The 57,522-nt window shown below is 69.2% G+C and carries 54 protein-coding genes (1 of these 54 only partly in view); 29 read left to right on the top strand and 25 right to left on the bottom strand.

What is annotated here, in order from left to right; genetic code table 11:
• Both ACFWNN_RS35675 and cpt read left to right on the top strand, forming a co-directional pair.
• Positions 1-1,029 carry the 3' portion of a flavin-containing monooxygenase gene (locus tag ACFWNN_RS35675; RefSeq protein WP_382444359.1) on the top strand. Its footprint begins 291 nt before the window's first position, so 1,029 of the gene's 1,320 nt are visible here — the last part of the coding sequence; the start codon falls outside the window, past its left edge; its stop codon occupies positions 1,027-1,029.
• Between the two features lie 39 nt (positions 1,030-1,068).
• Complete coding sequence (cpt, locus tag ACFWNN_RS35670; RefSeq protein ID WP_382444358.1) at positions 1,069-1,608, top strand: chloramphenicol phosphotransferase CPT; 540 nt, start codon at positions 1,069-1,071, stop codon at positions 1,606-1,608.
• Between the two features lie 22 nt (positions 1,609-1,630).
• Here the strand turns inward: cpt and ACFWNN_RS35665 are convergent, their stop codons facing one another.
• From ACFWNN_RS35665 to ACFWNN_RS35650, 4 genes are all read right to left on the bottom strand, one after another.
• Positions 1,631-2,419, bottom strand: a complete 789-nt coding sequence (locus tag ACFWNN_RS35665; RefSeq protein WP_382444357.1) for a radical SAM protein — start codon at positions 2,417-2,419, stop codon at positions 1,631-1,633.
• Positions 2,420-2,729: 310 nt separating this feature from the next.
• Positions 2,730-4,232 carry an aldehyde dehydrogenase (NADP(+)) gene (locus ACFWNN_RS35660; protein ID WP_382444356.1) on the bottom strand — a complete coding sequence of 501 codons (1,503 nt, stop codon included), beginning with the start codon at positions 4,230-4,232 and terminating at the stop codon, positions 2,730-2,732.
• Complete coding sequence (locus ACFWNN_RS35655; protein WP_382444355.1) at positions 4,229-5,056, bottom strand: NAD-dependent epimerase/dehydratase family protein; 828 nt, start codon at positions 5,054-5,056, stop codon at positions 4,229-4,231. The genes ACFWNN_RS35660 and ACFWNN_RS35655 overlap by 4 nt, the downstream gene beginning before the upstream one ends.
• 42 nt (positions 5,057-5,098) lie before the next feature.
• Positions 5,099-5,887, bottom strand: coding sequence for an IclR family transcriptional regulator (locus ACFWNN_RS35650; RefSeq protein ID WP_382444354.1), 789 nt, complete (start codon positions 5,885-5,887; stop codon positions 5,099-5,101).
• A 126-nt stretch (positions 5,888-6,013) separates the two neighbouring features.
• Here ACFWNN_RS35650 and ACFWNN_RS35645 point away from each other — a divergent pair, with 126 nt between their 5' ends.
• The 8 genes from ACFWNN_RS35645 to ACFWNN_RS35610 all read left to right on the top strand — a co-directional run bounded on the left by ACFWNN_RS35645 (position 6,014) and on the right by ACFWNN_RS35610 (position 13,712).
• Positions 6,014-7,333 (top strand): extracellular solute-binding protein, encoded by a 1,320-nt coding sequence (locus ACFWNN_RS35645; RefSeq protein WP_382444353.1) that lies wholly within the window; start codon positions 6,014-6,016, stop codon positions 7,331-7,333.
• Positions 7,334-7,410: 77 nt separating this feature from the next.
• Positions 7,411-8,301: a carbohydrate ABC transporter permease gene (locus ACFWNN_RS35640; protein WP_382444352.1), complete on the top strand. Its 891-nt coding sequence runs from the start codon at positions 7,411-7,413 to the stop codon at positions 8,299-8,301.
• On the top strand, positions 8,298-9,179 hold the full coding sequence (locus ACFWNN_RS35635; RefSeq protein ID WP_382444351.1) for a carbohydrate ABC transporter permease: 882 nt from the start codon (positions 8,298-8,300) through the stop codon (positions 9,177-9,179). Before ACFWNN_RS35640 ends, ACFWNN_RS35635 begins: the two co-directional genes overlap by 4 nt.
• 8 nt (positions 9,180-9,187) lie before the next feature.
• Positions 9,188-10,090, top strand: coding sequence for a 5-dehydro-4-deoxyglucarate dehydratase (locus ACFWNN_RS35630; RefSeq protein ID WP_382444350.1), 903 nt, complete (start codon positions 9,188-9,190; stop codon positions 10,088-10,090).
• A 13-nt stretch (positions 10,091-10,103) separates the two neighbouring features.
• Positions 10,104-11,363, top strand: coding sequence for a glucarate dehydratase family protein (locus ACFWNN_RS35625; RefSeq protein ID WP_382444349.1), 1,260 nt, complete (start codon positions 10,104-10,106; stop codon positions 11,361-11,363).
• Positions 11,360-12,487 carry a hypothetical protein gene (locus ACFWNN_RS35620; RefSeq protein WP_382444348.1) on the top strand — a complete coding sequence of 376 codons (1,128 nt, stop codon included), beginning with the start codon at positions 11,360-11,362 and terminating at the stop codon, positions 12,485-12,487. The genes ACFWNN_RS35625 and ACFWNN_RS35620 overlap by 4 nt, the downstream gene beginning before the upstream one ends.
• Positions 12,488-12,561: 74 nt before the next feature.
• Positions 12,562-13,032, top strand: coding sequence for a hypothetical protein (locus ACFWNN_RS35615; RefSeq protein ID WP_382444347.1), 471 nt, complete (start codon positions 12,562-12,564; stop codon positions 13,030-13,032).
• A 143-nt stretch (positions 13,033-13,175) separates the two neighbouring features.
• A complete protein-coding gene (locus ACFWNN_RS35610; RefSeq protein ID WP_382444346.1) occupies positions 13,176-13,712 on the top strand; it encodes a hypothetical protein in 537 nt (178 codons plus the stop codon).
• 146 nt (positions 13,713-13,858) lie between these two features.
• Here ACFWNN_RS35610 and ACFWNN_RS35605 read toward each other — a convergent pair whose 3' ends face one another.
• The 6 genes from ACFWNN_RS35605 to ACFWNN_RS35580 all read right to left on the bottom strand — a co-directional run bounded on the left by ACFWNN_RS35605 (position 13,859) and on the right by ACFWNN_RS35580 (position 20,913).
• On the bottom strand, positions 13,859-14,215 hold the full coding sequence (locus ACFWNN_RS35605; RefSeq protein ID WP_382444345.1) for a glyoxalase: 357 nt from the start codon (positions 14,213-14,215) through the stop codon (positions 13,859-13,861).
• Positions 14,216-14,302: 87 nt separating this feature from the next.
• On the bottom strand, positions 14,303-15,967 hold the full coding sequence (locus tag ACFWNN_RS35600) for a fumarate hydratase (protein WP_382444344.1): 1,665 nt from the start codon (positions 15,965-15,967) through the stop codon (positions 14,303-14,305).
• 240 nt (positions 15,968-16,207) lie between these two features.
• Positions 16,208-17,197 carry a sigma-70 family RNA polymerase sigma factor gene (locus ACFWNN_RS35595; RefSeq protein WP_285647443.1) on the bottom strand — a complete coding sequence of 330 codons (990 nt, stop codon included), beginning with the start codon at positions 17,195-17,197 and terminating at the stop codon, positions 16,208-16,210.
• 250 nt (positions 17,198-17,447) lie between these two features.
• Complete coding sequence (gene dtd / locus ACFWNN_RS35590) at positions 17,448-17,873, bottom strand: D-aminoacyl-tRNA deacylase (protein ID WP_382444343.1); 426 nt, start codon at positions 17,871-17,873, stop codon at positions 17,448-17,450.
• Positions 17,870-19,342: a methyltransferase gene (locus ACFWNN_RS35585; RefSeq protein WP_382444342.1), complete on the bottom strand. Its 1,473-nt coding sequence runs from the start codon at positions 19,340-19,342 to the stop codon at positions 17,870-17,872. Before ACFWNN_RS35585 ends, dtd begins: the two co-directional genes overlap by 4 nt.
• 86 nt (positions 19,343-19,428) lie before the next feature.
• The gene (locus ACFWNN_RS35580) at positions 19,429-20,913 is read right to left on the bottom strand and encodes a PucR family transcriptional regulator (protein WP_382444341.1); all 1,485 of its coding nucleotides are present in this window, start codon (positions 20,911-20,913) and stop codon (positions 19,429-19,431) included.
• A gap of 76 nt (positions 20,914-20,989) precedes the next feature.
• Here ACFWNN_RS35580 and ACFWNN_RS35575 point away from each other — a divergent pair, with 76 nt between their 5' ends.
• Positions 20,990-21,304, top strand: coding sequence for a DUF3099 domain-containing protein (locus ACFWNN_RS35575; protein WP_382444340.1), 315 nt, complete (start codon positions 20,990-20,992; stop codon positions 21,302-21,304).
• A 48-nt stretch (positions 21,305-21,352) separates the two neighbouring features.
• Here ACFWNN_RS35575 and ACFWNN_RS35570 read toward each other — a convergent pair whose 3' ends face one another.
• Both ACFWNN_RS35570 and ACFWNN_RS35565 read right to left on the bottom strand, forming a co-directional pair.
• Positions 21,353-22,231: a carbohydrate kinase family protein gene (locus ACFWNN_RS35570; RefSeq protein ID WP_382444339.1), complete on the bottom strand. Its 879-nt coding sequence runs from the start codon at positions 22,229-22,231 to the stop codon at positions 21,353-21,355.
• The gene (locus ACFWNN_RS35565) at positions 22,228-23,118 is read right to left on the bottom strand and encodes a pseudouridine-5'-phosphate glycosidase (protein WP_382444338.1); all 891 of its coding nucleotides are present in this window, start codon (positions 23,116-23,118) and stop codon (positions 22,228-22,230) included. The genes ACFWNN_RS35570 and ACFWNN_RS35565 overlap by 4 nt, the downstream gene beginning before the upstream one ends.
• A gap of 31 nt (positions 23,119-23,149) precedes the next feature.
• On the opposite strand from ACFWNN_RS35565, the gene ACFWNN_RS35560 reads away from it, so the two are divergent.
• Positions 23,150-23,401, top strand: coding sequence for a DUF3039 domain-containing protein (locus ACFWNN_RS35560; RefSeq protein ID WP_090006425.1), 252 nt, complete (start codon positions 23,150-23,152; stop codon positions 23,399-23,401).
• Positions 23,402-23,461: 60 nt separating this feature from the next.
• Here ACFWNN_RS35560 and ACFWNN_RS35555 read toward each other — a convergent pair whose 3' ends face one another.
• On the bottom strand, positions 23,462-24,559 hold the full coding sequence (locus tag ACFWNN_RS35555) for a YihY/virulence factor BrkB family protein (protein ID WP_382444337.1): 1,098 nt from the start codon (positions 24,557-24,559) through the stop codon (positions 23,462-23,464).
• A gap of 168 nt (positions 24,560-24,727) precedes the next feature.
• On the opposite strand from ACFWNN_RS35555, the gene ACFWNN_RS35550 reads away from it, so the two are divergent.
• Entirely contained in the window at positions 24,728-26,413 is a 1,686-nt protein-coding gene (locus ACFWNN_RS35550; protein ID WP_382444336.1) for a DEAD/DEAH box helicase, read from the top strand.
• A gap of 322 nt (positions 26,414-26,735) precedes the next feature.
• On the opposite strand, the gene ACFWNN_RS35545 is transcribed toward ACFWNN_RS35550, so the two are convergent.
• On the bottom strand, positions 26,736-27,524 hold the full coding sequence (locus ACFWNN_RS35545) for a class I SAM-dependent methyltransferase (protein WP_382444335.1): 789 nt from the start codon (positions 27,522-27,524) through the stop codon (positions 26,736-26,738).
• Between the two features lie 247 nt (positions 27,525-27,771).
• Between ACFWNN_RS35545 and ACFWNN_RS35540 the strand changes: the two genes are divergently transcribed.
• From ACFWNN_RS35540 to ACFWNN_RS35525, 4 genes are all read left to right on the top strand, one after another.
• Complete coding sequence (locus tag ACFWNN_RS35540) at positions 27,772-28,899, top strand: sugar ABC transporter substrate-binding protein (protein WP_382444334.1); 1,128 nt, start codon at positions 27,772-27,774, stop codon at positions 28,897-28,899.
• Positions 28,900-28,977: 78 nt separating this feature from the next.
• Complete coding sequence (locus ACFWNN_RS35535; RefSeq protein ID WP_285647425.1) at positions 28,978-29,751, top strand: ATP-binding cassette domain-containing protein; 774 nt, start codon at positions 28,978-28,980, stop codon at positions 29,749-29,751.
• A gap of 23 nt (positions 29,752-29,774) precedes the next feature.
• Entirely contained in the window at positions 29,775-31,205 is a 1,431-nt protein-coding gene (locus tag ACFWNN_RS35530) for a sugar ABC transporter permease (RefSeq protein ID WP_382444333.1), read from the top strand.
• Between the two features lie 4 nt (positions 31,206-31,209).
• A complete protein-coding gene (locus ACFWNN_RS35525) occupies positions 31,210-32,364 on the top strand; it encodes an ROK family protein (RefSeq protein ID WP_382444332.1) in 1,155 nt (384 codons plus the stop codon).
• Positions 32,365-32,444: 80 nt separating this feature from the next.
• Here the strand turns inward: ACFWNN_RS35525 and ACFWNN_RS35520 are convergent, their stop codons facing one another.
• From ACFWNN_RS35520 to ppgK, 4 genes are all read right to left on the bottom strand, one after another.
• On the bottom strand, positions 32,445-32,624 hold the full coding sequence (locus ACFWNN_RS35520) for a hypothetical protein (protein ID WP_231642793.1): 180 nt from the start codon (positions 32,622-32,624) through the stop codon (positions 32,445-32,447).
• Between the two features lie 428 nt (positions 32,625-33,052).
• Positions 33,053-33,595, bottom strand: a complete 543-nt coding sequence (locus tag ACFWNN_RS35515; RefSeq protein ID WP_382444331.1) for a helix-turn-helix domain-containing protein — start codon at positions 33,593-33,595, stop codon at positions 33,053-33,055.
• A gap of 149 nt (positions 33,596-33,744) precedes the next feature.
• Positions 33,745-35,055, bottom strand: a complete 1,311-nt coding sequence (locus ACFWNN_RS35510; RefSeq protein ID WP_382444330.1) for an RNA polymerase sigma factor — start codon at positions 35,053-35,055, stop codon at positions 33,745-33,747.
• A 218-nt stretch (positions 35,056-35,273) separates the two neighbouring features.
• The gene (gene ppgK, locus ACFWNN_RS35505) at positions 35,274-36,035 is read right to left on the bottom strand and encodes a polyphosphate--glucose phosphotransferase (protein WP_382444329.1); all 762 of its coding nucleotides are present in this window, start codon (positions 36,033-36,035) and stop codon (positions 35,274-35,276) included.
• Between the two features lie 116 nt (positions 36,036-36,151).
• Between ppgK and ACFWNN_RS35500 the strand changes: the two genes are divergently transcribed.
• Positions 36,152-36,946, top strand: a complete 795-nt coding sequence (locus ACFWNN_RS35500) for an inositol monophosphatase family protein (RefSeq protein WP_382444328.1) — start codon at positions 36,152-36,154, stop codon at positions 36,944-36,946.
• 272 nt (positions 36,947-37,218) lie between these two features.
• Here the strand turns inward: ACFWNN_RS35500 and cei are convergent, their stop codons facing one another.
• A complete protein-coding gene (gene cei, locus ACFWNN_RS35495; RefSeq protein WP_382444327.1) occupies positions 37,219-37,938 on the bottom strand; it encodes an envelope integrity protein Cei in 720 nt (239 codons plus the stop codon).
• Between the two features lie 422 nt (positions 37,939-38,360).
• Between cei and ACFWNN_RS35490 the strand changes: the two genes are divergently transcribed.
• On the top strand, positions 38,361-38,660 hold the full coding sequence (locus tag ACFWNN_RS35490; RefSeq protein ID WP_382444326.1) for a DUF4193 domain-containing protein: 300 nt from the start codon (positions 38,361-38,363) through the stop codon (positions 38,658-38,660).
• A 117-nt stretch (positions 38,661-38,777) separates the two neighbouring features.
• On the opposite strand, the gene ACFWNN_RS35485 is transcribed toward ACFWNN_RS35490, so the two are convergent.
• Positions 38,778-39,239, bottom strand: coding sequence for a DUF3093 domain-containing protein (locus ACFWNN_RS35485; protein ID WP_382444325.1), 462 nt, complete (start codon positions 39,237-39,239; stop codon positions 38,778-38,780).
• A gap of 24 nt (positions 39,240-39,263) precedes the next feature.
• Between ACFWNN_RS35485 and dut the strand changes: the two genes are divergently transcribed.
• Both dut and ACFWNN_RS35475 read left to right on the top strand, forming a co-directional pair.
• Positions 39,264-39,737 (top strand): dUTP diphosphatase, encoded by a 474-nt coding sequence (gene dut, locus ACFWNN_RS35480; RefSeq protein WP_382444324.1) that lies wholly within the window; start codon positions 39,264-39,266, stop codon positions 39,735-39,737.
• A gap of 4 nt (positions 39,738-39,741) precedes the next feature.
• Positions 39,742-40,356, top strand: coding sequence for a DUF3710 domain-containing protein (locus ACFWNN_RS35475; protein ID WP_382444323.1), 615 nt, complete (start codon positions 39,742-39,744; stop codon positions 40,354-40,356).
• Here ACFWNN_RS35475 and ACFWNN_RS35470 read toward each other — a convergent pair.
• Positions 40,353-41,015, bottom strand: a complete 663-nt coding sequence (locus tag ACFWNN_RS35470) for an alpha/beta fold hydrolase (protein WP_382444322.1) — start codon at positions 41,013-41,015, stop codon at positions 40,353-40,355. The two genes, ACFWNN_RS35475 and ACFWNN_RS35470, sit on opposite strands and share 4 nt — an antisense overlap.
• A gap of 69 nt (positions 41,016-41,084) precedes the next feature.
• Between ACFWNN_RS35470 and ACFWNN_RS35465 the strand changes: the two genes are divergently transcribed.
• The gene (locus ACFWNN_RS35465) at positions 41,085-41,465 is read left to right on the top strand and encodes an OB-fold nucleic acid binding domain-containing protein (RefSeq protein ID WP_030474780.1); all 381 of its coding nucleotides are present in this window, start codon (positions 41,085-41,087) and stop codon (positions 41,463-41,465) included.
• Positions 41,462-42,226, top strand: coding sequence for a DUF3159 domain-containing protein (locus ACFWNN_RS35460; protein ID WP_382444321.1), 765 nt, complete (start codon positions 41,462-41,464; stop codon positions 42,224-42,226). The genes ACFWNN_RS35465 and ACFWNN_RS35460 overlap by 4 nt, the downstream gene beginning before the upstream one ends.
• Before the next feature lie 458 nt (positions 42,227-42,684).
• Here ACFWNN_RS35460 and ACFWNN_RS35455 read toward each other — a convergent pair whose 3' ends face one another.
• The 4 genes from ACFWNN_RS35455 to ACFWNN_RS35440 all read right to left on the bottom strand — a co-directional run bounded on the left by ACFWNN_RS35455 (position 42,685) and on the right by ACFWNN_RS35440 (position 49,219).
• Positions 42,685-45,231, bottom strand: coding sequence for a LuxR C-terminal-related transcriptional regulator (locus ACFWNN_RS35455; protein WP_382444320.1), 2,547 nt, complete (start codon positions 45,229-45,231; stop codon positions 42,685-42,687).
• Positions 45,232-45,274: 43 nt separating this feature from the next.
• A complete protein-coding gene (locus ACFWNN_RS35450) occupies positions 45,275-47,818 on the bottom strand; it encodes an AAA family ATPase (protein ID WP_382444319.1) in 2,544 nt (847 codons plus the stop codon).
• Between the two features lie 82 nt (positions 47,819-47,900).
• Positions 47,901-48,557, bottom strand: a complete 657-nt coding sequence (locus tag ACFWNN_RS35445; protein ID WP_382444318.1) for a potassium channel family protein — start codon at positions 48,555-48,557, stop codon at positions 47,901-47,903.
• Complete coding sequence (locus tag ACFWNN_RS35440; protein ID WP_382444317.1) at positions 48,557-49,219, bottom strand: potassium channel family protein; 663 nt, start codon at positions 49,217-49,219, stop codon at positions 48,557-48,559. The genes ACFWNN_RS35445 and ACFWNN_RS35440 overlap by 1 nt, the downstream gene beginning before the upstream one ends.
• Before the next feature lie 82 nt (positions 49,220-49,301).
• Here ACFWNN_RS35440 and ACFWNN_RS35435 point away from each other — a divergent pair, with 82 nt between their 5' ends.
• The 6 genes from ACFWNN_RS35435 to ACFWNN_RS35410 all read left to right on the top strand — a co-directional run bounded on the left by ACFWNN_RS35435 (position 49,302) and on the right by ACFWNN_RS35410 (position 57,173).
• Positions 49,302-51,287, top strand: a complete 1,986-nt coding sequence (locus ACFWNN_RS35435; protein ID WP_382444316.1) for an APC family permease — start codon at positions 49,302-49,304, stop codon at positions 51,285-51,287.
• Positions 51,284-52,483, top strand: coding sequence for a class I SAM-dependent RNA methyltransferase (locus tag ACFWNN_RS35430; protein WP_382444315.1), 1,200 nt, complete (start codon positions 51,284-51,286; stop codon positions 52,481-52,483). The genes ACFWNN_RS35435 and ACFWNN_RS35430 overlap by 4 nt, the downstream gene beginning before the upstream one ends.
• 62 nt (positions 52,484-52,545) lie before the next feature.
• On the top strand, positions 52,546-54,450 hold the full coding sequence (dxs, locus tag ACFWNN_RS35425; protein WP_382444314.1) for a 1-deoxy-D-xylulose-5-phosphate synthase: 1,905 nt from the start codon (positions 52,546-52,548) through the stop codon (positions 54,448-54,450).
• A gap of 220 nt (positions 54,451-54,670) precedes the next feature.
• Positions 54,671-55,312, top strand: a complete 642-nt coding sequence (locus ACFWNN_RS35420; protein ID WP_382444313.1) for a slipin family protein — start codon at positions 54,671-54,673, stop codon at positions 55,310-55,312.
• 46 nt (positions 55,313-55,358) lie between these two features.
• The gene (locus tag ACFWNN_RS35415; protein ID WP_382444312.1) at positions 55,359-56,042 is read left to right on the top strand and encodes a response regulator transcription factor; all 684 of its coding nucleotides are present in this window, start codon (positions 55,359-55,361) and stop codon (positions 56,040-56,042) included.
• 3 nt (positions 56,043-56,045) lie between these two features.
• Complete coding sequence (locus ACFWNN_RS35410; protein WP_382444311.1) at positions 56,046-57,173, top strand: sensor histidine kinase; 1,128 nt, start codon at positions 56,046-56,048, stop codon at positions 57,171-57,173.
• Positions 57,174-57,522: the final 349 nt, after the last annotated feature.

Genomic DNA, 57,522 nt, shown 5'->3' with positions numbered 1-57,522 from the left:
CGCGACCGCATCCGGTTCCGCGCCGAGGTGACCTCCGTATCCGTCGCGCCCGGTGGCTATTCGGTGACGGCACGCGATCGCGACAGCGGCGAGGAGTTTTCGGGTGTCTATCGTTCAGTAATCGTCGCGAACGGGCACCACTGGTCGCCGCGGATGCCCGAACCCGCGTTTCCCGGTTCGTTCGACGGCGAGCAGACGCACGCGCACTTCTACAAGACGCCGGAACGTTTCGCCGGCAAGAAGGTGCTGGTTCTCGGCATCGGCAATTCGGCGTGCGACATCGCGGTCGAGACTTCCCGCGTGTCCGCCCGGACGTTTCTCGCCATGCGCCGCGGCGCGCACATCATGCCGAAGTACCTGTTCGGCATGCCGACCGATCACCTGACGACGTCGCCTCTCGCCCGGTTCGCGCCTGCCTGGCTGCAGGCGCTGTCGCTGCGGGCGATGCTGCGGCTGGCGCGTGGCCGGCTGTCGGACTACGGGCTGCAGGAACCGTCGCACGGGATCCTCGCGGCGCACCCGACGGTGTCCGACGACCTGCTGACCCGGCTCGGGCACGGCGACATCACCGTGAAGCCGAACCTGTCGCGGCTGGACGGGTCCGGGGTCGTGTTCGCGGACGGGTCGCGCGAGGACGTCGACGTGATCGTCTACTGCACCGGTTACAAGGTGGAGTTCCCGTTCCTGGACGTCACGTCGTTCCCCGCGGTGTCGGCTGCCGGCAACGACGTGTCGCTGTACCGGCGGGTCGTGGACCCGGAGCATCCCGGGCTGTACTTCCTCGGGTTGATCCAGCCGCTCGGGGCGATCATGCCGCTCGCCGAGGCGCAGGCCGAGTGGATCGCCGACCTGATCTCCGGGAGCGGGGCGCTGCCGCCGGTGCCGGAGATGAAGGCGGAGATCACCGCCTACCGGGAGAGGCTGCGGCGCCGGTACGTGAAGTCGTCGCGGCACACGCTGGAGGTCGACTTCCTCGGGTACCGGCGTGAGCTGGAGGCGGAACGGCGAGCGGGTGCGGCCCGCCGCTGACGTGGATTTCCGGTGGGCCGCGGTGGGTACGGTCTGGGCGTGTCGAGTGCTCAGGTGATCGTTCTCAACGGTGGGTCCAGCTCCGGCAAGTCGGGGATCGCGCGGTGTCTGCAGGCGGTGTTGCCCGAGGCGTGGCTGGCGGTCGGGGTCGACACGCTGATCGACGTGATGCCGGCGCGGTTGCGGCTCGGCTCCGAGGGGATCGGGTTCGGCGGGGACGGTGAGGTCAGCGTCGGGGCCGAGTTCCGGCTGCTGGAGGACGCGTGGATGGCGGGGGTCGCGGCGATGGTGCGCGCCGGGGCTCGGGTGATCGTCGACGACGTGTTCCTCGGCGGGGCCGAGTCGAGGAAGCGGTGGGCGGACGCGCTCGACGGGCTCGACGTGGTGTGGGTCGGGGTGCGGTGTGAGGCCGCTGTGGCGGTGGGGCGTGAGCTCGCGCGCGGCGATCGGGTGGCCGGGATGGCCGAGGCCCAGGCCGAGCTGGTGCACCGCGGGATGACCTACGACGTCGAGGTCGACAGCGCCCAGGCCGAGGCCGTCGAGTGTGCGCGGGTGATCGCCGCGGCGGTCGGCGCCTGACGAACGACCCCCGAGCAACGACTCAGCGGGGCGGGTCGTCGTTCGGGGCGCAGGAGCCGCCACCCTGGGGCCAGCACGACGCGCCCACGGGAACCGGCGCGCGGTACGTCGACGTCGACAGGATCGTCGCCAGATCAGTATCCAATATATTGCCCAGGCTCACGCGACGGGCGAAGACGCACGGCCAGACGTCGCCGGACGGGGCGATCGCGACGGCGCCGTCGCCGCAGCGGCCGCACAGCTGGTTCAGCGCGGAAGCGTTTGCGCCGCGGCCCACGGCGCGTTGCCGGTCCGTGCCGATCGAGACGACGCCGAGTGACTTCAGGTCGGCGACGGCGTCCTGGGTGGGGGAGCCGACGTCGATCACGCCGGCGCGCAGGGGGATGTCACGGCTCAGGGCCTCGGCGATGTTGGCGCGGGTGCGGGCGTGGCTGCCGCGGCGGCGCGTCACGGACTCGTGGTGGGCCGGGGTGGCGGCGTAGTAACTAGTGGCCAGGCGCACGCCGGGACGGGAGAAGGACTCCCACAGGCGCGGGCCGATGTGCACGAGATTGCTGAACACCTCCACCTCCAGGCCCGCGGTCAGTGCGCGGTCGATGAAGTGCGGTAAATCCGGGTGCAATGTCGGCTCTCCGCCGATGAACTGAACCGAGTGCGCGCCCAGTGCGGCGACGGCGTCGACGGCGCGCAACCAATCAGTGGCGCCCAGTCTCCCCGAGTCGCCGCGCGGTCCGGAGTCCGCGTAGCAGTGGGTGCAGCTCAGCTGGCATTTTCCGGTGATCTCAAGCCATGCGAAACGCAGGTCGGTCATGTCCCACTCCCCTGGACGTAGCCGTGCGATAACCCATCTTGCACCGGCTCGTCACAAAAAGAGCTGTCGAATTCATTCAAACATCGGTCTGCTGTTGAGCGGATGACATGTCGCCGACACGAATAGGCCGAAGACCTCGTCGTATTGGTTATAACCGACTAATCCAACCGTCGGTCGCGTCTCATTAGCGTCTCATTAGGGGGCGCCCGTGACACGGCTTCCGCGGGCGCGTGGAGGGACCGGAGTGGGAGCGCGCAAAGAGAAACGGGGCCGCCGGCGTGATGCCGGCGACCCCGCTTCCGAACGAGAATCAGTGCGTGCCGAGCACGCCGTCCACGCGACGCGGAATACCGAGCGGGTTCGCGTCCTGGAGCTCGGCCGGCAGCAACGCGTCCGGCCACGACTGGTAGGTCACCGGCGCGATCCAGCGCCGGATCGACGTGGCGCCCACCGACGTGTGCAGCGGGTTCGTGGTCGACGGCCACGGACCGCCGTGGTGCTGGCCCCACGCCACCGCGACACCGGTCGGCCAGGCGTTGAAGATCAGCCGGCCCGCCACGTGCCGCAGGATCTCGGCGACCTCGCCGGCCTCCACGTGGTCGGACTCGGCCGCGTGCACCGTGCCGGTCAGCGTGCCCGGCAGCTTCGCGAGCACCGAGTGCAGCTCCGCGGGCGACGAGTAGGTGACGACCAGGGCCGCCGGGCCGAAGTGCTCCTCGGTCAGCTTCTCCAGGTTCTCCTCGAACACCTCGACCGACGTCGTGAACAGCAGCGGAGCCACCGCCCACGCCTCGTCCGGCCGCGTGCCCGTCGACACCACGGACACCAGGTCCGACGCCGCCAGGGCGTCCGTGCCCGCCTTGTAGGAGTCGCACATCCGCTCGTTCAGCATCGCTCCACCCGACGACGCCGCGACGGCCTCGCCCAGCGCGGGCACGATCGACGACGGCGCGAACACCAGGCCGGGGTTCGTGCAGAACTGCCCGACGCCCATCACCAGCGACTGGGCGAACCCGGCCGCGATGTCCGGAGTCGCGGCGCCCGGCAGGATCACCGTCGGGTTCACGCTGCCCAGCTCGCCGTAGAACGGGATGGGATCCGGCCGGCCCTGCGCCAGGTCGAACAACGCGCGCCCGCCCCCGGTGGACCCGGTGAACCCGACCGCGCGCACCGCGGAGTGCTTCACCAGCGCGACACCGGACTCGGTGCCGTACACGATCCCGAACACGCCCTCCGGCGCACCGGCCTCGCGCAACGCGTCCACGACGACCCGCGCGGTCTCGCGCGAGGTCGACGGGTGCGCCGAATGTGCCTTCACCACGACGGAACAGCCCGACGCCAGCGCGGACGCGGTGTCACCGCCGGCCACCGAGAACGCGAACGGGAAGTTCGACGCGGAGAACACCGCGACCGTCCCCAGTGGACGGAGAACGCGCCGCAGCACCGGCCGCGGCGGGATGATGTCCGGGTTCGCCGTGTCCAAAGTGGCCTCGACGTAGCTGCCCTCGCGCAGCACCTCCGCGAACAACCGCAGCTGGTTCGTCGTGCGCTTCAGCTCGGTCGTCAGCCGCGGCACGCCCAGCGCCGTCTCGCCGTCGGCGGTCTCGATCAGCAACGACGACTCGGCGTCGACCGCGTCCGCGACCTTCTCCAGCACCACGGCGCGCTCCGCCGCCGGCACCGCCGACCACGCCGTGAACGCGACGGCCGCGGCCGAGGCGATCCGATCCACCTCGCTGTCGGGGGTCTTGGCGACCGGCTCGCCGAACGGCTCACCGGTGCGCGGGTTGTATCCCTGAACGACGTGGCTCAACGCCCTGCCTCCTTGACTGCCGTGTCGAAATCGGGGCCGCACCAGGCCCCGCCAACGAACCTCGCCGCGGGCGACGAGGGGTCGAGCTCACCGCCGTGCTGCTCCAGCACGGCCGCCGCGTACTCCTCGGAGTCGTCCTGCGGCTCGTACCCGATCGCGCGCGCCTCCTCCAGAGAGAACCAGCCGCGCTTGTTGTCCGAAACCCCCCAGACGATCCGGAAACCGGGCGACTCGACGGAAAGGCACGCCTCGAACAGGCGCGCGCCGTCGTCCGGCGACATCCACGTCGACAGCATCCGCACGTCGCGCGGCTTCTCGAAGCACGACCCGATGCGGACCGCGATCACGTCCATGCCGTAGCGGTCCGCGTACAGCGACCCCAGTGCCTCCAAGGCCACTTTGGACACTCCGTAGTACGTGTCCGGGCGCGGGAACGCGTAGTCGCCCGCCTCGCCGTCCGCGCGCTCGACGTAGCCGACCGCGTGGTTAGAGCTGGCCAGCACGACCCGCCGGACACCGGAGCGCCGCGCGGCCTCCAGCACCGTGTGCGTGCCGTCGATGTTGACGCGCAGGATCTTGTCCCACGACTCTTCCAGGCTGTGGCCGCCGAGGTGGATCACCGCGTCGACGTCCTTCATCGCCGCCTCCATCGCGGCCATGTCGGTCACCGACGCCTCGACGAGCTCGACGTTCTCGCCGTCGGCGGCCGCGGGCAGCTCCGCGATGTCCAGCAGCCGCAGGACACGGCCCTGCGCCGCGAGACGGGTGCGCATGAGCGTGCCCACCCCGCCGCCGGCGCCGGTGATCAGGATGCGTGCGGTCACGGGATGGAACCCTCCGTCTTGTTCAGGTGATTCGGCAAAACGTCAGCGACCGAACTGCCGCAGCAGCTCGGTGATCGTCCGCGCGGCGTCGAGCAGCGCTCCGACGACCTGCCGTTCGTGCTCGGGCGTGAGCCTGCCCAGCGGAACCGAGCAGCTCATGGCGTCCAGCACGGGATTGCGGTACGGCAACGCCACCGCGAAGCAGCCCAGCCCGGGCGTGTTCTCCTCGCGTTCGTGGGCGTAGCCGACGTTGCGGAACCCGGCGAGCTGCTCGTGCAACGCTGCCCGGTCGGTCACGGTGTTGGGGGTCAGCGGCGCCAGCTCGGCGGGCAGGATCGCGTCGACGTCCTCCGGCGTGCGCGTCGACAGCACGGCCTTGCCCAGCGACGTCGAGTGCGCGGGCAACCGGCGGCCGACGCGCGAGACGACGCGCAGGTGGTGCTCGGACTCGCGGCTCGCGAGGTACACGACGTCCGCACCGTCCAAACGGGCAAGGTGGACCGTCTCGTTGATGTCCTGGCGGACCTGCTCCATCACCCGGATCGCCGCGCGCACAACGGGGTCGTGGTCCAAATAGGACGTACCGACGAGCAGTGCGCGCACGCCGATGCCGTACGTGCCGCGGTCGGAGTCGACCTCCACCCACCCACGCGCCACAAGCGTTTGCAGCAACATGTAAAGGCTGGATTTCGGGTAACTGAGCTCCCGGTGCAGCTCCGTGAGCGTCAACCTGCGGTCTGACGCGGACAGCACCTCGAGAAGCTCCACCGTGCGGTCGGCGGACTTCACCGCGCCGGGTCGAGCCGTGCCCTTGCCGATCGGCGACGCCACCTGCAGCCTCCTCGAAACAGGGAAGAAACTTTCCCTTGACACGTTGCTGTGCTGATTCTTACAGTCCTGACCCAGGTTCACAAGTACGACCCACGTTCACATATCTGAACACGAAGGGCTCCGACGATGCGCCGTAGAACTGCCACAACACTTGCCACGCTGGGCGTGGCCGCGCTGCTCGCGGGATGCGGCAGCGGTGGCACGGCGGCGACGTCGAACAAGGACCCGAACAAGCCTCTGGAGGTGTGGACCCGCTCCACTGAGGCGACCGCGAAGGTCTACGAGAAGATCTTCAAGTCGTTCACCGAGAAGACCGGTGTGCAGGTCGACTACAAGCCGATCTTCAACGACTTCGACAAGCAGGTGCAGCAGCGCGCCGCCTCGAAGGACCTCCCCGACGTCGTCATCACCGACACGGGCTCGCTCGGCAACTTCGTCAAGCAGGGCTGGACGACCGAGGTCAACAAGGACGACGTGGCGGGCGCCGGCGACATCGTCGACCGCGCGTGGAACAACGGGAAGGGCGCGGACGGCAAGTTCTACGCCATTCCCTACTCCACCCAGGCGATGGTCACGCTGATCCGCAAGGACTGGCGCGAGAAGCTCGGCAAGCCCGTCCCCACCACGTGGGAGGAGCTGGACGACCTCGCGAAGGCGTTCACCTTCAACGACCCCGACGGCAACGGGCAGAACGACACCTACGGCATGCTCGTGCCGGGCACGACCGACCGCGGCTACCTCGCCTGGTGGGCCGCGAGCTACATCTGGCAGGGCGGCGGCGACATCCTCGAGGACGAGGGCGACGGCAAGTTCCGCGTCGGCATCGACTCGCCGGAGTCCACCAAGGCCGTCGAACGGCTGCGCAAGCTCTTCTGCGACGACAAGGTCATGCAGCCCGGCTCGCTGACCCTCGGCACGAACGACGCGCACCCGCTGTTCGAGTCCGGCAAGAGCGGCATCTACCTCACCGGCCCGTACATGATCGGCCGCTTCGACAAGTCGATGGGCAAGGACAAGTACGAGGTCGTCGCGTCCCCGAAGGGACCGGCCGGCGCCACCGTGCTCGGTGAGGGCGAGAACATCTACCAGATGGCCGGCTCCGCGAAGATCGCCGACCAGAAGAAGCTCGCCGAGTACCTGATCACGCCCGAGGCGCAGCAGGCCGGCATGAAGGGCGACCCGCAGCCGGTCGTGCGGCTCCCCGTGAACAAGACCGTCGACGTCAACGCGACGTACAAGGACCCGCGCTGGGCGACCGTGGCGGGCGTGTACCAGAGCGAGGCGCGGCCGTTCCCCAGCGTCCCGAACTTCGCGCCGTTCCGGCAGAAGACCTCGGAGACCCTCAACTCCATCTTCGCGAAGTGCCCCGCGGACCCCTCGGCTGAGCTGAAGACCCTCGCGGAAGCCCTCAAGAAGGAACTCGAAAACCAGAAGGCGTCGAAGTGACCTCTGTTCAGTCACTCGGCGAAACCCGAGACGTGGGCTCGACGGCTAGTGGCGGCGGTGCCGTCGAAACCCACCCCGTGAGGCGGCGCCGCCGGCGCCGCCTCACGGGAGCCACCTACATCCCGTGGCTCTTCCTGCTTCCCGCCGCGCTGATCTTCCTGGTCTTCAAGTTCATCCCGATGGCCGAGGGCATCCGGCTCTCGCTGTTCGAGGTCCGGCCGTTCCTCGGGGACATCTTCGTCGGCTTCAAGAACTACGCGACGATCCTGCAGGACGAGAAGTTCCTGACCGCCAGCTGGCACACGCTCGTGCTGGCCGGCGGTCAGACGATCGGCGCGATGGTGATCGGCTTCTTCCTGGCGTTGCTGCTGGAAGGCCACACCAAGTCGTTGTGGTTCGTCCGGTCCGCGGTGTTCCTGCCCGTCGTGGCGGCCACCGCGGTCATCGGCGAGATCTGGCGGCTGTTCTTCTACCCGGCGCCGGAGGGCTTCCTCAACGAGCTGATCTCGTGGGTGGGCCTCGGGCCGTGGGAGTACATCCACAACACGGACACCTCACTGGTGTCGGTCATGTTCGTCGGCATCTGGAAGCACGCGCCGTACGACATGGTGCTGATCCTCGCCGGGCTCGCCGGCATCGACCGCCAGCAGTACGAGGCGGCCGCGATCGACGGGGCCTCGACGCCGCAGCGGATCTGGAACGTCACGCTCCCCGCGTTGCGGCCGGTCATCACGATCCTGCTGACGCTGGCGGCGATCCGCGGCCTGCGCGTCTTCACCGAGGTGTACGTCCTCACCGGCGGTGGTCCCGCGGGATCGACCGACGTCTGGATGACCCGCGTGTACACCACGGCGTTCGAACAGTCCGAAGCCGGACTCGCGTCGGCTGGTTCGGTGTTGTTGTTCCTGGTAACACTGATTCTCACGGTCAGCGTGCAGTGGTACCGCCGCAGGAGGGAAGCGCGATGAGCACGGTGAACTCAAGCCGGTTCGACAGCGCCATCGGCTGGTCCGCGCGCCCGGACGCGTGGGTCAGCAAGGGCATCCGGTTCCTCTTCTCGGCCCTCGCTGTAATCCTTTTCTGCGGGCCGCTGCTGGTCATCTTCTCCGGCGCGTTCGACAACAACCCGGACCCGACCCAGCTGTCGGTCATCCCGGACAACCCGTCGCTGATCAACTTCCGGGTGGCGGCGGAGAACAAGATCTGGCACTACCTGATGAACTCGCTGATCATCGCGGGTGGTGCGCTGCTGTTGCAGCTGGCGGTGAGCGTTTTCGCCGCGTACGCGTTGGCGCGCAAGAAGTTCCGCGGTCAGGCCATCGCACTGCTGGTCATCCTCGCCACGATGATGTTGCCGGAGGAGGTCATCGCGATCCCGCTCTCGCTGGTGATCGGAGACCTACCACTGGTGCACGTGAGTCTCAAGGGCACCCTGCTCGGCGTCATCCTCCCGCTAGGGGCTTGGGGTTTCTCCATCTTCGTCATGACGGAGTTCATGAAGGAGATCCCCAACGAGCTGGAGGAAGCGGCCAAAGTGGACGGTGCCGGGGAGCTGCGTCTCTTCGCGCAGATCATCCTCCCGCTGTGCAAACCCGCGCTCGGCGTGATCGCCGTGTTCGGCTTCAACATGATTTGGGAGCAGTACCTGCTCCCCCTGATCGTCGCCGCTGACCCCTCCGATTACACGCTCACGGTCGCACTTCTCGCGCTCCGCTCCGACGACATGGTCGGAACGGGCATCGTGCTGGCCGGTGCGTTGCTGGCGCTGGTACCGAGCCTGATCGTGTACCTGTCGTTGCAGAAGTCCTTCCTGCGTGGGATCACCACCGGAGCGATCAAGGGATGAGTCTGGTTATGCAACTCGATGGTGTGCTGTTCTTTCCGGTGACCCCGTTCGACAGCGAGGGGAACATCGCGTACGACGTGCTCGCCGAGCACGTCAAGCACGGTGTCTCCGCCGGGCCGGGCGCGGTGTTCGTCGCGTGCGGCACCGGCGAGTTCCACGCCTTGGGGCTGGAGGAGTTCGAACGGGCCGTCGCCGTCGCGGTCGAGGCCACCGCCGGCAAGGTGCCGGTGTTCGCCGGCGCCGGCGGGTCGATCGCCGCGACCAAGCAGTTCGTGCGGGCCGCCGAACGCGCTGGTGCGCAAGGCATCCTGCTGCTGCCGCCGTACCTGGTGACGAACCCCGCCGCGGGGCTCGTGCGGTACGTCGCGGAGGCCGCCGGCGCGTCCGCACTGCCGGTCATCGTGTACCAGCGCAACAACGCGCGGTTCACGCCGGAGACCGCCGTCGAGGTCGCGAAGATCCCGAACGTGGTGGGCTTCAAGGACGGCCTGGGCGACCTCGACCAGATGCAGCGGATCGTGCTGTCCGTCCGTGCCAACGTTGACAAGCCGTTCCAGTTCTTCAACGGCCTGCCGACCGCGGAGATGACGCAGCTCGCGTACCGGGCGATCGGGGTCGAGCTGTACTCGTCGGCGGTGTTCTGCTTCGCGCCGGAGATCTCGATCGGTTTTTACAACGCTGTACAGGCGGGCGACACCGAGCTGGTGAACCGGTTCCTGTACGAGTTCTACAAGCCGCTGGTCGAGCTGCGGGACAAGGTCCCCGGCTACGCGGTCGCGCTGGTGAAGGCAGCGGTGCGCGCGAACGGCCTCGACGTCGGCGGCGTGCGCGCCCCGCTGGTCGACCCGGCCGACGAGCACCTGGCCGCGCTGGACAAGATCATCGCCGCTGGTAAGGCACTGCTGAGCTGAGAGGGCGGTCGGCATGAAGATCACCGAGATTGTCCTGACACCGATCGCGTTCCGGGACCCGCCGCTGCTCAACTCGGCCGGCGTGCACGAGCCGTGGGCGCTGCGCACGATCGTCGAGGTGCACACCGACGAAGGCGTCTCGGGGCTGGGGGAGACGTACGGCGACCTCGGGCACCTGGAGCGCTCGCGGTCCGTTGTGGACTCCCTGATCGGTCTTGACGTGTTCGCTCTCAACGAGATGCACGCGCGGGTGGCCGCGATCCTCGGTGGCAAGGCCGGGCCGGACAAGCACGGCCTGACCGGGAAGATCACCGCCGAGAGCACCGTCGACCGGGTGTACTCGCCGTTCGAGGTGGCGTGCCTGGACATCCAGGGCAAGGCCCTGGGACGTCCGGTGCACGACCTGCTGGGCGGCGCGGTGCGCTCCTCGGTGCCGTACTCCGCCTACCTGTTCTACAAGTGGGACGGGCACCCCGGTGCCGAGCCCGACGGGTGGGGCGAGGCGATCGACCCCGCCGGGATCGTGGCGCAGGCGTCGAAGATGATCTCCCAGTACGGGTTCGGGTCGATCAAGCTCAAGGGCGGTGTCTTCCCGCCGGAGCAGGAGATCGAGGCGATCCGCGCGTTGCGCGAGGCGTTCCCGGACCACCCGCTGCGGCTCGACCCCAACGCGGCGTGGTCGGTCGAGACGTCGTTGCGCGTCGCCGCCGAGCTCGACGGCGTGCTGGAGTACCTGGAGGACCCGACGCCGGAGATCTCCGGGATGGCGGAGGTCGCCGCGAAGGCGCCGATGCCGCTGGCCACCAACATGTGCGTGGTCGCGTTCGAGCACCTGCGGCCGTCGGTGGAGCAGGACGCCGTGCAGGTGCTGCTGTCGGACCACCACTACTGGGGCGGTCTGCAGCGGTCGCGGCAGCTCGGCATGATCTGCCAGACGTTCGGCATCGGCCTGTCGATGCACTCGAACTCGCACCTCGGCATCTCGCTGGCCGCGATGACGCACCTGGCCGCGGCGACGCCGAACCTGAACTACGCCTGCGACACGCACTACCCGTGGAACGCGGCCGACGAGGTCGTCGAACCAGGTGTCCTGTCCTTCGTGGACGGAGCCGTGCCGGTTCCGGTGACGCCTGGGCTCGGTGTGTCGCTGGACCGCGACGCGTTGGCGCGCCTGGCGGAGAACTACGTCCGGTGCGGCATCACGGCTCGTGACGACACGGGCTACATGCAGAAGTTCGACCCGAGCTACGAGAGGAAGCGTCCCCGGTGGTGAAGTCGGTTGTCCACGCCTACCCGTGGGACCTGATCGGAGACCATGAGGCCGTCGCGCGGTACCAGGACCTCGGCGTCGACGCGATCGCCCTTGCCGCGTCGTACCACACGGTGCGGGCCGCGACGCCGCTGCACCCGTCGCATCGCCTGGTGGACGCGCGGCACGCGGCGTTCTACCTGCCGGTGCGCGCGGAGAAGTACGGCCGTCTGGTGCCGGCCGAACCGTCCTGGGTGGACGGTTCGGATTCGTTCGGTGACGCGGCCGCGCTGGTTCGTGCCGCCGGGCTTCCGGTGTACGCGTGGACGGTGCTGACGCACAGCTCGCGGCTGGGCGACCTGCATCCCGATCTCACCGTGGTGAACGCGTTCGGGGATCGCTACCCGTACGCGCTGTGCACGGCGCAGCCCGACGTCGTCGAGTACACGTCGGTGCTGGTGTCGGAGGTGCTGGAGCTCGGCGCGCCGGACGGCATCGTCCTGGAGGCCGCCGGGCCGCTGGGGTTCTTCCACGGCGGGCACCACGAGAAGACCGACGGCACGGACTGGAACGCGGTGCAGCAGAAGCTGTTGTCGCTGTGCTTCTGCTCTGCCTGCACTGCCCTGTACGCCGACCCGGATGCCCTGCGTGAAGCGGTCCGGGCCGGGGTTGATCGCGGCGCACCCACCGTTGAGGAAGCGCTGGGTGCGCTCGCGGATGACGTTCGCGCCGTGCGCACGGGAGTCGTGCGGTCGTTGCGGCAGCGCCTGGTCGGCGAGATCCGTGCCGCCGCGCCCTCGATCCGGGTGGGCATGCACGTGACGGCGGACCCCTGGGGCACCGGGCCGTTCGCGACCGTCGCGGGTGGAGTCGACGCGGACGTCGACGTGCTGACGACGATGTGCTGGCCAGGGCCGGACGTCGCGGTGCCGGGCATCGAGGCTCTGCGCGCCGTCGCTCCGGACACGCGGATCGCCGCGTACGTACTGGGGTTGCCGCCGAAGCCCGCCGACGGTGCCGCGCTGACGAAGGAGTGGCTCGCGTACGCCGACGCCGGTGTGGAGGAGTTCCACCTCTACCACGGGGGTCTCGCGTCCGCGGCCAGGCTGTCAGCTTTGCGAGAGGCTGTCACGGCCGTCAACCGGTGACGCTTCGGCGTTAGCCGGTAACTGTGAAGAGAAGTGCCTGCAACCCGTTGTGACGGTGGTTCCGTCCTCTCACCATGAGGCACATAGGAACCGTAGTTGGCACTGGCGTCCTGCTGCTCGTCATCTCGGCCTGTGGCAGTGCGCAGAACGCGGGCACTGGAGCGGGTGGCGGTCAGGAACTTCCTGTCGCCACCTCGTCCTCCGAGGTCCCGCCGAACATCGCACCCGGTGAAGTGCCGCCGGACGGCAAACCCGTGACCAAGCTCGACGCCAACGGTCTGCCCGCGGACTTTCCGCGCACCGTGTGGACAGCGGCTGACGGGAAAACGGTCGGTGTGGTGGCCCAGGAGGGCGGCTGCGGCAAGGCGAGCGCTTCGGTGCTGGAGCAGAACGCCACCACCGTCAAGATCGAGCTGCTCGAAACACTGCCGCTGACCAAGCAGATGTGCACGATGGACATCCGCTTCCCCCCGCTCACCGTGCAGCTGTCCGAGCCCCTGGCCGAGCGCACGGTCGTGCTGACGTCGCGGACGGAAGAGAAGTAGACCTCCCTCCCCGGTGCCCGGCCGGCACCTGCCCCGCCGGCCGGGTACCTCTAACTCCCGTTAGACCTTCTAACAACTTCTGACCGGACATTCCGCAGGACATTTACGGGGACTTCCTGTCCCGGTTTGCGAGGATGGGCGCCATGAGAAACGCCGTCGCTGCCGTTGCTCTCGCCGTCGTGCTCGTCGGCTGTTCGTCCGGCACGCAGTCGAGCGCGCCCGGCTCCAGTTCGTCGGGCACCTCACCCACGGGCACGAGTGCCCCCGGCTCGAGCGGCACCCCGGGAACGGGCTCGTCCGGCACGAACCCGACCGCACCCGTACAACCTCCGGTCTCGATCTCGGAGGAAAAGCCCGTCGTGCCCCCCAACGTCACGCCCGTGGCGAAGGAGAAGGTCGACACGACATCGTTGTCAGACACCTACCGCGACGAGGCCTACGTCTTCGGCGACGGCCGCGACGTGGAGGTCTTCGGCGTGGGCGGTGGCTGCAAGGAAGCCCGAGCCGAGATCACCGGCCAGTCCGCGGACGTAGTCCAGATCACCCTCGTCACCATCACCAAGCAACCCGCGGGCACCGTCTGCACCCAGGAGGTCCGCCAGGTCCCCCTGACCGTGCGCCTGGACGCCCCGCTGGGCGACCGCCGCCTGGTCCTCGAAGCCCGCGAGGAATCCGCCTGAGGCCGCCGAGTTGACCCGGCGGACCTCCGGCCCATCGGCGGCGCACCACACGCCCTCGCGTGCGCCGCCCTGCTCCCAGACCGAGTGACCGCCGCACTGGCCATCGCCCCCTTGCGCTGATCGTCCTGAGGCACCAAGATCAGGTTTCACGCGTCAGCCAGGAACTCGACGCGGTTGCCGACGCCGTCGAACGTGTGGAAGCGGAGCCGTCCAGGGATCTCCGCCGGGTCGGCCCAGACGACGGGATGGCCTGCCGCGGCCACCGCCTCGGCTACGCGCATCACGTCGACGACGAACGCCGGATGCGCCTTGAGAGCAGGGCGGAAGTCGGCTTCGACGCCTACGTGCACCTCGCCGCCGCCCGGCACGGCGAACCAGCAGCCGCCGCGGGCGGCGAGCAGGGGTGGCTTGGGCAGTTCGGGCCAGCCGAGCACGCCCGTGTAGAAGGCGCGTTGGTCGTCCTCGGCGCCTGCGGGGCAGGCGACCTGCACGTGGTGGATCACGACGAAACCCCCGATCGACGGTTAGCGGTACAACCGTACTGTTAGATCGGGGGTTTCGCGGGTGTTAGAGGGGCTAGCGCCTGAAAATCAACGACGGAAACTGATCTGGAGGGTCGGGGTGGAGGTCTCGGCGAAGAAGTCGTTGCCCTTGTCGTCGACGACGACGAAGGCCGGGAAGTCCTCGACCTCGATCTTCCAGACGGCTTCCATGCCGAGTTCGGGGTACTCGAGCACCTCGACCTTGCGGATGCAGTCCTGGGCCAGGCGGGCGGCGGGGCCGCCGATCGAGCCCAGGTAGAAGCCGCCGTGCGTGGCGCACGCGTTGGTGACCTGCTTGGAGCGGTTGCCCTTGGCGAGCATCACCATCGAGCCGCCCGCGGCCTGGAACTGTTCGACGTAGGAGTCCATGCGGCCCGCGGTCGTCGGTCCGAACGAGCCCGACGCGTAGCCCTCGGGCGTCTTGGCCGGTCCGGCGTAGTAGACCGGGTGGTCCTTCATGTACTGCGGCATGTCCTCGCCGGCGTCGAGGCGTTCCTTGATCTTGGCGTGCGCGATGTCGCGGGCCACGACCAGCGGGCCGGTGAGGGACACGCGGGTCTTCACCGGGAGCTTGGTGAGGATGTCGCGGATCTCCGACATCGGGCGCGTCAGGTCGATGTTGACGACCTCGTCGGACAGGTCCTCGCCCTCGATCTCGGGCAGGAACTGCGCGGGGTCGCGTTCCATCTGCTCCAGGAACACGCCCTCGGACGTGATGCGGGCCTTGGCCTGGCGGTCGGCCGAGCACGAGACCGCGATGCCGACCGGCAGCGACGCGCCGTGGCGGGGGAGACGGATGACGCGCACGTCGTGGCAGAAGTACTTGCCGCCGAACTGGGCGCCGATGCCGAAGTTGCGCGTGAGCTCCAGGACCTGCTCCTCGAGGTCCTTGTCGCGGAACGCGTGGCCCGCGGGGGAGCCCTCGGTCGGCAGGTCGTCCAGGTAGCGGGCTGAGGCGAGCTTCGCGACCTTGAGGTTCTGCTCGGCGGACAGGCCGCCGACGACGACCGCCAGGTGGTACGGCGGGCAGGCCGCGGTGCCGAGCGAGCGCAGCTTCTCGTCCAGGAACGACGCGAGGCGCTTCGGGTTCAGCACCGCCTTCGTCTCCTGGTAGAGGAACGTCTTGTTGGCGCTGCCCCCGCCCTTGGCCATGAACAGGAACTCGTAGACGGGCTCCTGGCCGGGCTTGTGGAACACCTCGATCTGCGCGGGCAGGTTCGTTCCGGTGTTCTTCTCGTCCCAGAACGTCACGGGAGCCATCTGCGAGTAGCGCAGGTTGAGCTCCTGGTACGCCTCGAAGACGCCACGGGCGAGCGCCTTCTCGTCGTCACCGCCGGTCAGGACGGTCTCGGAGCGCTTGCCCATGATGATCGCGGTACCGGTGTCCTGGCACATCGGCAGCACGCCGCCGGACGCGATGGCGGCGTTGCGCAGCAGGTCCATGGCGACGAACCGGTCGTTGCCGGACGCCTCCGGGTCGTCGATGATCTTGCGCAGCTGGGCGAGGTGGGACGGGCGCAGCAGGTGCTGGATGTCCCGGATCGCTTCCTTCGCGAGCAGCGTCAGCGTCTCGGGCGCGATCTCCAGGAACTTGCGGTCACCGGCCTCGATCAGCTTCACCCCGTCCGACGTGACGAGGCGGTACTCGGTCTCGGTGTCCTTCGCGAGCGGAAGGACGTCGGTGTACTCGAAAGTGGTGGGCACGGCGTACACAACTCCAACGGTGTGCAGTTCGGATCAGAAAACCGTACCGCCACCAAAGCGGCGTATCGGCTCGCGTCCACCGTGTTCTTCGCCTCGGCCGCCCCGAAACGCGGAAGGCCGGGGCGGCCCCCGGCCGTCCCGACCTTCCTTCGCGTGCTTCACCCGACTCACGACGGGCGTCGCGTGGCTCTGGTAACGCCCGACCGTGCCGTGAGTTGAGTCACAAGTCAATACTGCCGGACGGGTGAGTTACGAGGCGTAGGCCCGCAGCTTCGCCGCCCGCTCGCCCTGCCGAAGCTTCGACATGACTTCACGCTCGATCTGACGCACCCGTTCGCGAGACAGGCCGAACCGCTTGCCGATCTGGTCCAGCGTGCGCGGCTGGCCGTCCTCCAGGCCGTAGCGCAGCCGGATCACGGCCTGCTCGCGCGGCTCCAGCGTCGCGAGCACGCGGCGCAGGTCGTCCTGCAGCAGCCCGGAGATGACGGCGCTCTCGGCGTCGGTGGCGTCCGAGTCCTCGATGAAGTCACCGAGGGGCGCGTCCTCCTCCGTGCCGACCGGCATGTCGAGCGATACCGGGTCACGGGCGTGGTCGAGCAGGTCCGCGACCTTGTCGACGTTCAGGCCCGCTTCCTTCGCCAGCTCCTCGTTCGTCGCCTCGCGGCCGAGCGTCTGGTGCAGGTCGCGCTTGATCCGCGCGAGCTTGTTCACCTGCTCGACGAGGTGGACGGGGAGGCGGATGGTGCGGCCCTGGTCGGCCATGCCGCGGGTGATCGCCTGGCGGATCCACCACGTCGCGTACGTCGAGAACTTGAAGCCCTTGGTGTAGTCGAACTTCTCGACCGCCCTGATCAGGCCCAGGTTGCCTTCCTGGATCAGGTCCAGCAGAGGCATGCCGCGGCCCGTGTAGCGCTTGGCCAGCGACACGACGAGGCGCAGGTTGGCCTTGAGCAGGTGGTCCTTGGCGCGGCGGCCGTCGCGGACGAGCTCCCCCAGCTCTTCGCGACGGGTGGGGGTGAGGCGCTTGGCCGTCTCCATGACGTGCTGCGCGAACACACCGGCCTCGATGCGCTTGGCGAGCTCCACCTCCTCCTCGGCGGTGAGGAGCGCGGTCTTGCCGATTCCGTTCAGGTAGACTCGAACGAGGTCGGCTGCTGGTCCCTGCGCGTCGAGTTCGTGCTCGACGACGGTGGGCGTGTTCTCTCCGACTTCACGGTCGGAGATCCTCGTGACGGTCATGGATCTCCCTCCCCCTGGTGCGGGCGACGCTGCTGTCGGTGAGGACAGTCGCGCGTGGCGGTCAAGGCGGCGCGGCGCTGCGCCCTGGTTGCCGGTTGCGGCGGGCCCGCTCGGGATCCCATCGCTAGCTGGCTGATACCTGGGTAACGAACGCGATTCCGAATTCGTTCCCGACTTCCATGACCTGAAGACGTCACCGCTGTCACAGCGGTTGCGCGACTAATCTGAGAACTGCCTGAGAACCCTTTACTCAGAGCTCTACGATCACCGTGAACGGACCGTCGTTCACGCTCCGTACCTTCATCTCGGCTCTGAATCGTCCCGTTTCGACGCGGGCGCCCTTTTGGCGTAGTTCCTGCACGACGGCGTTCACCAACGGTTCCGCGTGCTCGGGCCGGGCGGCCGCCGTCCAGGACGGACGGCGACCCTTCCGAGTGTCCCCGTAGAGGGTGAACTGGCTGACGACCAGCAGCGGAGCACCGGTCGACTCGCACGACTGCTCGTCGTCGAGGATGCGCAACCCGTGCAGCTTCTGCGCCATTTTGACCGCGTGCTCGGGTGTGTCGTCGTGATGGACGCCGAGCAGCACCAGCAATCCGGGCTCGTCGATCGCGCCGACGATCTTCCCTTCGACTTCGACACTCGCTTCTGTGACGCGCGCCACAACCGCTTTCACGCGGGAATCAACATTCCGTGCCGGATGAGATCACGAACGATCGGCAAGGCCGCTTCCGCGTCGATTTCTCCGTAAGCGAACTCCAGGAGAGCGAGCAGGTCCTCCAGCGGCAGCGCGCCGTTGCAGCCCGCGACGAGCTTGGCCGTCGCCTCGTCGACCTCGTGCTGCCAACCGGGCCCGTCGGTGCGGTGCAGCCGCGCGACGACCTTGCGCCAGCCCTCGTCGCCCGCCTCGGACACCTCTTCGAGCAGCACGGTGTCGGCGACCCGGAACCGCTGACCGAGCAGGTCGGGGTTCGCGCGGAGCCACGCGACGTTGTCGAGCCAGCGCGCGGCCTCGGGACCCAGCGGGTCGTCGTAGGCGTGACGCAGGTCCTCGCAGATGACCTGGGAGTGCATCTCGTCGGTGCGGCGCAGCGTCACGTAGCCGAAGCCGACGCCCTGGACGTCGTTCTCCTCGAACCAGTCGAGCCACGCGGAGGCCTTCTGCCTGCCCTCGGGGCTGCGCGGGTCCACGCCCGCGTCCTTGAGCCACGTGCCGACGTACAGCGCCGGCTCGGCGATGTCGCGCTGCACGAACCACGCGTCGATGCCGCCGCGGGGGAGCCAGCCGGAGACGCGCTCCTCCCAGTCCTCGCCCTTGCGGTGCACCCAGGACGCGAGCAGCTGGCCGACGCCGCCCTCGTTGAGGAACGCGGGCAGCTGGCGGATGACCAGCGCCGACGCGTCGTCGCCGCCGAGGCCGGAGTCGCGGTAGACGAAGTCGACGCGGGGCGGGCCGACGACGAACGGCGGGTTGCAGACGACCTGGTCGAACCGGCGGTTGCGGACCGGGCCGAACCACTCGCCCTGCAGCGTCTCGACGTCGAGCTCGTTCATCCGGAACGTGCCCTGGGCGAGCCTCAGCGCGCGTTCGGACAGGTCGGTGGCGGTGATCTTCTGGGCGTAGGTGCTGGCGTGCAGGGCCTGGACGCCGCAGCCGGTGCCGAGGTCGAGCAACGTGCCGACGGGCGTGCGCTTGGTGGCGCGGGCGAGGCTGATGGACGCGTGGCCGACGCCGAGCACGTGGTCCTCGGGGACGGCGCCGCCGCGCACGTCGGAGTCGAGGTCGGCGATGACCCACCAGTTGTCCTCGTACGGCCTGACGTCCAGTCCGGCCTTCAGATCTTTGGAGAGGACCTCGTTCCGGACGGCGTCGTCGATGTCGACACCGGCCAGCGCCGCGCGGACGTCCTTCTCCGGCTCCTCGTCGCCGAGCAGGAACAGGCGGATCAGCGTGCCGAGCGACCCGGCGTCCTTGCTCGCGCGGCGGGCGGGCTCCGGTTCGCCGCGGCCGAGCGCGGCGTGGGCCTGCGGGCCGAGCGCGTCGACGACGCCGTCCGCGGTGTAGCCGGCGTTCAGGAAGGCCTCGCGCAGACGGGCGCACAGGTCAGCAGAAAGATCGGGGTGCACGGGAGGAGATGTTTTCACGCCCCCGGATCCGGCGTGGACCCAGCGCGGACCCAGGGTGACCCCGGCGCGGCCTCGTGGCGTCGCCGGCGTGAGCTCAGGGCGGCTCAGCGCGTGATCTGGAGGGCGATGGCCATCGCGAGCCGCTGGTCGGGGTCGTCGAGGGGGAGCGGCGTCACCTCGGCCATCTTCTGCATGCGGTAGCGCAACGTGTTGGGGTGCACGTTGAGCTCTCTCGCCGCCGCCCGCACGTCGCCCTGGTTCGCGAGCCAGGCCCGCAACGTCGCCGCGTACTGCGTCCCGTTCTCCGCGTCGAACCGCAATATATTGGATATCGGCCCACGGGTCGGAAGCCTGCCAGCCTCGGCGACGGCGGCGAGCCGGTGCAGCAGCACTCGCGCCCACGCGTCGTCGTACACAACCGGTGCACCGCTGGAAAGCGCGAGGCATTCATCGGCTTCCTGCCGCGACGTCGGCAGCTGCGCCGCCTCGGCCGGACCCCCGATGCCCGCGAGCACCGTCGCTTCCGCTGGAAGCTCTCGCACCAGTGAACGCACCCATGCGACGGCGTCGTCGGCCGCGGGGATGACGGTGTAGAGGACGTTGCCGAACAACGCGCTGCGCCCCGGCCGCGACCAGCCGAACCCGGCCGTCGCCCGCTGGAACGCGAGCACCGCCGCCCCGTGCTCGCCCTCGCCGGCGTGCGCCTGCACGGCGATCACCCGCAGATCGGCCGAAGGCAACCCGAGCCGTGCGACGTCTGCGGACTCGGGCTGGTCGAGCAGCCTGATGACGAGATCGGCCTCGGCCTGCCGTTCGAGGTCCGTCGAAGCCCGCGACCGCAACAGGTGCAACGCCGCCGTGCGCGCGCCGTCGACCAACGCCGCACTGCGCGCCGCGTCCACCGGCCCGGTCACCTCGACCCACACCGACCCGAGCAACTCCCGCCCGGCCCGCACCGCGGCGACGAGCCTGTTGCCCAACTGGTCGGTCAGCTTGGGCACGAAGATCGGCTCGTCCGACGACGCCAGGTGCGTGAAAACGCCGAACTCGTCCAGCGCCTTCCGCGCCTCCTCGGGAACCCGCCGCCCGAGGATCGTCTGCACCCGGACGGGGTCGACGTCCTCCTGCCGGTACGAGTAGGCGAGCACCCGCGACTGCTGGTCCTCGATCGTCACCGGCCCGCCCACGACACCCGCGATCACGTCCGCGAGCCCGAACAGGTCCCCGGTCCGCGTCCCGCCGTTGACCAGCGTCTGCGTGACGTTCGCCAACTGACTCCACGGCACAGACGGATCCACGAGCAACACGGCGGCCCCGGACTTCTTCGCCGCCGCGACCACCCGCTCGTCCAGCGGCGGCTTGCCGTGCAACACCACCGCGGACGCCGCCGTCGACGACACCAACCGCACCGCCGCCGCGACCGAAGGCGTGCCGAGCCCGAGCAACACGTCCCCCGCGGCGGCCGGCGTGTTTTCCGCCGGATCGTGCAGGGCAACCCCACGGAGTTCGGCGTCGCGACCCTTCGGCGCGCAGGCCAGATGCGTGCCCAGACTGCCGAGCACGTCCACGAGGCGATCAAGGGCGACCACCCGCGGATGTTAACCGCCGACCGGCTGTCCCGGCCGTCACTCGGACGTGGGACGATGAGGGAGTGGAGGTGGTGTCGTGAGCAGTCCCGACCGGAACGACACCCCGGTGTTGATCACCGAGGCGGCCCCGTCCTACGAAGAGCAGCACGCCGCCCGGCGCCGGAAGTACGCGATCATGATGAGTCTGCGCTTCCCGTGCCTCATCCTCGCGGCTCTGTTCGCGCACACCTGGTGGCTCGCCCTCTTCTTCATCGTGCTGTCCGTCCCGCTGCCGTGGATGGCCGTGCTGATCGCGAACGACCGGCCGCCGCGCAAGACCGAGAAGGTCAACCGCCACGAGGTGGAGCGCCGCGCCATCGCCCCGAAGAGCACCACCGTCATCGACGGCTGACCACCGATATATCAGTGGGAAACTGATATATCGGTTGGAACGACGAGGTCAGCGGGGTGGCTGAGCGCCGACGACGCCGACGGCGCGTGACCCCGCGCGAACGCCCCCGAGCAGCGCGTCCCGCTTCGACGCGCCCGACAGCCATGCCGCGAGGAAGCCCGCGTCGAACGCGTCGCCGGCACCCGTCGAGTCGACGCACTCAGTGACTTCAGCGGGGACCGAGACGAGCTCGTCGGCGTCGACCCACGTCGCGCCGTCCGGTCCGGAGGTCACGACGACCGCACCGACGTGGGAGAGCAGGGCCTTCGCTGAGGCGGGCTCCGACGATCCGGTCAGGGCGAGGAGTTCGTCGGCGTTGGGGAGGAGGAAGTCGACGTCGCGCACGTCCTCCAGGAACGCCTCGGCCGAGTGGATCAGGACGGCGGCCTGCGGGTCCACCGACGTGGTCCACCCCGCCGCGCGCGCCGCCGCCAGCACGGCCAGGCCCGCCGGGCGCGAGGTCGCGTCCAGCAGGACGTAGCCGGACAGGTGCAGGTGACCGTTCGAGCCGGCGAGCAGGCCCGGGTCCAGGTCGGCGGGGGAGAAGCGGGCGTTCGCGCCCCGGTCGGGGAGCATCGAGCGCTGGCCGTTCTCGTCGACCAGGACGACCACGCAGCAGGTGGCCAGGTCGGGGTCCACGGCGAAGGCGCACTGGACGCCCGCCGTGGTGAGCTCGGCGTGGACCTGGCGGCCCGCCGAGTCGGCGCCCACGCGGGCCACCAGGATCGGGGAGGCGCCGCAGGCGGCCAGCCAGACGGCCGTGTTGGCGCCGGCGCCGCCCGGTTCGATGGTGACCTTGGCCCGTACGTCGCCGCCGTGGGCGATGGGGCCGGTGTGGCGGGCCACCACGTCCAGGCCCGCGTCGCCGACCACCACTACCGGCCTCACTTGGCGAGCTCGACTGCTACTGCGGCGGCCACGGAGACGTTGCTGACGACCAGTTCCTCGTTGGCGTCGAGGCTGACGCCTTCGGACGCGGTGTGGAAGTGCTCCAGCAGGACGGGGGTGACGTCCTTGCCGCGCACGTCCTGGTCCACGAGCTTCTGCAGACCCTCGGCGAGGAGGCGGTCGTGCAGGTCCGCGTCCATCTCGTAGGCGGCCGGGATGGGGTTGACCAGCAGCATGCCCCGGGCGCCCGCGGCGAAGACGGCGGCGGCCTCGGCGGCGGACTCGACGCGCCACGGCACGTCGAACTCCGACTCGCGGCGGTAGAAGGCCGGGAAGCGGGAGGTGCGGTAGCCGACGACGGGGACCGAACGGGTCTCCAGGACCTCCAGGGTCGCGCCCATGTCCAGGATCGACTTCACGCCCGAGCAGACGGTGAGGACGGGGGTCGTCGCCATCACGTCCAGGTCGGCGGAGACGTCCCACGTGTCGCGCGCGCCCCGGTGCACGCCGCCGAGGCCGCCGGTGCCGAAGACGCGGATTCCGGCCTGGTGGGCGAGGGCGGCGGTCGAGGCCACGGTCGTCGCGCCGCTGCGGCCCAGGGCGTAGGCGGGGCCGAGGTCGCGCAGCGAGAGCTTCAGCAGGTCGCCCGCGTTGCAGACCCGGTCGAGCTCGGCGGAGGTGAGGCCGATGTGCGGCACGCCGTCGAGCACGGCGATCGTCGCGGGGACGGCGCCCGCCTCGCGGACGACCTTCTCCAGGCGTGCGGCGACCACGAGATTGCGCGGCGCGGGCAGGCCGTGGGACAGGATGGTGCTCTCGAGAGCGACGACGGGACGGTTCTCGTCCAGGGCGGCGGCAACTTCATCGGCGATGTGCAGCGTGGTCACGAGGGGACATCATCCCAGGTACCCTGGGCGCGTGAGCACCCAGACTCTCCCCGAGGTCGACGTACGGCCGGACGAGACCGACCAGTCTTCGGACGACACCCCGAAGATGTTCCACTACGTGCGCAAGGCGAAGATCGCCGAAAGCGCCGTGATGGGTACGCACGTGGTCGCGCTGTGCGGCGAGGTCTTCCCGGTCACGCGGTCGCCGAAGCCCGGTTCGCCGGTGTGCCCGGACTGCAAGAAGATCTACGAGAACCTGCCTCCCGGCGGAGACGGCGACTAGGCCTGAGAACGTGACGCGCCCGGCGCCTCGGACACCCCGAGGCGCCGGGCGTTGCTGTTCTCACACCGGTTTGCCCTGCTGCTTCTCCCCCTCGGGCGAAGGCTTCTGGATCGGCAACGGCGAGGTCAGCTGCGTGTCGGCGGGCGACGGCGCCGAATAGCCGTTGTTGGCCTCGGGCGCGGGCTGGGGACGCGCGCTCTCCTCGCGGATGCGGGACGCCGCGCGCTCCATCTCCAGCCTGCGCCACCGGCGGCGCTGGCGGCGGGTCATGCGGGCGGGCCACATGTCCTGGATGGCGCTGTTGAAGTACGCGCCGATCGTGATCGCCAGGCCGATGAAGAACACGAACAGCAGGAACGCGATCGGCGTCGCCAGCGCGCCGTAGGTGTAGCCGGTGGTGGTGATCCACTGGATGTAGAGGCGCAGGCCGATCGACGACAGGATGAACACCGCCATCGCGAGGATCGCGCCCGGCAGCACGCGGTGGTACGGCAGTCGTCGCGGCAGCGCCACCTTGTAGAGCAGCGACAGCGACAGCACGAGCAGCAGCGCCACGCCGGGGTAGTAGAACCGGCCGACCCAGGTCGAGATGTACGGCTGCCAGGACACCGGGAAGAACTCCGGCAGCACGTCCGGCCCGAGCGCCAGCACCGGCAGGCCGATCACCAACGCCACCAGCGACACCATGTAGAGCAGCAACGCGAAGATGCGCTGCCACAGCTCGTTGCGCACGCCGTACTGCCCGTGCGCCACGGTGATCGCGTCGACGAACGACGACATGGCCGACGACCCCGCCCACAGCGAGATCAGGAAGCCGATGGAGACGATCTCGCCCTTGCCGGTCGAGAGGATCTCCGCGACGGTGGGCTGGATCACGCCGTTCACGACGTCCGAGCTGAAGATCGTCCGGGTGAACCCGATGATCCTCTCCTGCACGGCCTTGACGACCTCGTCGCCGAACCACGTGCCGAGCCAGCCCATAGAGCCCAGCACGCCGAGCAGCAGTGGCGGGAACGACAGCGTCTGCCAGAACGCGGCCTCGGCGGCTTCTGAGAAGATGTTGCCCTGCCACGCCTTCGACAGCGTGCGCGCGAGTAGACGCAGCGGCCCCTTTCGGCCGGACCTGCGTGGTGCGTCGTTGTCGGAAGGCGAACCCATCGCAGTGACAAGCATGGTGCATGGGGCCACGTTTCGCGGCATCGACGCTCGGAACAGGTAGAGTCGCAGTGCCCTCGGCCACGGTCCGCCTGAGGGTATCGCTATGTCTGACCTGCGCAAATGAGGAGAAACACGTCTGTGACAGCGCCAGCAGCAACGCCGGCAGCAATGCGACCGCTGCGAGCCTGGCAGCGTCGCGCGCTGACCAAGTACCTCGCCGCCAAGCCGCAGGACTTCCTCGCCGTCGCGACGCCCGGCGCGGGCAAGACGACCTTCGGGCTGCGGGTCGCGGCCGAACTCCTCGCCGACCGGACGATCGAGGCCGTCACGATCGTCACGCCCACCGAGCACCTCAAGCACCAGTGGGCGAAGGCCGCGGCCGAGCAGGGCATCCACATCGACTCGAACTTCCGCAACACCAACGCGATGACCTCCCGCGACTACCACGGTGTGGCCGTCACGTACGCGCAGGTGGCCGCCCATCCGACGTTGCACCGCGTGCGCACCGAGAACCGCAAGACGCTCGTGCTGCTCGACGAGGTGCACCACGGCGGTGACGCCAAGTCGTGGGGTGACGCGATCCGCGAGGCCTTCACGCCCGCCGTGCGCCGCCTCTGCCTCACCGGCACGCCGTTCCGGTCCGACGACTCGCCGATCCCGTTCGTGCAGTACGAGGAGAGCAACGGCGGCTTCAAGACCTCCAAGGCCGACCACACCTACGGCTACTCCGACGCGCTGCGCGACGGCGTGGTCCGGCCCGTGCTGTTCCTCGCGTACTCGGGCGAGGCGTCGTGGCGGACCAGCGCGGGCGAGGAGTACACCGCACGACTGGGCGAACCTCTCACCCAGGAGCAGACCACCCGTGCCTGGCGCACCGCCCTGGACCCGGCCGGCGACTGGATGGCGTCCGTCCTGCGCGCCGCCGACCAGCGGCTCACGCAGAAGCGCGAGAACGGCCTGCCCGACGCCGGCGGTCTCGTGATCGCCACCGACCAGACCGTCGCGAAGGCCTACGCGCAGGTGCTGGAGCGCGTCACCGGCCAGATCCCGACTTTGGTCCTCTCCGACGACCCCAAGGCGTCCGGCAGGATCGCCGAGTTCGCCGCGACGACCGAACGCTGGATGATCGCCGTCCGCATGGTGTCCGAGGGCGTCGACGTGCCGCGGCTCGCCGTCGGCGTGTACGCGACGTCGTCGTCGACCCCGCTGTTCTTCGCGCAGGCCATCGGCCGCTTCGTGCGCAACCGGAAGCCCGGCGAGACCGCGACGGTGTTCCTGCCTTCGGTGCCGGTGCTGCTCCAGCTCGCGTCGGAGCTGGAAGCCGAACGCGACCACGTCCTCGGCAAGCCGCACCGCGAGAAGGACGGCTGGGACGACGAGCTCATGGCCGCGGCCAACCAGGCCAAGGACGAGCCGGGCGAGGACGAACGCGCCTTCACGGCCCTGGGCACCACCGCCGAGCTCGACCAGGTGATCTTCGACGGCTCGTCGTTCGGCGCGCCGACCCAGGCGGGCTCGGAGGAGGAACAGGAGTACCTCGGCCTGCCCGGGCTGCTCGAACCCGACCAGGTGCGCACCCTGCTGTTGCAACGGCAGGAAGAACAGATGGCGCTGGCCGCCAAACGCCCCAAACCCGAGGTCGCCGTCCGCGAGGCACGGCCCGTGGGCGTCCAGGAACGCCTCACGTCGTTGCGCAAGGAGCTCAACACCCTCGTCGCGATGCACCACCACCGCACGAAGAAGCCGCACGGCAAGATCCACAACCAGCTGCGCGAGTACTGCGGCGGCCCGCCGACCGCGATGGCCACCATCGAGCAGCTCGAGGAACGGATCTCGACCCTTCGCTCCTGGTAGACCCTCTGACCACAGGCGGACCCCATCACCGCGGTCAGGCCCTCTCACCGCGGTGAAGCCTCTAACTGTGGTCGGAGCCTCTAGCTGTGGTCGGAGCCTCTAGCTGTGGGCAGACCTTCTGGCAGTGCGGAGAGCTTCTAGCCGTGCGCAGACCCTCCAGCAGTACGGAGACCCTCTAGCGACGCGGAGAACTTCTCGCCGCAGGCGGACCCTCTAACTGCGCGGAGACCCTCTAACTGCGCGGAGACCCTCTGATCGCGGACAGACCCTCTAGCCGTGGTCAGAGGTGCTAACCGATGTCCCGTACGCGATATCCGATATATCAGTTGCGGGTGACGGCGACGGCCAGCGTCGAGTAGCGCGTGGTGAACGAGCCGCCGAGCGCGTCGATCGCGACGCCGACGTCGTCGAGCAGCTCGGTGATCTGCTCGGGGCTGATCATCGCCATCGGGCTCATCGTGAGCATGAGGTCGGTGTACTCGGCGGTCGTGTAGGTCCGTTCCCAGTGCGCCTCCCACTGTTCGACATGGCCGAACGCCCCGGTGGCGACGAGCGCGTCGGCCGTGCGGACACAACCGGCCAGGTACGAGTCGTACGCCTCGTTGTAGGAGTGGCCGATGCGGTGCTGCATCTGTGGCGCGACCTTGTCGTACGCCGCGACGAACGCGTCAGCGATCGCCTCCGGCGTCCCGAACACGTGCCAGAGGCCGACGAACACCCCGCCCGGCCGCAGCACACGCGCGGCCTGCACCGGGCCGGCCGCGGCGTCGACCCAGTGCCACGACTGCCCGGCGACGACGGCGTCGAACGAGCGTCCGGCCGGGTCCCACGCCTCGAACTTCGCCACCTCGACCTCCACACCGCTCGCGCGGGCGAAGGCGGCCATCCGCTCGTCGTGCTCGACGCCGAGCACGTCCAGCCCGGCCGCCCGCAGCTGCCGCGACAGCACCCCGGTCCCGCACCCGACCTCGGCCACGCGCGGACCGGGTGAGGCGGCGACGAGTTTGTCGATCAACGACGCCGGGTAGGCGGGGCGGGTGCGGTCGTAGCGGGCCGCTTCGGCACCGAAGGAGTTCGCCAGCCTTTCGGCGGCTTCCTTGTCGATGGTCATGCACCCAACCTAGGGGTGTCCGGGAGATGACCGGGGAGAGTCCGCCGAGGGTGGCGACCGATATGTCGCCGTTGTAATCCGTAGCGCGGTGGTAACGCTCTCACGACTCTCGGTGACCAAATTTCGCCAGGGTTACCGCATCGTTGCGACTTAATCGATCCAGTGTGGTTCCGGTCACGCATATGTCGGGCATACGTTGTGCGCCACAACATTCTCTGTGACACAGCGCAGTGAAAGGGACTGGCGGATGCGCAGCAAGACTCTCGCTTCCATCGCCGTTACCGCGGGCCTCGCCCTGGCGGTCTCGGCATGCGGCGCCAACTCGTCCTCCGGCACCGGAGGAAGCTCTGAAACGAATTCTGCTGGCAGCGGCACGGGCGCGAAGGTCGGCGTGATCCTGCCCGAGACCAAGACCTCCGCCCGCTGGGAGGGCTTCGACAAGCCCCTCCTCGAGGCGGCGCTGAAGGCCGAGGGTCTCGACCCCGACATCCAGAACGCCCAGGGCGACGTCCAGAAGTTCAGCACCCTCGCCGACGGCATGATCAACAACGGCGTCAAGGTCCTGATCATCGCGACGCCCAACGCCGAGGTCGGCGCGTCCGTCGCCAAGAAGGCTCAGGCCCAGGGCATCCAGGTCATCGACTACGACCGCCTGAACACCGGTGGTTCCTCGTCCTACTACGTGTCGTTCGACAACGTGAAGGTCGGCGAGCTGCAGGGCCAGGGCATGGCCGACGCGCTCAAGGACGCCCCGCAGGGCGCGAACGTCATCGAGATCGAGGGCGCGCCGACGGACAACAACGCGACCCTCTTCGCGGACGGCCAGAAGAAGATCCTCAAGCCGCTGTACGACTCGGGCAAGCTCAAGCTCGTCCAGTCGCAGCCGATCGACGACTGGGACAACCAGAAGGGTGGTCAGGTCTTCGAGCAGATCCTGACCGGCAACGGCGGCAAGGTCGACGGCGTCGTCGCCGCGAACGACGGCCTCGCGGGCGCGGTCATCACCGTGCTCAAGAAGGTCGGCCTCAACGGCAAGGTGCCGGTCACGGGTCAGGACGCGACCCCGGACGGCCTGCAGGCCGTGCTGCTCAAGGACCAGTACATGACGGTCTTCAAGCCGATCAAGGAAGAGGCTGAGGCCACCGCCAAGCTGGCCGGCTTCCTCGCCAAGGGCGACACCGCGGGCGCCGACAAGCTGGCCTCGGGCGTCACCAAGGACACCAAGGCCAACCGCGACGTCAAGTCCGTGCTGCTCACCTCGCAGCTGATCACGCGCGACAAGGTCAAGGTCGTCGTGGACGCCGGCTTCGTGAAGGCGTCGGAGATCTGCGTGGCCGCCACCCAGGCCGCCTGCACCGAGCTCGGCATCAAGTAGGACCACTCGCGACGAGGGCGGGGTGCGCGCACTGTGCACCCCGCCTCTCGCCGCGTGGTAACCACGGAGGAAATCCCAGTGAGCGAGCCGATTCTCGAGCTGCGCGGCATCAACAAGAGCTTCGGTCCCGTGCACGTCCTGCACGACATCGACCTCGACGTGAACCCCGGTGAGGTCACAGCCCTCGTCGGCGACAACGGCGCGGGCAAGTCGACGCTGGTCAAGTGCATCGCGGGCATCCACCCGACCGACTCGGGCGAGGTCCTGTTCGCCGGCGAGCCGGTGCACATCAAGGGCCCGCGCGACGCCGCGGATCTCGGGATCGAGGTCGTCTACCAGGACCTCGCGCTGGCCGACAACCTCGACATCGTCCAGAACATGTTCCTCGGCCGCGAGCGCACCAAGGGTGGCCTGCTCGACGAGTCGGACATGGAGCAGGCGGCGCGCAAGACGCTCGCCTCCCTGTCGGTGCGCACGGTCAAGTCGGTGCGCACGCAGGTGTCGTCGCTGTCCGGCGGTCAGCGCCAGACCGTGGCGATCGCGAAGGCCGTGCTGTGGAACAGCAAGGTCGTGCTGCTCGACGAGCCCACCGCCGCCCTCGGCGTCGCGCAGACGCGCCAGGTCCTCGACCTGGTCCGCCGGCTCGCGGAGCAGGGCCTGGGCGTCGTCCTGATCAGCCACAACATGAACGACGTCTTCGAGGTCGCCGACAAGATCGCGTGCCTCTACCTCGGCCGCATGGCCGCCGTCGTGTCGACCAAGGACGTCACGCACGGTCAGGTCGTCGAGCTGATCACCGCCGGTCGTTCCGGTGACCTGGGCATCGCCCGCCCCGAGGCGGCGACGATCTGATGAGTACCGAAGAGGCGAGCAGCATGACCGACACCACCGAAACGCACGAGGCGGAGTCAGCCCAGCAGGGCGCCATCTCCGACTTCGGCATCGACACGACCTCCCGTTCCGCCGGTGAGGCCATCAGGGACTACTGGTCCAGCGTCCGCGGCGGCGAGCTCGGCTCACTGCCCGCTCTGCTCGGCCTGATCGTCCTGCTCATCGTGTTCAGTTCGCTGTCCGAGTCGTTCTTCACCCTCGGCAACCTCGCCAACCTGCTCCAGCAGGGCGCCAGCATCACCATCATCGCGATGGGCCTGGTGTTCGTGCTGCTGCTCGGCGAGATCGACCTGTCCGCCGGTACCGCGTCCGGCGTGACGGCCTCCGTGATGGCGCTCGACCTGATCAACGGCGGCAACCTGCTCGGCGGCATGGGCGACGGCGTCTTCTACGTCTTCTGCGGCTGGCTGGTTCTCGCCGTCGGCCTCTCGCTCCTGATGAAGCTGTGGACCGGTGCCGTGCTGTCCGGTATCGCGCTGGTCATCGCGCTGCTCGGCGTCCCCGCGAACGCGTGGATCGGCATGCTGCTGGCGATCTGCGTCGGCGCGTCCATCGGCTGCATCACCGGCTACCTGGTCGCGAAGGTCGGCATCCCGTCCTTCGTCGTGACCCTGGCGCTGTTCCTCGTGTGGAGCGGTGTGGTGCTGCAGTTCATCGGTCAGGGCGGCACGCTCGGCCTGCGCGACGACACGATCTTCCAGGTCGCCAACGGCAACATCGGCACCGCCGGGTCGTGGATCCTGTGCCTGCTGGCGGTCGGCGGCTACGCGGCTGTCGTGCTCAACCGGCACTTCACCCGGCTGCGCAAGGGCCTCGTCGCCTCGCCGACGGCGCTGGTGCTGGCCAAGATCGGTGGCCTCGCCCTGCTCGCCGCCGTCGCGACGTTCGCGCTGACGCAGAACCGGTCGCCAACGAGCCTCGTGGTGATCTCCGGTGTGCCGTACGTCGTGCCGCTCGTGCTCGTCCTGCTGGTCATCGGCACGTTCGTGCTCGACCGCACCAGCTACGGCCGGCACCTCTACGCGGTCGGCGGCAACAAGGAGGCCGCGCGCCGCGCCGGCATCAACGTGGAGAAGATCCGCATGAGCGTCTTCGTGATCGCCTCCTCGGCGGCCGCGATCGGCGCCATCGTCTACTCCTCCAAGGTCGGCTCCGTCGACCCGAACGCCGGTGGCGGCAACACCCTGCTGATGTCGGTCGGTGCGGCCGTCATCGGTGGTACGTCGCTGTTCGGCGGCAAGGGCCGGCTGCGTGACGCCGTCATCGGTGGTGCGGTGCTGGCGGTCATCGCGAACGGCATGGGCCTGCTCAAGCAGCCCTCCGCCGTCGTGTTCATGGTGACCGGTCTCGTGCTGCTGCTCGCCGCGAGCGTCGACGCCCTGTCCCGCCGCCGGGCGGCGACCGCGGCTCGCTGACCCGGTGACGGGACCCACGTCCGGCACCCGTCCCGACGAGATCCGCAGGCACAACAGGACGGCGCTGCTGCGCCGCCTGCACGTCGACGGACCGTCCACCAGGGCGTCGCTCGCGGCTGAGCTCGGGCTCAACCGCAGCACGATCAAGGCCCTGGTGGACGGCCTCGCCGAAGCCGGTGTGGTCGCCGAACGCGTGCCCGCTCTGCGCAGCGGAGCGGGCCGCCCCTCCTTGCTGGTCCTGCCCCAGCCGCACGCCGCGGTCGTCATCGCGATCGACGTGCGGGTGGAGCACGTGGCCATGGGGTTCGTCGGACTCGGTGGCGAGATCCTCGGCAGGGACAGCTGGAACCTGCACCGGACGCGTGATCCGGGTGAGGTCATCACGCACATCGTCGAGTCGGCGCGCCTCATGGCCGACGACCTCGACGTCACCGCCGTCGGGGTGGGCGTCTCGGTGCCCGGCGTGGTCCGCCGCGCCGACGGGCACGTGCACGAGGCGCCCAACCTGCACTGGACCGGGGTGGCGCTCGGCAAACGCCTGGAAGCGGTGCTGAAGCTGCCGGTCCAGGTCGGCAACGACGCGGAACTGGGCGCGCTCGCGGAGCACGTGCGCGGCGCGGCGCGGGAGTCCTCGGACATGGTCTACATCTCCGCGGACGTCGGCGTCGGCGGGGGAGTGATCCTCGCGGGCCAGCCGTTGCGCGGCTCCGGCGGCTACGTCGGCGAGCTCGGGCACATGGTCGTCAACCCGAACGGGCGTCGCTGCTACTGCGGCTGCGACGGCTGCTGGGAGACCGAGGTGGGCGAACCGGCGTTGTGCCGGGCTCTCGGCCTGCCCGACGACGCGCCGCGCGGCGCCGTCGTCGCTGCATTGCGCGCGTTGGACGACCCGGCGGTGCTCGACGAGTTCGCCGGCTGGCTCGCGCTGGGGCTCTCGAACATCGTCAACGTCCTCGGCCCGGAGCTCGTCGTGCTCGGCGACCTCTACACGGCGCTGCCCGCGTCCGTCGTCGAGTCGGTCAGCGCGGCGGTGCAGAAGCGCAGTCTCGTGTCCCGCGCTCTCGGCGGGGCCCAGGTCGTGACGTCACCCCTGGGACGCGACGCGAAGCTCGTCGGAGCCGCCGAACTGGCCTTCGAGCCGGTTCTCGACGCCATCTGAGCCGCTCGAACGCCGCGGAAATGCGAAGGGGGCGGAGATCCAGCCGGATCTCCGCCCCGAGCGGCTAGGTGGGGTGGAAGTCAGCCCTGCTGAATCTCAGCAGCGAGTTCGCGCAACTTCTCACTGTGCGCGCGAGCGTGGTGCCCGCAGAACAGCAGCTCGCCCCCGGACGGGAGCAAGGCGCGAACCTGGGCAGCAGCCCCGCAGCGGTCGCAGCGGTCGGCAGCGGTCAACTCGGGGCGGGTGAGTGCTGCGGTCATGATGAATCTCCCTCCGTCCCGGCAACGGAACTGAGGTGTTCCGGTGCCCTCTTACCAAGCTGCGACCACAGCGCCCCTGGCAGGTGCGCGGTGCTCGCTGGCTCCACTCTGACAGACGTTTCGGCGATAGTCAGTGTTCCCGTGTACGTGGCGACTCGCGTCACTCTCCGAATTACCCGCTCGCAGCAGGATCACACCTGGGTTTTCTACCTGTTCACCGTCTTGACACGCACAGCCCGCAACCGGAAACCCGCTGGTGGAGCAGTGTGTTCGGGCCATCCGGTCGGTTGCGTGCCACCGAGAGTGTGATATCGGTTGCCCTTGTCCGCCCTCCGCGAACAGGTCACGAACGTCCCACGATTCGGACGCGGAACCGTGATCGAACTCCCGATCGTGGACGTGTTCGGCCACGTTCCGTACCCGTTCGATCAGCTCGCGAGGGCGGCGCTGATCGCTCGTGCGGCGTGTCCCACGGCGTCCTGGAGGGCCGTGGCGCTGCGGCCGTCGTCGAGCACCGCGGACACCGTGCCGATGACGCTGCTGGACGGCGAGCGCACCGGGGCGCTCACGAACGCGATGCCCGCCGGCACCGTCGCCCCCGGCCGCAACCGGGCCACGTCCTCGGCCCGCACCAGGCTCGCCGCCGCCACCAGCACCCGGTCGCGGCGCGGCACCGCGAGGATCGCGGACGTCCTGATCGTCGCCGACAACGCCCGCAACGGCCGGCGCGCGATCCGTAGGATGCCCGGCGCCGGTTCCCACGCCTGCCCGTACCGGAACATCTGCGCGCCCACGCGATAGCGGCCGCGCACGTTCTCCACGGCTCCGAGCACTTCCAGCTGTTCCAGGAGGCGGTGCACCGTCGTCTTCGGCATCTCGCACCGGTCGGCGAGCTGGGAGAGCCCGAGTTCGCCTTCGTCCATCAGCCTGTCCAGCAGTGAGAAAGCCCCTTCGAGCACCGACCTGCCCATGTCCCCAGTCCCCCTCGTTCCGTTGTGCGGAACTGATGCTGGCGTGGGACCTGGCGGCGGCACATGAGTACAGGGGTACTCATTTTTCGGGAACACAGCGGCCCCGCACCGAACCGGTGCGGGGCCGCGTGCGTATGACTCGGTAAGACCTAGTCGAGGTAGTCCCGCAGAACCTGCGAACGGGACGGGTGACGCAGCTTCGACATCGTCTTGGACTCGATCTGGCGGATGCGCTCACGCGTGACGCCGTAGACCTGACCGATCTCGTCCAGCGTGCGCGGCTGGCCGTCGGTGAGGCCGAAGCGCAACCGGACGACGCCCGCCTCGCGCTCGGACAGCGTCGCGAGCACGGACTGCAGCTGGTCCTGCAGCAGAGTGAACGAGACGGCGTCGACCGCGACGACGGCCTCGGAGTCCTCGATGAAGTCGCCGAGCTGGCTGTCGCCCTCGTCGCCGATCGTCTGGTCCAGCGAGATGGGCTCACGCGCGTACTGCTGGATCTCCAGCACCTTCTCGGGCGTGATGTCCATTTCCTTGGCGAGCTCCTCCGGGGTGGGCTCGCGGCCCAGGTCCTGGAGCAGTTCGCGCTGGATGCGACCGAGCTTGTTGATGACCTCGACCATGTGCACCGGGATGCGGATGGTGCGGGCCTGGTCGGCCATCGCGCGGGTGATCGCCTGACGGATCCACCAGGTGGCGTACGTCGAGAACTTGTAGCCCTTGGTGTAGTCGAACTTCTCGACCGCGCGGATCAGACCGAGGTTGCCCTCCTGGATCAGGTCCAGGAACGCCATGCCGCGGCCCGTGTAGCGCTTGGCGAGCGACACGACGAGGCGGAGGTTCGCCTCGAGCAGGTGGTTCTTGGCGCGCTCGCCGTCGCGGACGATCCAGCGGAGGTCGCGGCGCAGCTGCGGCGTGAGCTTCTCCGCCTCCTCCTCGGAACGGCGGACGCGCTCGGCGGCGTAGAGACCCGCCTCGATGCGCTTGGCGAGCTCGACCTCCTCCTCGGCGTTGAGGAGGGCGACCTTGCCGATCTGCTTGAGGTAGGCGCGGACCGAGTCGGCCGAGGCGGTGAGCTCCGCGTCCTTGCGCGCCTGGCGCAGGGCCTCGGACTCCTCCTCGTCCCAGACGAAGTCACCCTCTTGCTTGGGGTCCTCCGCCTCCTCCGGCTCGTCGACGACCGGCTCGTCGACGATCTCGACGTCCTCCAGGTCCTCGGCGCCGGGAGCGCCCTCCATGTCCTCGGGCTCTTCACCGGGCTTGCCGGTGCCCTTCGCGGCAGGATCGGCCTTGCCGGCCGTCTTGCGCGGGGCCTTGGCGGCGGCGGGCTTCTTCGCTGCCGCAGCGGTCGTCTTGCGCTTCGGCTTCTCCTCGGCCTCGCCGGCCGCGGTCGCCTTGGTCGTCTTGGCGGCGCTCGCGGCGGAGCTGGAGCGTCGGGTTGCGGTTTCTGCGGCTGCCACGTACGCCCTTTCGCGACGGTCGTTCAAGGCAAACCAGAGGGCGCGAAACCTCGGTCGCCAGAGTTCAGGGGATCTCCCCGCCGATCTTGCTTGGCGGGTGTGCGTTCCATTGTAACGACGTCGGTGACCCGGTGTTGCGCCCCGAGGTGCTTCGAGGCGCTCCCACCTGCGTTTTCCCAGCTAGATCGAGTCGGACACGATTCGGTGTCGAACGCTCACTAGGGCCGGACGCCGTGCGCGGCGGCCCACGCGGCACCGACGATGCCCGCGTCGTTCTTCAGCGCGGCTGCGACCACCTCGGTGCGAACCTTGAGCAATGGCAACCACTTGTGCGCCTTCTTGCTCACGCCGCCACCGGCGATGAAGAGATCGGGCCAGATGAGGTCTTCCAGCACGTTCATGTACCGCGTGACCCTGGGCGTCCACTCCTCCCAGGACAGGTCCTTCTCCTCCTTCACGGAGGCGGCCGCGCGCGTCTCCGCGTCGTGCCCGTCGACCTGCAGGTGCCCGAACTCGGTGTTCGGGACCAGCTTGCCGTCCAGGAACACCGCGCTGCCGATGCCCGTGCCGAACGTCAGCAGGACCACGGTCCCGTTCTTGCCCACCCCGGCGCCGAACGACATCTCCGCGATGCCGGCCGCGTCCGCGTCGTTCATCACGACGATGTCCTCGGGCTTGCGCTTGAGGCGCTCCGCGAACAACGTCTGGGCGTCGCAGTCGATCCAGCCCTTGTCGACGTTCGCGGCGCTGAGGGCCACCCCGTGCTTGACCACGCACGGCAGCGTGATCCCGACCGGGCCCTCCCACTGGAACTTCTCGACGATCTCCGCGACCACCTCGGCCACCGCCTGCGGTGTCGAGGGCTGGGGCGTGGGGATCCGCATGCGTTCGCCGTCCAGTGCTCCTGCTTCGAGGTCGACCAGGCCGCCCTTGACGCCGGAGCCGCCGATGTCCACACCGAACCCGCGGGTGATGCCCATCCCCGTGGTCCTTCCTACTCGATCCTGCTTGCTTCGATTCAGTACACCGTGGTGCGCAGACATTAGCCTGACGTTGTCCGATAGTCCCGTGCTAGTGACACAGGAGGGAACCGGTCGTGTTCGATCCCCGGCCACTCGTCGACATCGCTACGGCCATCGGACGGGAAGCAGGTGCTCTTGTTCAGCGCATGCGTGCCTCCGCCGTCATCTCGTTCGACACCAAGAGCACCTCGACCGACGTCGTGACCGCCGCCGACCGCGCCTCGGAACAACTCGTACGGACGCGTCTGTCCGAGGCACGTCCGGGCGAGCCCGTGCTCGGCGAGGAGGAGGGCGGTGACGTGGTCGAGGGGCTGACCTGGGTCGTCGACCCCATCGACGGCACCGTCAACTACCTCTACGGAATCCCCTGGTACTCGGTGTCGATCGCAGCGCAGCTCGACGGCGAGTCCGTCGCCGGCGCTGTCGTCGAACCGGCCACTGGTCGCGTGTGGACCGCCGCACGCGGCTATGGCGCGTTCTTGGACGGTTCGCCGTTGCGTGTCTCCGCCACTACGGACCTGTCGCTGTCCTTGCTGGGGTACGGGTTCGCCTATCGGCCTGAGCGGCGTCAGCGACAGGCCGACGCCTGGGCCGGGATGGCGACCCGGGTCCGGGATCTCCGGCGGGCCGGGGCGGCGTCGCTGGACCTGTGCTCGGTGGCGTCGGGGCGGCTCGACGCCTACGCCGAGCACGGGCTCGGGCGGTGGGACTGGGCCGCGGGCGGGTTGATCGCCGCGGAGGCCGGTGCCGTGGTCCGGTTGCCGGGGTCGTCGCCCGAGCTGGGGGAGGACGCGACCTTCGCGTCAACGCCCGGCGTGGCGGACGAGATGTACCGCGCGTTGACGGAGAGCGGATTCGGCAAGGTCTGAATCAACTCAACGTTGATCGGATCCGCTCAACATTGATTCGTCAACGTCGACGTTGACGAATCAATGTTGACGTGCGGGTTGTCCAGTCGACGTTGACAGCAGGTTGACGATCTCGTCGTGCATGAGTTGATCCCCGATGTGGACGCAGCCGGATCCGCGTCGCGCACGAACACCGCGCGTCTCGCCGGTCCGCTGTGCCGCAGAACGCGCTCGTCGCGTGAAGAACCACCCCCTGTGGGGGTGAGATGTCGGCTGGCGGGACCGGGTGAGGGTCAGGCGCAGGTGACGTCGCGGGCGCCGGCGAGGTTGTCGGCGTTGATCGACGGGGGAGCGGCCGCGGCGACCTGGCCGCCCTGCTGCTCCGGCTGCTGCGCCGACCACTCCGCGAGCTGGTCGAGGACCTTGCGGGCGTTGCTGTTGGGCTTGACCTCGTCGAACTTCTTGCCGATCGCGATGTCCACCGTGGCGTCCTGGCGGTCGTCGCGGACGAGTTCCAGGCACGGTTCGAGCAGCGAGAGCGTGCGCGCGGCCGAGGCGCCCGGCGCGCCGAAGCGGATCTGGCCGCGGCAGGTCATGTCGCCCGCCGGGTAGATCAGGTCGTTGCCCGGGTCGGTCGCCTGCTTGAGGCCCAGTTCGGTGAACATCGTCGCGACGGCCTTGGCGTGGTTGCGCTGCGTCGAGGCGTTGACGACCTTGAAGTTCACGTCGCCGACCGGCACCGGGTTCGTGCGGTCCAGCGCGTCGTGCTCCAGCACGGTGCCCAGCGCCGGCGGCGGTGGCGTCGGGGGCGCGGCCGGATCGACCGGGGCGCTCTCCGATGACACGACGTTGCCGGGCGCGTTGCACTTGATGGCCGCGTCCACGTCACTCGCGTTGCCGAGCACCTTCACCCACACGAACACGGAACTGACCAACAGCACCGCGAACAGGACGAGCGCGGGCACGGGCCGACGCCTCTTGTAAGGCGTCAAGCTTCCCGATGCGGATCCCACGTTCGAAGCCCTCCCCGTGATCCGTCCCCTGAGATCAGCCTAGGCCCTGCCCGGCTGTCGCGCGCTCCGACCGGCGTGACCGAACGCACCGGCCTGATTGCTCACAGTCAAGACGGTACCGACCTGGCGCCAGGTTGCACGCCAGAGCGCACATGCACCCGCACAGGGTATCGGTCCAGCGTACAAAGGTTGTGTCACCCGTCCGGTCGGTAAGGGGTAACCCGATGTTGAGTCATCCGGGCAGTGAGCTACCCTCTGCGCGCTCCGCACACATGTCGATCAAGCCGATGGTCACGTCAAGGGGGTTGGCACGACCGACGGGTGTGAGAGACCTACGTCACCTTGACGTGGGGCACAAATGAGGTCGCTGGAGCGTTAACCAGCGACACGAACAGTCTCCGTAGACCGCAGGGGTGAAGAAGATGGCGACCGACTACGACGCGCCGCGTCGCAGCGAGGCGGACGAACTCGCTGAAGACTCCCTCGAGGAGTTGAAAGCCCGGCGGAACGAGACGCAGTCCGGCGTCGTCGACGTCGACGAGGACGCGAGCGCTGAGAACTTCGAGCTGCCCGGCGCCGATCTGTCCGGCGAGGAGCTCACGTTCAAGGTCCTGCCCAAGCAGGCCGACGAGTTCACGTGCTCGAAGTGCTTCCTGGTGCACCACCGCAGCAGGCTCGCCGAGGACAACAACGGCACGTACATCTGCCGCGACTGCGCCTGACGTCCGACGCCTCACGAGCGTCTGAACTCCAGCGCCCTGACCGCAGGGCCTGAACCGTCAGCCGAGTCCGCCGAAAGAACTGGGCGCTCACCCTCACGGGTGGCGCCCAGTTGTGTTTCAGGACTTGATCGCGGCGGCGAGCTCGGCCGGGCGCCGCGTGCTGATCACCCAGTAGGGGGTCGGGTCCTCCGGGTCGGTCACGTGCACCCGCACGAGCGGCTTGACCCAGCCCCGGTGCACGACGAACGCCGCCGGGTCGAGGTCGCGGCCCATGGTCCGGCGGCGGTCCTCGGCGGAGATGATCTCGACGTCGCCGAGCAGCTCCAGCGGGATGTGCGCGTCACCGGCGCGCAGCTCCCCGTCCGCCACCTCGACCTTCGTCGAGCCCATCTTGAAGATGAGCACGGCGGTCAGCGGCAGCAGGATCACGTACGGCAGCCAGGACCGGACACCGGGGAAGCCCATGTGCACCTCGGCGGCCAGCAACGCGGCCGCGAGCAGCGGCAGGGGCCAGATCCACCACGTCACGTACAGGCGCTCGCGGAAGGTCGTAGTGGCGGTCACGGCAGTCTCACTCACGTCGTCAGGGTAATCTCGGCCGCCGTGTCCAGCGTCGAGGTGTTGCTGACCCGGCTCGATCCGGGGGTTCCCGTGCCCGCCTACGCCCGTCATGGCGACGCGGGCGCTGATCTGGTCACCACGTCGGACGTGGTCATTCCACCAGGCGAGCGCGCCGTGGTTGGCACCGGTGTCGCGATCGCGCTGCCGGACGGGTTCGCGGGTTTCGTCCACCCGAGGTCGGGTCTCGCGGCGAGGGTCGGCCTGAGCGTGGTGAACACTCCCGGCACGATCGACTCGGGCTACCGTGGTGAGATCCGCGTTTGCCTCGTGAACCATGATCTTCGTGAGCCGATCGCGCTGTCCCGGGGCGACCGGATCGCCCAGCTCGTCGTGCAACGCGTCGAGCACGCGGTGTTCCGCGAGGTCACCGAGCTCCCCGAGACGGAGCGCGGTGCGGGAGGCTATGGCTCGACCGGCGGGCACGTGGTGCTCGCCCGTACGAATGCGGAGGGGTAGGGGCATGTTCGGAAGGCGCCGCAAGCGCGGTCGTCACTCCTCGGGGGCCGTCGACACCGGTCAGGACCACGAGTCGTTCGACGAGGACGTCGACGGCCCGTGGGACTCCACGGTCGCGCCCCACGACGACGTGCAGCGGCTCGACCTGGGATCGGTGCAGCTGCCGATGCCGGACGAGGCCCAGCTGCAGGTCGAGATGGACCAGCAGAACGGCTCCGTGCGCGCCGTGCACGTCCTCACGTCCGTCGGCCAGCTGACGGTCAGCGCGTTCGCCGCGCCGAAGTCCGGCGGCCTGTGGCGGGAGGTCGGCGCCGAGCTGATCGACGGCCTCAAGGAGGACGGCGCCCGCATCAACCGCGAGAACGGCGAGTGGGGCGAGGAGATCACCGCGCGCAACCAGGGCGTGCAGATCCTCTTCGTCGGCGTCGACGGCCCGCGCTGGATGCTGCGCGGTGTCGCCGCCGGTCCCGAGGAGCACTTCGAGCAGAACTCCGCGGCACTGCGCGAGATGCTGCGCGGCACCGTGGTCGTGCGCGGCGAGCAGCCCATGCCGCCCCGCACCCCGCTGCCGGTCGAGCTGCCGGAAGCGATCGCCCGGCACATCCAGCAGCAGGGCTAGCGGCTCACCGCCTGCTGCCACGCCTGCACCGCGCGCCCGAGAGCGTGCGGGTAGGCGTCCAGCGTCGTCGTGACGAGCACGGCGCGGGGCATCGCCTCCGCCCACAGCCGGGCGATCTCGATCGGGTGCACCGGATCGTCGGTGCACCCGAGGATCCCCGTCGGCACGTCCAGCGACTTCAGCTCCTCGAGGGTCGGCGCGAGCGACTCGGCGGCTTCTTCGAGGTGCGGCACGAGCCGGTCGCCGTAGCCGTGCCAGGCCCGCGACAGCTCGTCGTGCAACCAACCGGTTGTTCCGGCCAGAGCCGTTGCCAGGCCTCGGGTTCTGATGATCTCGGCACTCGCTTTGGCGGCATGCGCGGCGGGTGCGTCCCGCGGGTCGCCGATCCACGCCGGCAGTGCCAGCACGAGTCCCGCGCACCGTTCCGGGTTGTGCGCCGCCCACCGCGCCGCGACGTGAGCGCCCAGCGAGACACCGCCGACCACGATCGGGTGGCCTGCCGGGGCATTTTCGAGGGCCGTCAACCGTTCACTCAGTGTGCGGACGGTCGGGGCGTTGAGAACGGCACCGACCTGCGACAACGGATCGGTGAAGACAGACCGGACGAACACCTCGTCGGAGGCGGTACCGGGCAGCAGGAGGACGGTCTCGGCAGGCACGCCGAAGATTGTCGTTGCCTCTGCGTACCCTCACTGTCAGACGGTCCACACCACGGGGCCACCTGAGCAATGCAGGAGTCGGGGATGAGCGGCTATTGGCGCCGCTTGGTGCGTCGCTTGACCAGCGACGTGACCGAGCTCGACGCGGACGACCTCTCGCGAAAAGCGGAGGCCGTCGGCGCGGTGAAGGCCTGCGACTGCAAGTCCGGTGAGGAGGTCACCGTCCTCGGCAGGCTCCGGAGTGTGGAGCTCTGCCCGCGGGACGCGGCCGCCACGCTGGAAGCCGAGCTCTACGACGGCACCGAGGGCGTCACACTCGTCTGGCTCGGCCGCCGTCGCATCGCGGGAATCGAGCCTGGTCGGACGATCAAGGCCCGGGGCCGCATCGCCGTGCGCGACGGGCGCAAGGTGCTCTACAACCCCTATTACGAGTTGCAGAACGCTTCATGACCTCAGCTGAGACCGAAGAAAAGCAGCCCACCGTCCTCGAGCAGATGGGCGGCGTGAGCGGAATGCTCTACTCGTCGCTGCCCGTGCTCGTCTTCGTGATCATCAACTTCGCGACCAAGAACCTGATGGCCGCGATCATCAGCTCCCTCGCCGCCGCGGTCGTCATCGGCGTGATCCTGGCCGTGCGCAAGGGCACCATCCAGCCCGCGATCTCCGCCGTCTTCGGCGTCGGCATCGCGGCCTTCATCGCCTACAAGACAGGCGAGGCGAAGGGATTCTTCCTCTTCGGCATCTGGCAGAGCGTCGTGTACGGCAGCGCGTTCCTGCTGTCGATCATCCTGCGCTGGCCGCTCGCCGGCGTGATCTGGACGTTCCTCAACGGCCGGGACCGCTCCTGGCGCGCCGACAAGGCCTCGGTCCGCGACTACGACATCGCGACCTTCGTGTGGGCCCTGGTGTTCTTCGCGCGCTTCGTGGTCCAGCGCTGGCTCTACGACGAGGACCAGGTCGGCTGGCTCGCCGTCGCCCGCCTCGGCATGGGCTACCCGCTGATGGCGATCGCACTGCTCGCCACGGTCTGGGCGGTCCGCCGCGCCGACAAGCGCCTCAAGGCGGCCGAGGAAGCCGCCGAGGCCAAGGTCGCCGCGGAGGCCGAGGTGAACGACGTGCTCGCCCGCACGGCCGACGACCTGCTCACCCCGGACATGGACGAGCTCAAGCGCGTCGTCGACGCCGAGTCCCGCGACAAGTCCAGAGACTGACCCGCTCGACCCCACACGGCCGGCGCCCCACCTCGGGGCGCCGGCCGTGGTCGTTTCGGGCCGCGATCCGGGGAGTATTCCGCGAACAAGGGAAACTGCGCGGTGCTCCAGGCCTGGCGTCGGGTGCGGCGAACTGCCCAGGGTCTGCGTGACCGATATCCCGTGTGCCATATATCGGATATCGCGCCGAGGGAAGACAACGTTGTCATCGCGAAGGGGTGCCCGTTTGGTTGTGGCGAGCCATTTCGGCCGAACACTCCAGCGGGAACTGCGGGCGGCGTGGAGTAGGCGTGGAGCGGGCGTCGCACCGGGCTTCGAGCGGCAGATGCGCGATATCCGATATCCAGTACATCGGATATCGGATATCGGTGGGACGGCCCGCGACTCCCGTATGCGATGTATTGGATATTAGATCGGCCGACGGACGCGATATGCGATGTATTGGATATCGGCGCGGGTCAGCGGAGGCCGAGGACGGTGCGCAGTTCGTCGCGGCCCGTCACCCCGAGGACGCCGTAGATCGCGTGCAGGTGGTTGTCGACGGTGCGTTTGGACGTGTGCAGCTGGGCGGCGATCTGCTGGTTGGTGAGTCCGGAGGTGGCCAGGCGGGCGACCTCGGTCTGGCGGCGGGTCAGGCGGGTGTGGTGGGAGAGGTCGTCGGCGCGCAGGGGCGGGGTGTGGGCGTTGTCGAAGTCGCGGGTCAGGAGGGCCTGGCGGGCGGAGGTCTGGGGGGCGGCGCGGGGGTTGCCCTGGGCGCGGTGCAGGCGGGTGGCGGCGGCCAGGGCTTCGGCGGCGTGCAGGGTGGCGCCCAGGCGGTGGAAGGCCGTCGCGGTGGTTTCCAGGAGGGTGGGCGCGGCTTGGGCCAGTGCGGTGGCGTGGGCGGCGTAGGTGCTGGTCAGCGGGTCGTTCATGGTGGCCGTGAGGGCCGTCAGGCGGTGGGAGGTGTCGGCGCCCAGGCGGGCCGCGTCGTGCAGGGCCATGGCTTCGCTGCCGTGTGCGCCCAGCGAGGCGCATTCGTCGGCGGCCGCCAGGGCCGCGGCGGTGGCGGCGGGGAGGTCGCCGGTCGCGGCCAGGACCCAGGAGCGGGCCAGGGAGACGGTCAGGCCTGCCAGGCGCCAGGCCGGGCGGCGGGCTGACTCGGCTCTGGCCAGGGAGTCCTGGGCGAGACGGGGGTCTCCGGTCAGGGCGGCGGCGAAGGCGAGGTTGGCCAGGGCGATGGCGTCGAAGATCAGCGGGGGAGTGCCGGTGGACGGTTTGGGGGTGCCTTCGCGGGCCAGACGGAGGGCTTGGGCGCCGTGGCCTCGCAGGCGCGCGCAGAAGGACAGCACGCTGTAGAGGGACGTTGCGCCGGTGAAAGCGAGTTCGTCGAACGGGCGTGTGTGCATCGTCAGCGCGAGGGCTTCGGCTTCGGAAAGGTGTCCGGCGAACGCCAGGGCGAAGCTGCGCATGCGTAGTGCGCCGTCGTCGGGTTCGGACGTGAGTGAGTAGGCGTCGATTTCGGCCAGAACGTCGCTGTAGCGGCCTGCGTGGAGGAGGCACAGTGCTCTGGTGCGTTGCATGTGGACGGACAGATGAGGCGCCACGGGCTGATGGGTGCGTTCCAGCACTGAGGTCACGTGGTCGTGTTGGGCGGCGGAGATGACGCGCACGACGCGTAGCCAGTCAAGCAGGTCCGGTGGCAGGGAAGGGACGTCGACGCCATCGAGCACGGCCGCGGCGGTGCCGGCGTCGCCCAGGCCGAAGTGCAGGTTCATCGCGCGGGTGGCGCCCAGGCGGCTCCGGTCCTCGGCGGACAGGGGGCCGGACATCACGTCGGCGAGCGTCGCCTCGGCTTCGGACGGGGCCCGGCCGTGCATCAGGACCTGGCCGAACACGTGGCCCACGCAGTTCAGGCCGCCTGCCGCCACGGCGCCCCGGCACAGGCGTTCGGCGAGCGTCACGTCCTGGGCCGCCCAGGCCTGTTCGGCGGCGGCGACCAGGAGGTCGACCGAAGGCGGGGCACCGCTGTCGAGGCGCCAGGTGGCGATGCGCATCAGGTCTTCGCGGCGACGGGCACCGGTCGCTTCGAGAGCGGTGGCCAACGCGCGTTGGTGGGATCGCGCGCGCAACGTCGGGCATGTGGCGCGGAGCAGGCTGCCGTACAGAGGGTGTCCTAGGCGCACGACCGCGCGACGGTCCGATGACTCGACACGGATCAATCCGCGCGTTTCGAGGTCGTCGAGTGCCGCTTCCTGAACCAGCGGTGCCAGCAGGTCCAGTTCGACGGGTTCGGAGTAGGCGAGGAGTTCCAACGCGTGCCGGTGCGCGGAGTCGAGGCGGCCCAGGTTCGAGCGCACGAGCTCGGCGAGGCGGCCGTCGAGCTCGATCGCGCCGTGCCACGACCAGATGCCGTCGTCGCTGCGCAACGACCCCATGGCGCGTCCGGACACGACGAGCTCCCTGAGGTACAACGGGTTTCCGGCGCTCGCCGACCACAACAACGACGCAGAACGCGTGTCTACCGGACCACCCAGAGCGCGTTCGAGGAGCAGGTCGGACTCGGCACGCGCCAGGTCGTCGAGCGGGTAGCGGCGCAGCAAGCCCTCCTGCCACAGCTCGGTGCGTTCGCCCGGCCGTGACGTCGCCAGAACGCGTGCGTGCCCATGCCGGATCACGTGGTGCAGCAACGCGATGGACGCGTCATCGAGCAGATGCGCGTCATCCACCACGATCACCAACGGCCGTGGCAACGCCAACAGGTGCTCCACGGCGCGACCGAGCGGATTCGCCGTGCGCAGGTCGGCAGGCAGCATCGCGGCCATGGCACCGAACGGGATGGACGACGTCGCCACGGTGGCGTAGCAGCGACGCACCACCACGCCGGTGCGTTCGAGCCGTGCGACGACCTCGTCCGTGAGTCGCGTCTTGCCCACACCGGCGGGTCCGACGAGCGCCGCGCCGGCCTCGGACGTCAGCGCGGACACCACGTCCTCGAGTTCCCGCGCCCTGCCCACGAACGGCCACACGTCTCGCAGTGTGCCCAGGTTCCGGCTCACCGCGCACATCGATTTACGCGCCGAGGCCGAACAACGCGCGCAAGCCACCCCGTCCGGTCACACCGACGGCGGCGTACGTCGTGTGCAGGTGGTTGTCCACGGTGCGTTTGGCGATGGCGAGCCGCGAAGCGATCTCCACGTTCGTCAGCCCCGCCACGGCCAGCCGCGCGATCTCCAGCTGACGCGGCGTCAACGCCACGAGGGTGCTCGTCACCACCAGACCGGGCGTGGTCGCGCCGTCGAACGACTCCATGAGCGCCGACGCCTTCTTCTCCAACCGATCCGCGTCCCTTGGCCGGTCGTGCAGCCGTGACAGTCGGCTGGCCTCCGCGAGCGCCTCGGCCGCGTACAACGTGGCACCGCACGCCAAGAAAGCTGCCGCCACCTCCTCCAGCCCCGCCGGGTCACGCAACGCGCGCGCCTGGGCGTGCGAGGCATACGCGGTCGTCAGAGGATCACGCCGAGACTTGGCGAGTTCGAGCAAACGAGGCGAGGTGTCCGCACCGAACCGTGCGGCGTCGTGCAGCGAACCGATCTCATCGGAGTGCGCGCCGTACTCCCCAGCCAACGCGGCGTTGTCCAAGGCGGCTTGCATTGCTTCCTTTACCCGCCCGGCCCCCGCGAGCACCCACGACCGTGCGGCTCCCACGGCGAACTGCGCGATACGCCACGCGGGCCGCAACCCGGCTTCCGCACGTGCCAGCGCACGGAACGCACGATCAGACTGCCCGTGCAACGCCGCTCCCGCCGCGAACTCGGCCAGCAGCAGCACGTCCCACATCATCGGCACCGTCCCGGGCTCGGTCACGCCCTCCGCCGTGACGCGCACGGCGGCCGCGGCCTTCCCGCGCATCCGGGCGCTCTGGCTCAGCAGCACCCGCGGCGGCACCTGCGTCACCGACCAGCGGCTGTCCTCGATCACCTCGGCCAGCGCCCGCACGGCCCGCTTCTCGGCCTCCACCAGGGCACCGCTGCGCAGCAGGCTCTCGTTGCGCACGCCCCGCGCCGCCGCCACCAGCGTCGGGAACCGCCCCGCCGCCGCCAGCACCGCCGGCTCGTTCTCCAGCACCCGCGCGATCGCCTCGGGATACCGCCCGGCGAACTGGTCCGCGAACGCCAGCACCTGCCGTCCCGCCGTCTCCGCCCAGCCACCCTCGGCGACCAGCATCTCCCCGCCGAGCCGCGCGATCCGCAGGGGCGCCGCCTCCAGCGCGAACATCAGCGAGAAGAACAACACCGCGTGCTCGAGCTCAGCGGGCAGCTCCCGTTCGGTCACGTGATCCAGCACGGCCACGGCGGCGCCGTCGTCACCGACACCGAAGAACAGGTTGAACGCGCGTGCACAGCCGACCTGGATCAACGTCGCGATGTCGCCGCACGACGCCATGGCCGACGCGAACACGGACTCGGCCTCATGGCATTGGCGTTGGTACATCAGCACAAGACCCAGTACGAGCCCGACGCGCGGTGTCATCCCACGGGCGACGGCCGCGCGCGAGAGCCGTTCGGCCAGCTCCCAGTCCTGTGCGGACAGTGCGTGTTCGGCCGCACGCGCCAGCACGTCCGGTGAGTCCGCCGTCCCGCTGTCGAGCCGCCACGTCGCGAGGCGCACCGCATCACCGGGCCGGTCCACACCGGCGGATTCGAGCCTGTCTGCCAATGCACGCCGGTGCGCCCGTGCACGCAACGTCGGACAAGTGGCCCGCAGGCGCGCGCTGTACAAGGGATGCGCAACGCGCGCGCGTCCGTCATCACCGACGCGCACGAACCCCATGTCCACCAAGTCCCGCGGCACCGGCATCAACAAGGGTTCCAGCGGCTCCCCGTACGCCAGCAGTTCCAACGCCCGCCGCTGCGGCTCCGCGAGCCGCCCCAGCGTCAGGTCCACGAGCTCGGCGAGCCGCCCGGACAGCTCCAGCGGCCCGCTCCAGCTCCACCCGCCCTCGGTCTCGGCCAGCGCGCCGCGGTGCCGCCCGGCCGCCACGAGTTCCTTGAGGTACAACGGGTTCCCCTGGCTGTTCGCCCACACCAAGTGTCGCGTCGTGGCGTCGGCGGGCCCACCCAGCGCTGCGGCCAGCAACGCGTCCGCACGCTCCTGGTCCAGCGCCTCCACCGCGACGACGGTCAGGCCCTCGACACCCCAGCAGGGCCGTGCGGTGCACATGACCCGCATCAGCCGATGACGCACGAGGTGTTGCAACACCAACAACGAAGCGTCATCGAGCAGATGAGCGTCATCGACCGACAACACCCGTTGCCCGCCACGAGAGAGATGCTCAGCGGCCGCCCGCACCGACGACGAAGGCAGAAGCCCCCGAGAAGCAGGCAGGTCCGAAGGCACGAGCGATGCGAACGCACCGAGTGGAATACGCGATGTGGCGACCGTGGCATAACAACGCACCACCGGGTGCGGCACGGCGAGAAGCGCCTCAGTAGCCAGCCGTGTCTTCCCCACACCAGGAGGGCCGGACAACAGCACAGCGCCGTCCACGGCCAACGCCCGCAGCGCGGTCCGCAACTCTCTCTCGCGCCCGACCAGGGGCAGCTGATCGCTCACGGGTGGTAAGTGCCCGAATCCGTTCCGCAGATACCGGCCCACGCCGCCGTGAGGCCCTCACGGCGGCAACCACCCGATCCGGCTAATACCCCAGCGCGGTCTTGATCTCCTGCTCGACCGCCGCGGTGGTGACGAACAACAGCTCGTCCCCGCCCTCCAGGGTGTCGTCGGGCTGCGGCACGATGACCCGCCCGCCGCGCAGGATCGTCACCAGCGCGGCGTCCCGCGGCAGCGTCAGCTCCGACACCGCCCGGCCGGCGAACGGCGTCGACTCGTCGAGCGTGATCTCCACGAGGTTCGCCTGCCCCTGCCGCAACGTCAGCAGCCGCACGACGTCACCGATCGTCACGGACTCCTCGACCATGGCGGCCAACAGCCGTGGCGTCGACACGGCCACGTCGACACCCCACGACTCGGTGAACAGCCACTCGTTCGTGGGGTCGTTCACGCGCGCGATGACGCGACGGACCGCGAACTCCGTCTTCGCGAGCAGCGACACCACGAGGTTGACCTTGTCGTCACCGGTCGCGGCGATCACCACGTCGCACAGGTGCATGCCCGCGTCCTCCAAAGAGGACAATTCGCACGCGTCGGCCTGCACCCACTCTGCCTGCTCGACGGAGTTCGGGTCGAAGTGCGCCCGGTCCCGTTCGATCAGCATGACCTGGTGCCCGTCCGAGACGAGCTCCTGCGCGATGGACCGCCCCACCGCTCCCGCGCCCGCGATCGCGACCCGCATCAGTTGTCCTCCGGTGCCTGCAGCGCCGCCGCCGCGACGTCGGTGATCGTGCCGGACAACGCCGCCACGTAGATGGTGTCGTCCGCCTGCACCATGGTCTTCGCGTCCGGCAGCACGCCCGTGCCGAAGCGCATCACGAACGCCACACGCGCGCCGATCGTCTCCTCGAGCTCCCGCACCGGCCGCCCGACCCACTCCTCGGAGACCTCGATCGGCAGCACCGCCACCGTGCCGGACGGGTCGCGCCACGCCGTCGCCGCGCCCTCGGGCAGCAGCATGCGCAGGAACCGGTCGGTCGACCACGGCACCGTCGCCACCGTGGGGATGCCCAGGCGCTCGTACACGGCCGCGCGCTTGTGGTCGTAGATGCGCGCGACGACGTGCTCGACGCCGAACGTCTCCCTCGCCACCCGCGCCGAGATGATGTTCGAGTTGTCCCCGCTGGAGACCGCCGCGAACGCGCCCGCGCGCTCGATTCCGGCCTCGATCAGGACATTGCGGTCGAAACCGTTGCCGACGACCTGCTGTCCGTGGAAGTCGCTGCCCAGCCTGCGGAACGACTGCGCGTCCTTGTCGATCACGGCGACCTGGTGGTCGAGTCGCTCCAGAGCCCTGGCCAGGGACGCCCCCACCCGGCCACAGCCCATGATCACCACGTGCACGACATGCCTCCTCAGGCGAACTCTGCGCAGAACCTACCGAGCATTAGCCCGTCCCGGTGAGCGGACCCCTTACGCTCTGGCCGTGTCCAAGCTCGCCACCGCTGCCAAACGCCTCCTGGTCGGACGGCCATTCCGCAGCGATCGCCTCGCTCACACCCTGCTGCCCAAACGCATCGCCTTGCCGGTCTTCGCCTCCGACGCCATGTCGTCGGTCGCGTACGCGCCGGAAGAGATTTTCCTGATGCTGTCGGTGGCCGGCTTGAGCGCCTATGCAATGGCGCCGTGGGTGGGTGTCGCGGTCGTCGTGGTCATGCTCACCGTGGTCGCCAGCTACCGCCAGAACGTGCACGCGTACCCGTCCGGCGGCGGCGACTACGAGGTCGCGACGGTCAACCTCGGGCGCAGAGCGGGGCTCACGGTGGCGAGCGCCCTGCTCGTCGACTACATCCTCACGGTCGCCGTGTCGATCTCGGCGGCGGCGGCGAACATCGGCTCCGCGATCCCGTTCGTCGCGACCCACAAGGCGGAGTTCGCGGTCGCGGCCATCGTGCTGCTCACGGCCGTGAACCTGCGCGGCATCCGCGAGTCCGGCAGCGCGTTCGCCGTCCCCGTCTACGCGTTCATGATCGGTGTCTTCGGCCTGATCGGCTACGGCCTGTTCCGCGGGTTCGTCCTGGGCGACGACATGCGGGCCGAGAGCTCCGGCCTCGAGATCCACGCCGAGTCGGACCACCTGATGGGCCTCGCGTTCGTGTTCCTCGTGCTGCGTGCGTTCTCATCGGGCTGTGCGGCGCTCACGGGTGTGGAGGCCATCAGCAACGGAGTGCCCGCTTTCCGCAAGCCCAAATCACGCAACGCCGCCACGACGCTGCTGCTGATGGGCGGCATCTCGGTCGTGATGCTGATGGGCCTGATCATCCTCGCCCAGCTCACCGACGTGCGGATGGCCGAGTTCCCCAAGCAGCAGATCACCAACGCGCCCGAGGGCTACGAGCAGAAGACGATGGTCGCGCAGATCGCGCACGCCGTGTTCGACAACTTCCCGCCGGGCTTCTACTTCATCGCCGGCGTCACCGCGCTGATCCTCGTGCTCGCCGCCAACACCGCGTTCAACGGCTTCCCGGTGCTCGGCTCGATCCTCGCCCAGGACCGCTATCTGCCGCGTCAGTTGCACACGCGCGGCGACCGGCTCGCGTTCTCCAACGGCATCCTGTTCCTCGCCGGGTTCGCGGTCGTGCTCGTGATCGCGTTCGACGCCGAGGTCACCCGGCTGATCCAGCTCTACATCGTCGGCGTGTTCGTGTCGTTCACGCTGAGCCAGCTCGGCATGATCAAGCACTGGCAGCGGCTGCTCAAGAGCGAGACCGACGCGCAGGCGCGGACCAGGATGCGCCGCTCGCAGGCCATCAACACGTTCGGTCTGGCCTTGACCGCGACCGTGCTGATCATCGTGCTCATCACGAAGTTCACCAAGGGCGCGTGGATCGCCATCGCCGCGATGGCCGCTATCTACGCGTTGATGACCGCTATCAGGAAGCACTACGACACGGTCGCGGAGGAGCTGCGCAAGCAGGAGCGCGTGCGGACGATGCCCGCCCGCAACCACGCCATGGTGCTCGTGTCCAAACTGCACATGCCGACGTTGCGCGCGTTGTCCTACGCGAAGGCCACCCGGCCGGACGTGCTGGAGGCCGTCACGGTCAACGTCGACGACGGCGACACCCGCAAGCTCGTCGCCGAGTGGGAGAAGGAGAACTTCAAGATCCCGCTCAAGGTCATCGAGTCCCCCTACCGGGAGATCACCAAGCCCGTTCTCGACTACGTCAAGAGAGTCAAGACGGACAACCCGCGCGACGTTGTTACGGTGTTCATCCCCGAGTACGTCGTCGGCCACTGGTGGGAGCAGCTGCTGCACAACCAGAGCGCGTTGCGGCTCAAGGGAAGGCTGCTTTTCCAGCCGGGTGTGATGGTGACCAGTGTTCCGTGGCAGCTCGAGTCGTCGGTGAAGGTCAAGGACAAGGACGTCATCGCACCCGGCGCTGTCCGAAGGGGACTGGACGACCGATGAGCAAGGAAGACTGGACCGGCCGCAAGGTCGAGGTCGAGGTAGGAGCCGTCGCGCACGGCGGGCATTTCGTCGCACGGCACGAGGGGCGCGTTCTGTTCGTGCGTCACGCACTGCCCGGCGAACGCGTCGTGGCGTCGGTGTACGAGGACAACGGCGGGTCGTTCTGCCGTGCGGACGCCATCGAGATCCTGGAGCCGTCACCGGACCGCGTCGAGGCGCCGTGCCCGTTCAGCGGGCCCGGGATGTGCGGTGGCTGCGACTTCCAGCACGTGTCGTGGGACGCGCAGCGCGAGCTCAAGGCCCAGGTCGTGCGCGAGCAGCTGACCCGCCTGGCGAAGATCGACCGGGACGTGGTGGTCGAAGCGCTGCCGGGCGGCCCGCTGGAGTGGCGGACCCGCATCCGGATGGCCGTCGACCGCGACGGAAGGCCCGGTTTCCGCGGCACCCGTTCCCACGATGTGATCCCGATCGACCACTGTGTGATCTCCCGGCCGGGCATGGTCGAGGCCGTGGCCGACCGAACGTGGCGGGCCCAGGAGCTCACGATCGTCCAGGACGGTGACGGCAACCGTCATGTGGGTGAGGTGCGCGGCCGACACACCGCGCGCCGCGCCGGAACCGGTACGGCCGTCGAGACCGCCGCCAACCGAAAGTGGCGAATTTCCGCGGACGGCTTCTGGCAGGTCCACCCGGCCGCCGCGGACACGTTCGCCACGGTCGTGGGGGAGTGGGCGGCGGCGGAGCCCGGCCAACGCGCGTGGGACCTCTACGGCGGTGCGGGCCTGTTCGCGTCGGTGCTCGCACGGCAGGTCGGCGAGACCGGTTCCGTGCTGGTCGTGGAGTCGTTTCCCGGCGCGGTGGAAGACGGCCGGCGCAACCTCCGCCGGATGTCCCAGGTCGAGTTCGTCATCGACAAGGTCGAACGCGCCGTGGGACGCCGTCTGCCCGTCGAGGACCCTCACGTCGTGGTGCTCGACCCCCCTCGCAAGGGGGCGGGCAAGGTCGTTGTGGCTGAAGTCGCACGGCGCCGCCCGCAGCGCGTCGTCTACGTCGCCTGCGACCCCGCCGCACTGGCCCGCGACCTGGCCGAATTCACTGTTCAGGGCTACCGGCTCGCCGATCTCCGGGCGTTCGACGCGTTCCCGATGACCCACCACATGGAGTGCATCGCGCTGTTGGTACCTGAGACCGGCTGACAAGGCGTCTCAGTGGCGTCTCCGTAGACTGGGCCGAAGTCTTCAGGAGTGAGGTGGGCGTGGTGACCCTGCTGGAGTCCGTGCACGGACCAGCTGATCTGAAACGGATGGACGAGGCACAGCTGTCGCAGCTGTGCGAGGAGATCCGTCGTTTCCTGGTCGACAAGGTGTCCAAGACGGGCGGGCACCTGGGCCCGAACCTGGGTGTCGTCGAGCTGACCGTGGCGCTGCACCGCGTCTTCGACTCGCCGCAGGACCCGATCGTCTTCGACACCGGTCACCAGTCGTACGTGCACAAGATCGTCACGGGCCGTCGCGACGGCTTCGACCGGCTCCGTCAGAAGGACGGCATGTCGGGCTACCCGTCGCGGTCGGAGTCCGAGCACGACGTGCAGGAGAGCTCGCACGCCTCGACGGCGCTGTCCTACGCGGACGGTCTCGCGAAGGCGAAGCAGATCAACGGCGCGCACGGCCACGTGGTCGCCGTCGTCGGAGATGGCGCGCTGACCGGCGGTATGTGCTGGGAGGCGTTGAACAACATCGCGTCGGACAAGAACCGTCCGGTCGTGATCGTCGTCAACGACAACGGCCGTTCCTACTCGCCGACGATCGGTGGTCTCGCCGACCACCTGTCGTCGTTGCGCCTGCGCCCCGGCTACGAGCGCGTGCTGGAGAAGGGCAAGAGCGTTCTCGAGCAGACGCCGTTCTTCGGCAAGCCGCTCTACGCCGCGCTGCACGCAGCCAAGCGCGGCATCAAGGACGCGCTGGCGCCGCAGGCGATGTTCGAGGACCTCGGTCTCAAGTACATCGGCCCGGTCGACGGCCACGACATGGCGACGCTGGAGTCGGCTTTGCAGCGCGCGAAGTCGTTCGGCGGCCCGGTGATCGTGCACGCGGTCACCCGCAAGGGCATGGGGTTCGCGCCGGCCGAGAACCACCAGGCCGACCAGATGCACGCTACCGGCGTTATCGACCCCATCACCGGCGAGGACGTGAAGCCCGCCGGCCGCACGTGGACGCACGTGTTCTCCGACTCGCTGGTGGAGATCGGGCGCGAACGGTCCGACGTCGTGGCGATCACCGCCGCGATGCAGGGCCCGACCGGCCTCGACGCGTTCGCCAAGGCGTTCCCGGAGCGCTTCTACGACGTCGGCATCGCCGAGCAGCACGCCATGACGTCCGCCGCCGGTCTCGCCATCGGCGGCCTGCACCCGGTCGTCGCCGTCTACGCGACGTTCCTCAACCGGGCGTTCGACCAGCTGCTGATGGACGTCGCGCTGCACAAGCAGGGCGTCACGGTCGTGCTGGACCGCTCGGGCGTCACCGGCCCGGACGGCGCGTCGCACCACGGCATGTGGGACATGTCCATCTGCGGTGTCGTCCCCGGCATCCACGTGGCGGCGCCCCGTGACGCGGGCACGCTGACCGAGGAGCTGCGGGAGGCCGTGGCGATCTCGGACGCGCCCACGGTGATCCGGTACCCGAAGGCGTCCGTCGGACCGGACCTGCCCGCTTTGGAGCGTGTGGGTTCCGTGGATGTTCTTCGACGGTCTGGTTCCGACGTGCTGTTGGTGACCGTCGGCGCGTTGGGCGAGCTCGGTGTCGAGGCCGCGCAACGGCTGGAGGACCAGGGCATCGGCGTGACCGTCGTCGACCCGCGGTGGATCTACCCGATGTCCGTGGACCTCGTGGAGATGGCCGCGTCGCACAAGCTCGTCGTGACCGTCGAGGACGGTGGACGGCACGGTGGCTTCGGCTCGTCGTTCGCGGCCGCGTTGCGTGACGCGGACGTCGACGTGCCGTTGCGCGACATCGCGTTGCCGCAGCAGTTCCACGACCACGGGTCGAGGGGCGAGGTGCTGGCGTTGTGCGGCATCACCGCGCAGGACGTCGCACGGCGCGTGACGGAGTGGGCGGCTCGCCTGGAGTGCCTGCCCGTGGAAATCACCGCGCCTGTGGAGAAGTAGTCCGCTAGCCTTCCGTCTCGCCGCGTCTCAGCGGCCCGGCAGGACTTCCTGCCCGGGTTCCGCGGTTCAGGGCGTGGCAGGTGCCTATGGAGCATCAGGTTCGAATCCTGAGTGCCACGACCCCGGTCGCACACGGGGGTGGCCGGCTTTGCGAGTCCCTTGTGGACTCCCGCCGGACGCCTCGCCGACCGGGGTCGTGGTCTGTGCGGACGGAGGAGCGGTGAAGCACACGTTGTTCCCGTGGGAGCGGGGTGTTCGGTTCGATCGTGGTGTGCTCGTGGGTGAGGTCGAGCCCGGTGAGCACAAGCTGCCGCGGCACACCGTGCTGCACCGTGTCGACGTGCGTCCGCGGACGATGACTCCCGCCGCACAGGACGTGCCCACGTCTGATGGCGTGCTCATGCGTGTGACCGTGGTCGTCCGTTGGGCCGTGTCTTCGGCTACGACGTTCGTGGTGGCATCGGCTGGTCCTGAGGGTGAGCTCTACACGGCCGTGCAACTGGCGTTGCGCGGTGCCGTGGTCACGCGCGCACACTCGGCCGTGGACGCCGAACGGGAGGCGATCGCCGCCGAGGTGCTGGCCGCCATTGGTGTACGCGCTGCCGAGCTGGGTGTGGCGGTCTCCGAGGTGGCCGTCCGGGACGTCGTCATGCCTGGTGAGCTGCGGCGGGCCGCGCTGGCCGAGCTGGTCGCGGCGTCCGAGGGACGGGTGGCGCTGGAGCGTGCGCGTGGGGAGACGGCGGCGCTGCGGTCGTTGCTGAACGCGGCTCGCCTGGCCGAGGAGCACCCCGCGTTGCTGGAGCTTCGGGCACTTCAGGCTGCCTCCACGGTCGTCGTCGATCGGCCTGCACGGAAGTCGTGAAGGTGTCGTTAAGTGCTTTCTCAGGTGTGTGTGGCACCTTTGAGGCGTGCGGATTCTGGTAGTCGAGGACGAGGCGCCTCTGGCCGACGCGATCGCTCGCGGCCTGAGGCGCGAAGGCATGGCCGTGGACGTCGCCTACGACGGCGAGACCGGGCACGAGAAGTCGACCGTCACGCGGTACGACGTGGTCGTGCTCGACCGCGACCTGCCGGGGATGTCCGGTGACGAGCTGTGCAAGGAGATCCTCAGCTCCGGCGCGCTCACCAGGGTCATGATGCTCACGGCCAGCGGGTCCATCGAAGACCGCGTGTCCGGGCTGTCGCTCGGCGCGGACGACTACCTCGCGAAGCCGTTCGCGTTCCCCGAGCTGGTAGCGCGCGTACGGGCGTTGGCCCGGCGCGCGACTCCGGCCACGCCGCCCGTGCTCGCCGCACAGGACGTGGAGCTGGATCCCGCCCGTCGGACCGTGTCTCGCGGTGGGGCGCCCATCGAGCTCACGCGCAAGGAGTTCGGCGTGCTCGAAGTGCTGCTCGCCGCCAAGGGATCGGTCGTCAGCAGCGAGGAGCTGCTGGAGCGCGTGTGGGACGAGAACGCCGACCCGTTCACCACGACCGTGCGCGTGACCGTGATGACGTTGCGCAAGAAGCTGGGCGAACCGGGCATCATCGACACCGTCGTGGGCTCCGGGTACCGGGTGCCGAGTGCTTCGAACGGATCTGCTGAGGACTGACCTATGCGAAGGCGCGGACCAGGACTGCGTCTCCGGATCACCTTGGTCACGACCGCGCTCGTCGCGGTGGTGAGCGCTGTCCTGCTCTTTCTCGGGTGGACGCTGGTGGGACGGGTCTTCGACTCGTCGCCGTCGTTCCCCTCCGACAGCCAGGTGACGGTGGACGGCGTGACCGTCACCGTGAAGACGCTGACCGATGCACTGACGTCGGCCGCACGTGCGGACCTGCTGCGAGCGGGGTTGATCGCGTTCGCGTGCATGGTGGTGGCGGCCGGGGTTTTGGCGTGGACGTTCACCGGGCGTGTGCTGAAACCGCTGCACGACGTCACGGGTGCCGCACGGCAGTTGTCCGCGGAGTCGCTCGGGTCGCGGTTGCGCCTGGAAGGGCCGCGTGACGAGGTCGCGGAGCTCGCGGACACGTTCGACTCGATGCTCGACCGGCTCGAGGCGGCCTTCGACTCGCAACGCCGGTTCGTGGCGAACGCGTCGCACGAACTGCGCACCCCTCTCTCGGTGGTGCGCACGGAGCTGGACGTGACGTTGTCCGACCCGGATGCCGACGTCGAGGAACTGCGGCGCATGGCCGGTGTCGTGCGTGCGGCGGGGGAGCGCGCCGAACAGTTGGTGTCCGCGCTGCTGCTGCTCGCGCGTACAGACGGCATCGGGCTCGCGGTGCACGAACCCGTCGACCTGTCCGCGGTGGTGGAGTCGGCGTGGAAGGCGACACGGGCCGAAGCCGACGCACGGAACCAGCGCACTGTCTTCCGGTGCGTGCCGGCGCTCGCCGTCGGGGATCCCGCGCTGTTGGAGCGCATCGCCGGCAACCTGCTGGAGAACGCGGTCCGGCACAACCACGTCGGCGGGTGGATCGAGACCGTGGTGGAGACGGGACCGCAGTGGTCCGTCCTGCGGGTGTCGTCGTCCGGTCCGTTGATCCCGCCGGACCGCGTGGAGGAGCTGTTCGAGCCGTTCCGCCGCGGGGTGAAGGACAGGACCAGTCAGTCCGGCACGGGTCTGGGGCTCTCGATCGTGCGGGCCGCGGTGGCCGCTCACGGCGGGTTTGCGCAGGCAGTGGCCGTGCCGACGGGCGGATTGTCGGTCAGTGTTCACCTGCCGAGCGCACCCCGTTGACCACGACTTCAAGATTCTTGGCGTGGCCCCGGTCACACTGCGCGTCGATCTTGCCGGGTTTGGGCCGTCCGCGTGGTGTCTGACCTGCGGTTACTCCGTACGTGACCCCCGATTTGGATCTCGTGGGACGCCCGTGTAAATTTCTCCATGTCAGCACGGAACGGGCCGGGAAACACAGCCGGAACGGAGTGCGGGACACAAAAACTTCTAAGCCTGACACAGCCCCGGAAGTGACTCTCCTCGGAGATGAGCTGCGGTGAGCGCGTGTTCTTTGAGAACTCAACAGCGTGCCGAAACACAGCCAGTAATATATGAATTACCTCCTCGTCGAGGTAGTTCCTTTGAGAGT

It is taken from the genome of Lentzea sp. NPDC058450, from assembly GCF_042721395.1.
Classification (GTDB): Bacteria; Actinomycetota; Actinomycetes; order Mycobacteriales; family Pseudonocardiaceae; genus Lentzea.
Note: the sequence above shows the minus strand (reverse complement) of the source record. Positions and strands in the feature narration are given on the sequence as shown.

Excerpts from the sequence above, each read along its gene's own strand:
- ACFWNN_RS35665 (WP_382444357.1), bottom strand. The coding sequence starts at position 2,419 with ATGACCGACCTGCGTTTCGCATGGCTTGAGATCACCGGAAAATGCCAG.
- ACFWNN_RS35645 (WP_382444353.1), top strand. The coding sequence starts at position 6,014 with ATGCGCCGTAGAACTGCCACAACACTTGCCACGCTGGGCGTGGCCGCG.
- ACFWNN_RS35635 (WP_382444351.1), top strand. The coding sequence starts at position 8,298 with ATGAGCACGGTGAACTCAAGCCGGTTCGACAGCGCCATCGGCTGGTCC.
- ACFWNN_RS35630 (WP_382444350.1), top strand. The coding sequence starts at position 9,188 with ATGCAACTCGATGGTGTGCTGTTCTTTCCGGTGACCCCGTTCGACAGC.
- ACFWNN_RS35625 (WP_382444349.1), top strand. The coding sequence starts at position 10,104 with ATGAAGATCACCGAGATTGTCCTGACACCGATCGCGTTCCGGGACCCG.
- ACFWNN_RS35615 (WP_382444347.1), top strand. The coding sequence starts at position 12,562 with ATGAGGCACATAGGAACCGTAGTTGGCACTGGCGTCCTGCTGCTCGTC.
- ACFWNN_RS35610 (WP_382444346.1), top strand. The coding sequence starts at position 13,176 with ATGAGAAACGCCGTCGCTGCCGTTGCTCTCGCCGTCGTGCTCGTCGGC.
- ACFWNN_RS35595 (WP_285647443.1), bottom strand. The coding sequence starts at position 17,197 with ATGACCGTCACGAGGATCTCCGACCGTGAAGTCGGAGAGAACACGCCC.
- ACFWNN_RS35555 (WP_382444337.1), bottom strand. The coding sequence starts at position 24,559 with ATGGGTTCGCCTTCCGACAACGACGCACCACGCAGGTCCGGCCGAAAG.
- ACFWNN_RS35550 (WP_382444336.1), top strand. The coding sequence starts at position 24,728 with ATGCGACCGCTGCGAGCCTGGCAGCGTCGCGCGCTGACCAAGTACCTC.
- ACFWNN_RS35545 (WP_382444335.1), bottom strand. The coding sequence starts at position 27,524 with ATGACCATCGACAAGGAAGCCGCCGAAAGGCTGGCGAACTCCTTCGGT.
- ACFWNN_RS35540 (WP_382444334.1), top strand. The coding sequence starts at position 27,772 with ATGCGCAGCAAGACTCTCGCTTCCATCGCCGTTACCGCGGGCCTCGCC.
- ACFWNN_RS35530 (WP_382444333.1), top strand. The coding sequence starts at position 29,775 with ATGACCGACACCACCGAAACGCACGAGGCGGAGTCAGCCCAGCAGGGC.
- ACFWNN_RS35520 (WP_231642793.1), bottom strand. The coding sequence starts at position 32,624 with ATGACCGCAGCACTCACCCGCCCCGAGTTGACCGCTGCCGACCGCTGC.
- ACFWNN_RS35515 (WP_382444331.1), bottom strand. The coding sequence starts at position 33,595 with ATGGGCAGGTCGGTGCTCGAAGGGGCTTTCTCACTGCTGGACAGGCTG.
- ppgK (WP_382444329.1), bottom strand. The coding sequence starts at position 36,035 with ATGGGCATCACCCGCGGGTTCGGTGTGGACATCGGCGGCTCCGGCGTC.
- ACFWNN_RS35490 (WP_382444326.1), top strand. The coding sequence starts at position 38,361 with ATGGCGACCGACTACGACGCGCCGCGTCGCAGCGAGGCGGACGAACTC.
- ACFWNN_RS35475 (WP_382444323.1), top strand. The coding sequence starts at position 39,742 with ATGTTCGGAAGGCGCCGCAAGCGCGGTCGTCACTCCTCGGGGGCCGTC.
- ACFWNN_RS35465 (WP_030474780.1), top strand. The coding sequence starts at position 41,085 with ATGCAGGAGTCGGGGATGAGCGGCTATTGGCGCCGCTTGGTGCGTCGC.
- ACFWNN_RS35460 (WP_382444321.1), top strand. The coding sequence starts at position 41,462 with ATGACCTCAGCTGAGACCGAAGAAAAGCAGCCCACCGTCCTCGAGCAG.
- ACFWNN_RS35445 (WP_382444318.1), bottom strand. The coding sequence starts at position 48,557 with ATGCGGGTCGCGATCGCGGGCGCGGGAGCGGTGGGGCGGTCCATCGCG.
- ACFWNN_RS35430 (WP_382444315.1), top strand. The coding sequence starts at position 51,284 with ATGAGCAAGGAAGACTGGACCGGCCGCAAGGTCGAGGTCGAGGTAGGA.
- ACFWNN_RS35410 (WP_382444311.1), top strand. The coding sequence starts at position 56,046 with ATGCGAAGGCGCGGACCAGGACTGCGTCTCCGGATCACCTTGGTCACG.